The sequence below is a fragment of the Streptomyces sp. NPDC039465 genome (assembly GCF_055639315.1).
In genome coordinates, this window is record NZ_JBVKAP010000001.1 from 960,762 (window position 1) to 1,018,432 (window position 57,671).

At 72.8% G+C, this 57,671-nt stretch carries 43 protein-coding genes, 1 tRNA gene and 1 pseudogene (2 of these 45 cut by a window edge); 28 read left to right on the plus strand and 17 right to left on the minus strand.

Features of this window, described 5'->3' with window-relative positions:
• A protein-coding gene (locus ACZ7LT_RS04410; protein WP_471234089.1) for a lasso peptide isopeptide bond-forming cyclase crosses the window boundary here: on the minus strand, window positions 1–352 show its 5' portion. Its footprint begins 1,505 nt before the window's first position; 352 of the gene's 1,857 nt are visible here — the first part of the coding sequence; the start codon lies at window positions 350–352; the stop codon falls past the left edge of the window.
• Window positions 353–378: 26 nt separating this feature from the next.
• A complete protein-coding gene (locus ACZ7LT_RS04415; protein ID WP_107050258.1) occupies window positions 379–489 on the minus strand; it encodes a keywimysin-related RiPP in 111 nt (36 codons plus the stop codon).
• Between the two features lie 719 nt (window positions 490–1,208).
• On the opposite strand from ACZ7LT_RS04415, the gene ACZ7LT_RS04420 reads away from it, so the two are divergent.
• The 14 genes from ACZ7LT_RS04420 (at window position 1,209) to ACZ7LT_RS04485 (ending at window position 20,004) form a co-directional block, all read left to right on the plus strand.
• A complete protein-coding gene (locus tag ACZ7LT_RS04420; protein WP_471234095.1) occupies window positions 1,209–2,069 on the plus strand; it encodes a recombinase family protein in 861 nt (286 codons plus the stop codon).
• 233 nt (window positions 2,070–2,302) lie between these two features.
• Entirely contained in the window at window positions 2,303–3,496 is a 1,194-nt protein-coding gene (locus tag ACZ7LT_RS04425) for an ROK family transcriptional regulator (RefSeq protein WP_471234098.1), read from the plus strand.
• Between the two features lie 101 nt (window positions 3,497–3,597).
• Window positions 3,598–4,935, plus strand: a complete 1,338-nt coding sequence (locus ACZ7LT_RS04430; RefSeq protein WP_471234101.1) for an ABC transporter substrate-binding protein — start codon at window positions 3,598–3,600, stop codon at window positions 4,933–4,935.
• Window positions 4,935–5,906: a carbohydrate ABC transporter permease gene (locus ACZ7LT_RS04435; RefSeq protein WP_471234103.1), complete on the plus strand. Its 972-nt coding sequence runs from the start codon at window positions 4,935–4,937 to the stop codon at window positions 5,904–5,906. Before ACZ7LT_RS04430 ends, ACZ7LT_RS04435 begins: the two co-directional genes overlap by 1 nt.
• A gap of 3 nt (window positions 5,907–5,909) precedes the next feature.
• A complete protein-coding gene (locus ACZ7LT_RS04440; RefSeq protein WP_471234105.1) occupies window positions 5,910–6,812 on the plus strand; it encodes a carbohydrate ABC transporter permease in 903 nt (300 codons plus the stop codon).
• Between the two features lie 25 nt (window positions 6,813–6,837).
• Window positions 6,838–8,103: a 6-phospho-beta-glucosidase gene (locus tag ACZ7LT_RS04445; RefSeq protein WP_471234109.1), complete on the plus strand. Its 1,266-nt coding sequence runs from the start codon at window positions 6,838–6,840 to the stop codon at window positions 8,101–8,103.
• A gap of 56 nt (window positions 8,104–8,159) precedes the next feature.
• Window positions 8,160–9,122 carry an N-acetylglucosamine kinase gene (locus tag ACZ7LT_RS04450; RefSeq protein WP_471234111.1) on the plus strand — a complete coding sequence of 321 codons (963 nt, stop codon included), beginning with the start codon at window positions 8,160–8,162 and terminating at the stop codon, window positions 9,120–9,122.
• A gap of 258 nt (window positions 9,123–9,380) precedes the next feature.
• The gene (locus ACZ7LT_RS04455) at window positions 9,381–10,862 is read left to right on the plus strand and encodes a hypothetical protein (RefSeq protein WP_471234113.1); all 1,482 of its coding nucleotides are present in this window, start codon (window positions 9,381–9,383) and stop codon (window positions 10,860–10,862) included.
• Window positions 10,863–10,984: 122 nt separating this feature from the next.
• On the plus strand, window positions 10,985–11,971 hold the full coding sequence (locus tag ACZ7LT_RS04460; RefSeq protein ID WP_471234787.1) for a glutamate ABC transporter substrate-binding protein: 987 nt from the start codon (window positions 10,985–10,987) through the stop codon (window positions 11,969–11,971).
• 60 nt (window positions 11,972–12,031) lie between these two features.
• The gene (locus ACZ7LT_RS04465) at window positions 12,032–13,369 is read left to right on the plus strand and encodes a coiled-coil domain-containing protein (RefSeq protein ID WP_471234115.1); all 1,338 of its coding nucleotides are present in this window, start codon (window positions 12,032–12,034) and stop codon (window positions 13,367–13,369) included.
• Window positions 13,366–15,897 carry a serine/threonine-protein kinase gene (locus ACZ7LT_RS04470; RefSeq protein ID WP_471234119.1) on the plus strand — a complete coding sequence of 844 codons (2,532 nt, stop codon included), beginning with the start codon at window positions 13,366–13,368 and terminating at the stop codon, window positions 15,895–15,897. Before ACZ7LT_RS04465 ends, ACZ7LT_RS04470 begins: the two co-directional genes overlap by 4 nt.
• 3 nt (window positions 15,898–15,900) lie before the next feature.
• Window positions 15,901–17,223 carry a PP2C family serine/threonine-protein phosphatase gene (locus ACZ7LT_RS04475; RefSeq protein WP_471234122.1) on the plus strand — a complete coding sequence of 441 codons (1,323 nt, stop codon included), beginning with the start codon at window positions 15,901–15,903 and terminating at the stop codon, window positions 17,221–17,223.
• An 89-nt stretch (window positions 17,224–17,312) separates the two neighbouring features.
• On the plus strand, window positions 17,313–18,635 hold the full coding sequence (locus ACZ7LT_RS04480) for a vWA domain-containing protein (protein ID WP_471234124.1): 1,323 nt from the start codon (window positions 17,313–17,315) through the stop codon (window positions 18,633–18,635).
• Window positions 18,636–18,708: 73 nt separating this feature from the next.
• A complete protein-coding gene (locus ACZ7LT_RS04485; protein WP_471234127.1) occupies window positions 18,709–20,004 on the plus strand; it encodes an FHA domain-containing protein in 1,296 nt (431 codons plus the stop codon).
• Here ACZ7LT_RS04485 and ACZ7LT_RS04490 read toward each other — a convergent pair.
• A complete protein-coding gene (locus tag ACZ7LT_RS04490; protein WP_471234129.1) occupies window positions 20,001–20,990 on the minus strand; it encodes a methyltransferase domain-containing protein in 990 nt (329 codons plus the stop codon). The genes ACZ7LT_RS04485 and ACZ7LT_RS04490 overlap by 4 nt on opposite strands.
• A 118-nt stretch (window positions 20,991–21,108) precedes the next feature.
• Here ACZ7LT_RS04490 and ACZ7LT_RS04495 point away from each other — a divergent pair, with 118 nt between their 5' ends.
• From ACZ7LT_RS04495 to ACZ7LT_RS04510, 4 genes are all read left to right on the plus strand, one after another.
• Window positions 21,109–21,513, plus strand: a complete 405-nt coding sequence (locus ACZ7LT_RS04495) for a globin (RefSeq protein ID WP_471234132.1) — start codon at window positions 21,109–21,111, stop codon at window positions 21,511–21,513.
• 235 nt (window positions 21,514–21,748) lie between these two features.
• Entirely contained in the window at window positions 21,749–25,162 is a 3,414-nt protein-coding gene (locus ACZ7LT_RS04500; RefSeq protein WP_471234136.1) for an ABC transporter permease, read from the plus strand.
• Window positions 25,163–25,333: 171 nt separating this feature from the next.
• Window positions 25,334–28,114, plus strand: a complete 2,781-nt coding sequence (locus ACZ7LT_RS04505; protein WP_471234139.1) for an FtsX-like permease family protein — start codon at window positions 25,334–25,336, stop codon at window positions 28,112–28,114.
• Complete coding sequence (locus ACZ7LT_RS04510; protein ID WP_471234141.1) at window positions 28,111–29,085, plus strand: ATP-binding cassette domain-containing protein; 975 nt, start codon at window positions 28,111–28,113, stop codon at window positions 29,083–29,085. The genes ACZ7LT_RS04505 and ACZ7LT_RS04510 overlap by 4 nt, the downstream gene beginning before the upstream one ends.
• A 41-nt stretch (window positions 29,086–29,126) precedes the next feature.
• Here ACZ7LT_RS04510 and ACZ7LT_RS04515 read toward each other — a convergent pair whose 3' ends face one another.
• The 7 genes from ACZ7LT_RS04515 to ACZ7LT_RS04545 form a co-directional block, all read right to left on the minus strand.
• Window positions 29,127–29,789: a DUF8010 domain-containing protein gene (locus ACZ7LT_RS04515; RefSeq protein WP_471234143.1), complete on the minus strand. Its 663-nt coding sequence runs from the start codon at window positions 29,787–29,789 to the stop codon at window positions 29,127–29,129.
• A complete protein-coding gene (locus ACZ7LT_RS04520) occupies window positions 29,786–30,223 on the minus strand; it encodes an acyl-CoA thioesterase (RefSeq protein WP_471234145.1) in 438 nt (145 codons plus the stop codon). The genes ACZ7LT_RS04515 and ACZ7LT_RS04520 overlap by 4 nt, the downstream gene beginning before the upstream one ends.
• Before the next feature lie 2 nt (window positions 30,224–30,225).
• Window positions 30,226–31,890, minus strand: coding sequence for an energy-dependent translational throttle protein EttA (ettA, locus tag ACZ7LT_RS04525; protein ID WP_471234148.1), 1,665 nt, complete (start codon window positions 31,888–31,890; stop codon window positions 30,226–30,228).
• A gap of 291 nt (window positions 31,891–32,181) precedes the next feature.
• Complete coding sequence (locus ACZ7LT_RS04530) at window positions 32,182–33,582, minus strand: LAETG motif-containing sortase-dependent surface protein (RefSeq protein ID WP_471234151.1); 1,401 nt, start codon at window positions 33,580–33,582, stop codon at window positions 32,182–32,184.
• Window positions 33,583–33,851: 269 nt separating this feature from the next.
• Window positions 33,852–34,295, minus strand: coding sequence for a single-stranded DNA-binding protein (locus tag ACZ7LT_RS04535; RefSeq protein WP_471234155.1), 444 nt, complete (start codon window positions 34,293–34,295; stop codon window positions 33,852–33,854).
• Window positions 34,296–34,484: 189 nt separating this feature from the next.
• Window positions 34,485–36,212, minus strand: coding sequence for a YfjP family GTPase (locus ACZ7LT_RS04540; protein ID WP_471234158.1), 1,728 nt, complete (start codon window positions 36,210–36,212; stop codon window positions 34,485–34,487).
• The gene (locus ACZ7LT_RS04545) at window positions 36,209–37,804 is read right to left on the minus strand and encodes a dynamin family protein (protein WP_471234161.1); all 1,596 of its coding nucleotides are present in this window, start codon (window positions 37,802–37,804) and stop codon (window positions 36,209–36,211) included. The genes ACZ7LT_RS04540 and ACZ7LT_RS04545 overlap by 4 nt, the downstream gene beginning before the upstream one ends.
• A 314-nt stretch (window positions 37,805–38,118) precedes the next feature.
• Between ACZ7LT_RS04545 and ACZ7LT_RS04550 the strand changes: the two genes are divergently transcribed.
• Window positions 38,119–38,191, plus strand: a tRNA-Arg gene (locus ACZ7LT_RS04550).
• An 80-nt stretch (window positions 38,192–38,271) separates the two neighbouring features.
• Here the strand turns inward: ACZ7LT_RS04550 and ACZ7LT_RS04555 are convergent.
• The 3 genes from ACZ7LT_RS04555 to ACZ7LT_RS04565 all read right to left on the minus strand — a co-directional run bounded on the left by ACZ7LT_RS04555 (window position 38,272) and on the right by ACZ7LT_RS04565 (window position 43,295).
• Window positions 38,272–39,585 carry a polysialyltransferase family glycosyltransferase gene (locus ACZ7LT_RS04555; RefSeq protein ID WP_471234165.1) on the minus strand — a complete coding sequence of 438 codons (1,314 nt, stop codon included), beginning with the start codon at window positions 39,583–39,585 and terminating at the stop codon, window positions 38,272–38,274.
• A 2-nt stretch (window positions 39,586–39,587) separates the two neighbouring features.
• Complete coding sequence (locus ACZ7LT_RS04560) at window positions 39,588–40,553, minus strand: glycosyltransferase family 2 protein (RefSeq protein WP_471234168.1); 966 nt, start codon at window positions 40,551–40,553, stop codon at window positions 39,588–39,590.
• Window positions 40,554–40,634: 81 nt separating this feature from the next.
• The gene (locus ACZ7LT_RS04565) at window positions 40,635–43,295 is read right to left on the minus strand and encodes a YfhO family protein (protein WP_471234170.1); all 2,661 of its coding nucleotides are present in this window, start codon (window positions 43,293–43,295) and stop codon (window positions 40,635–40,637) included.
• A gap of 211 nt (window positions 43,296–43,506) precedes the next feature.
• Here ACZ7LT_RS04565 and ACZ7LT_RS04570 point away from each other — a divergent pair, with 211 nt between their 5' ends.
• From ACZ7LT_RS04570 to ACZ7LT_RS04585, 4 genes are all read left to right on the plus strand, one after another.
• Window positions 43,507–44,586, plus strand: coding sequence for a peptidoglycan recognition protein family protein (locus ACZ7LT_RS04570; protein WP_471234172.1), 1,080 nt, complete (start codon window positions 43,507–43,509; stop codon window positions 44,584–44,586).
• Window positions 44,587–44,760: 174 nt separating this feature from the next.
• Complete coding sequence (locus ACZ7LT_RS04575; RefSeq protein WP_471234788.1) at window positions 44,761–45,840, plus strand: magnesium and cobalt transport protein CorA; 1,080 nt, start codon at window positions 44,761–44,763, stop codon at window positions 45,838–45,840.
• Window positions 45,841–46,064: 224 nt separating this feature from the next.
• The gene (locus tag ACZ7LT_RS04580) at window positions 46,065–48,863 is read left to right on the plus strand and encodes a helix-turn-helix transcriptional regulator (protein ID WP_471234789.1); all 2,799 of its coding nucleotides are present in this window, start codon (window positions 46,065–46,067) and stop codon (window positions 48,861–48,863) included.
• Window positions 48,864–49,235: 372 nt separating this feature from the next.
• Complete coding sequence (locus ACZ7LT_RS04585) at window positions 49,236–50,270, plus strand: AfsR/SARP family transcriptional regulator (protein WP_471234174.1); 1,035 nt, start codon at window positions 49,236–49,238, stop codon at window positions 50,268–50,270.
• A 46-nt stretch (window positions 50,271–50,316) separates the two neighbouring features.
• On the opposite strand, the gene ACZ7LT_RS04590 is transcribed toward ACZ7LT_RS04585, so the two are convergent.
• The gene (locus tag ACZ7LT_RS04590; protein ID WP_471234177.1) at window positions 50,317–51,210 is read right to left on the minus strand and encodes an ROK family protein; all 894 of its coding nucleotides are present in this window, start codon (window positions 51,208–51,210) and stop codon (window positions 50,317–50,319) included.
• A 120-nt stretch (window positions 51,211–51,330) separates the two neighbouring features.
• On the opposite strand from ACZ7LT_RS04590, the gene ACZ7LT_RS04595 reads away from it, so the two are divergent.
• The gene (locus tag ACZ7LT_RS04595) at window positions 51,331–51,579 is read left to right on the plus strand and encodes a hypothetical protein (protein WP_471234180.1); all 249 of its coding nucleotides are present in this window, start codon (window positions 51,331–51,333) and stop codon (window positions 51,577–51,579) included.
• Window positions 51,576–52,262 (plus strand): 4'-phosphopantetheinyl transferase family protein, encoded by a 687-nt coding sequence (locus ACZ7LT_RS04600; RefSeq protein ID WP_471234182.1) that lies wholly within the window; start codon window positions 51,576–51,578, stop codon window positions 52,260–52,262. Before ACZ7LT_RS04595 ends, ACZ7LT_RS04600 begins: the two co-directional genes overlap by 4 nt.
• A gap of 127 nt (window positions 52,263–52,389) precedes the next feature.
• On the opposite strand, the gene ACZ7LT_RS04605 is transcribed toward ACZ7LT_RS04600, so the two are convergent.
• Complete coding sequence (locus ACZ7LT_RS04605) at window positions 52,390–53,082, minus strand: thioesterase II family protein (RefSeq protein WP_471234790.1); 693 nt, start codon at window positions 53,080–53,082, stop codon at window positions 52,390–52,392.
• Window positions 53,083–53,304: 222 nt separating this feature from the next.
• Window positions 53,305–53,742 (minus strand): type II 3-dehydroquinate dehydratase, encoded by a 438-nt coding sequence (locus ACZ7LT_RS04610; RefSeq protein ID WP_471234185.1) that lies wholly within the window; start codon window positions 53,740–53,742, stop codon window positions 53,305–53,307.
• Window positions 53,743–53,994: 252 nt separating this feature from the next.
• Between ACZ7LT_RS04610 and ACZ7LT_RS04615 the strand changes: the two genes are divergently transcribed.
• The 3 genes from ACZ7LT_RS04615 to ACZ7LT_RS04625 are packed head-to-tail and all read left to right on the plus strand — an operon-like array spanning window position 53,995 to window position 57,111.
• Complete coding sequence (locus ACZ7LT_RS04615; protein ID WP_471234188.1) at window positions 53,995–55,158, plus strand: DegT/DnrJ/EryC1/StrS family aminotransferase; 1,164 nt, start codon at window positions 53,995–53,997, stop codon at window positions 55,156–55,158.
• On the plus strand, window positions 55,155–56,429 hold the full coding sequence (locus tag ACZ7LT_RS04620; RefSeq protein WP_471234191.1) for a Gfo/Idh/MocA family protein: 1,275 nt from the start codon (window positions 55,155–55,157) through the stop codon (window positions 56,427–56,429). The genes ACZ7LT_RS04615 and ACZ7LT_RS04620 overlap by 4 nt, the downstream gene beginning before the upstream one ends.
• A gap of 10 nt (window positions 56,430–56,439) precedes the next feature.
• Window positions 56,440–57,111, plus strand: coding sequence for an HAD-IA family hydrolase (locus tag ACZ7LT_RS04625; protein WP_471234195.1), 672 nt, complete (start codon window positions 56,440–56,442; stop codon window positions 57,109–57,111).
• Between the two features lie 89 nt (window positions 57,112–57,200).
• Here the strand turns inward: ACZ7LT_RS04625 and ACZ7LT_RS04630 are convergent.
• Window positions 57,201–57,671 (minus strand): annotated as a pseudogene (locus ACZ7LT_RS04630) (glycosyltransferase family 2 protein) (its annotated part continues 192 nt past the right edge of the window); the annotation flags it as partial.

Below are 57,671 nucleotides of genomic sequence, written 5' to 3' on the forward strand. Positions count from 1 at the left end.
CCCTGAGCCGCCCGTCGAGCGCGGCGACGAGATGGAAGCTACCGGGAAGGGAGCGGGCCAGTGCGTCGAGTTCGGCGAGATCACGTAGCCGCCCGGCGTGGCGCTCGAGCTCTGCGGCATCGATCGGACAGCAGCCGATGAGGGCGAGGGCCGCGTGGCCGGCGCGTACGGTGACGATCTCCTCATCGTGCCACTGCCCTACCAGCCAGGGCCGGCCCGAAGCGTGCTGCAGGATTTGCGTTCCGGGGTGGGTGAAGGAGCGGGCCACGGCGGCCGCGTCCTCCCGGTCGGTGAAGACCGTGAAGTGCGCGTCGCCGGGGCCCGTCCCCGCACTCTCGTGCAGTTCAGTCATGGCGTCGGGTCAGGAACCGTCGCCCGTCAGTTCTTGCTCAGGATGAGACGGTCGTTGCCGGAGCTCTGCAAGAGCCCGGTCTTCTTCCGGAACGTCCCGAGCCGGACCAGCGTCGGCGCCTCGTAAGCCTTCTTCATGACTTCTCCTCACATGCGGTGTCACGACCGCCCCCTGGCCGGCCGGGAACCGGAGGCCGGTTCACTGCCGTCCCGTCCAGGCTCATCGGGAGCCGGAACAAGGAAGCGGGTGTACCCAAATAGCTACGTGCATAGGTGATGCCACAGCAAGGTCACTAGAGAAAATGGGATCATGTCTACAGTTCTAAAGTGGCCAGAGAGCTGCACTGCGACTCACGAGGTTCGTCAAAAATGAAACATCAGGCGAGCGGGATGCGCGCAAGGACGGAAAAACGTTTCGACCTGCGCATCGAGAAGCACACGGTGGGTGTGGCGAAGAGGGCGCGCCGACTGGAGCCGGACGGAGCCGCCGGGGCGCACTCCGATCTTGCCGCCGCGCTCCCTTCCCCGCTTCTTCTGCCTGAATGGCTGGATACTGCCGCCGATCTCCATTGCCTCGCAGACGGTCCGAGGCCAGGGGCAGGCCTCTCTATTCCAACATCGATCGAGCGGACCGCGTATCCGCGGTTCAAGCGGTAGAACCGCATGAGCCACATCCGTTCTTCTGAGGTGGTTTCCACGGACGCGAGTTAACCGGTCCGAACCGGAGGGGCCGTGTTTCATAGGTGTTCGCTCGTGAAACACGGCGCCGCCCGCCGATCATGCTGCGGGTTTCATGTTTCATGTGTTGTTGCAAATAGCTGGACGGCTGAAACACCCTCATGGAACAGTCAGGGCTCGTGAGCGACGACTTCAAGCGCGTGGAATCGCACGCCTGCCCGATGTCCACCTGCGCCGCCCCGGCGGGCTCGCCGTGCCGCACCGGCAAGGGCAAGGTGACCATCCAGTACCACACCGCCCGCTTCCGGCTGGTACCAAAACTCGTCAAGGCGCTGAACGTACCGACCCCCGCCGTGCGCAAGCCCGGCTCGGTCTGGACCGAGCTGCCCCGGCCCAAGGGTGCCGGCACCGAGCCGGTCGGACACGTCCGCCTCGGCTACGCCCGTGCGTCCACGGCCCGCCAGTCCCTGGACTCCCAGCTCGACTCGCTGACCGAGGCGGGCGCCACCCGGATCTTCTCCGAGAAGATCTCCACCCGCGCCACCCAACGGCCCGAGCTGGACAAGGCCGTCAAGCTCGCCGGCGAACTGCGCGCCTCCGGCGTCCGCGTCACCCTCGTCGTCCACGAGCACAAACGACTCGGCCGCGGCATCGAACTGGCGACGCTGGCCGAAGAGCTCAAGGCCAGTGACGTCGGCCTTCACTTCCTCACCGGTGAGCTCCAGGGCTCGCACGACCCCTCCGGCGTCGTATTCACCGTGCTGGCGGCTCTCTCCGGCATGGAACGCGAGTACATCCGCGACCGCACCCTCGAAGGCCACGAGTCCGCCCGCAAGCGCGGCAAGACCATCGGCGGGGCCAGCGTCACCGACACCGACATGCTCTCCATGGCCCTCCACCTGCGGGAGGAAGAGATGAGCCTCCGCGACATCGCCTCCCGCCTCGTCATCACCAACGGCACCAAGAAGGGCCACCACCCCTCACCCGCCACCGTCATGCGCATGCTGCGCGAACACGACGAACAGACCACCGCGCCTTAGGCGTCGTAGGCAACTGGCTACCCTCCACCTCCGGCGAGGGGGCAAGATCATTCCTTAGCGTTCAATCCAGCAGCGTTACCGGCGGGACCCCGAGATAACGCTTTGATTGCCGCGCCGGCGCCGCGCCTCCGCGCCTATTGACGCCACGTCACCCGCGCCCTACCTTTCCTCCCACCCAATAGGAAACTTTCCTAACAGTGCACGCAGTGGCAGTAAGGGCAGGTGCATCCGTCATGACCCCCGGCACCCCCCGCGTGTTGCGGGCCATGAACGACCGGGCCGCGCTTGATCTGTTGCTGGAGCATGGGCCGCTGTCGCGGACCCGGATCGGGAAGCTCACCGGGTTGTCCAAGCCGACCGCCTCGCAGTTGCTCGCGCGGCTGGAGGCGGCCGGGCTCGTCGTGGCGACCGGGACCAGTGAGGGGCGGCCCGGGCCGAACGCGCAGTTGTACGCGGTCAACGCGCGGGCCGCGTACGCCGCCGGGCTCGATGTGAATCCGCGGCGGATCCTGGCCGCCGTCGCCGATGTGACCGGCGAGACCGTCGGCGAGTTCGAGCTCAGGACGCCCGGGCGGCGGGCCGACGGGGTCGTGCGGCAGGTCGTCGAGGCGCTCGACGGGGCCGTGAAGGCCGCCGGGATCACCCGGGGCGAGGTGCACCGGCTGGTCATCGGGACGCCGGGGGCCTTCGATCCGTCCACCGGACGGCTGCGGTACGCCAGCCATCTGCCCGGCTGGCACGCGCCCACCCTCCTGGAGGAGATCGCCGCCGTCCTGCCCATGCCGGTCGAGTACGAGAACGACGTCAATCTCGTGGCCATCGCCGAGCAGCGGCTCGGCGCCGCCCGCGGGCACGAGGACTTCGTCCTGCTGTGGAACGAGGAGGGCCTGGGCGCCGCCCTCGTGCTCGGGGGGCGGCTGCACCGGGGGTTCACCGGCGGCGCCGGCGAGGTCGGTTTCCTGCCGGTGCCGGGGACCCCGCTCGTACGGCAGGTGAGCAAGGCGGGCAGCGGCGGCTTCCAGGAGCTGGCCGGTGCCCAGGCCGTCGGCCGGATCGCCCGGGAGCTGGGCATCGACGACGTGCCGCAGGGCCCGCACGCCGAGACCGCCGCGGAGCTCCTCGCCCGGGCCGCCCGGGCGGAGTCGGGACCGTACGCCCAGCTGCTCCACCTCTTCGGGACAGGGCTCGCGACCGGTCTCGCCTCCATGGTCGCCGTCCTCGACCCCGAACTCGTCGTGCTCTCCGGCGGGGCGATCGTGGCGGGCGGGGAGCCCCTGCGCGCCCGCGTCCAGGCCGAGCTGTCCGAGCTCGCCGCGTCCCGGCCGCGGCTCGTCCTCGGCGGCGTACAGCACCAACCCGTCCTGCGCGGCGCCCTGGAGAGCGCCCTCGCCGCCACCCGGGACGAAGTCTTCGACACCTCACGCTAGGCACCACGGATCACACGGCACCACGGCACCACGGCACACAAGCACCGCACGGCATCACACGGCACCGCCCCTACCCCGCCCCCGTCACAGGGAGAACCGTCATGCCCGTACGCACCCGCAGAGCCGCCGCCGCTCTCGCCTCGGCCGCCGCCATGGCCCTGTTCACCGCCGCCTGTACGGGTTCGGGCGCCGGCGGCGCCGGCGACGATCCGAAGGCGAACACGACCCTGACCTTCTGGCACGGCTGGTCCGCCCCCGGCGAGGTCAAGGCGATCGAGGCGAACGTCCGCTCCTTCGAGAAGAAGTTCCCCCACATCAGGGTGAACATCGTCAAGAACATCACCGACGACAAGCTCAACCAGGCGCTACGCGCGGGCGGTTCGAACGCCCCCGATGTCGTCTCCTCCTTCACCACCGACAACGTGGGCCGCTTCTGCACCACCGGCGCGCTCGCGGATCTCAGACCCTTCCTGGCGAAGTCGCAGATCGACCCGGCCACGACCTTCCTGCCACAGATGGCGAAGTACACCGAGCACGCCGGCAAGCGCTGCGCGGTGCCGCTGCTCGGTGACGCGTACGGCCTCTACTACAACAAGAAGGCCTTCGCCGAGGCCGGGATCACCGCCCCGCCGAAGACCCTCTCCGAGTTCGACGCCGTCGCCAGGAAGCTCACCAAACCCAAGGGCGACAGCTACGAACAGCTCGGCTTCATGCCCAACTTCCAGGGCTACGAGACCACCTTCGAGCACTACGCCACGCAGTTCGGCGTCCAGTACTTCGACGCCGACGGCAAGTCCAACCTGGCCCGGGACCCCGGCGCGAAGGCGCTGTTCACCTGGCAGAAGAAGCTCGCGGACCAGCTCGGCGGCTTCAAGAAGCTGGAGAAGTTCCGCACCGGCCTCGGCGACGAGTGGGGCCCCAAGCACCCCTTCCACACCGCCCAGGTCGCCATGCAGCTCGACGGCGAGTGGCGCGGCAAAATGGCCAAGGACGCCGAGCTGCCGTTCGAGATCGGCGCGGCGCCGCTGCCCGTACCGGACGACCAGGTCGCCGAGTACGGCAAGGGCTACCTCTACGGCACGATCCTCGGCATCGCCAACACCAGCAAGAAGCAGAACGCCGCCTGGGAGCTGGTGAAGTACCTCTCCACCGACACCGACGCGGTCGTCTCCTTCGCCAACGCCATCCACAACGTGCCCTCGACGGTCGCGGCCCTCAACTCACCGAAGCTGAACGACGATCCGCTGTACCGCACGTTCGTGAAGATCGCCCAGCACCCCAGGAGCGCCCACGCGCCCTCCTCCGTCAACGGCGGCGCGTTCCTGCTCACCGCGCAGGACCTCGGCGTGCGCTACGAGGCGGGCCGTGAGCCGGACCTGGACGCCGGGCTGCGGAAGACCGACGCGCAGGTCGACAAGGACAACGAGCAGGCGCGCTGATGACCGCCCTCCACCCCCGGCCCGCGTCCTCCCCAGGCCCCGGTCCGCGGACCAGGCGCCGCCGGTCGGCGCTGCGGACCCTGGGCTTCCTCTCGCCCTGGCTGATCGGGTTCTGCGTCTTCTTCGCGTACCCGCTCGTCTCGACCGTCTACTTCTCCTTCATGAAGTACGACGGCTTCGCCCCGCCCACCTGGGTCGGGCTGAAGAACTGGACGTACGTCTTCGCCGACTACCCCTTCTTCTGGCCCGCGCTGCGCAACACGCTGTGGCTGGTGGTGGTGATGGTGACCCTGAGGGTCGTCTTCGGGCTCGGGGTCGGGCTGCTGATCACCAAGATCAAGACGGCCGCCGGTCTCTTCCGGACCCTCTTCTACCTGCCGTATCTCGCCCCGCCGGTCGCCGCCACCGTCTCCTTCGTCTTCCTGCTCAATCCCGGCACGGGACCGGTCAACACGCTACTGGCCCGGGCCGGACTGCCCGAGCCGGGCTGGTTCAACGACCCCGCCTGGTCCAAGCCGTCGCTGACCCTGCTCGCGCTGTGGTGCATCGGCGATCTGATGGTCATCTTCATGGCCGCGCTGCTGGACGTGCCGAAGGAGCAGTACGAGGCGGCCGAGCTGGACGGCGCCGGGCCCTGGCAGCGGTTCCGCCATGTCACCCTGCCGAACATCTCGCCGATCGTGCTGTTCGCGGCGGTCACCGGCGTGATCGCGACCATGCAGTACTACACCGAGCCGCTGGTGGCGGCGAAGGTGGCGAGCGGGGTGATCGGCGGCTCGGGCCAGCAGTTCGAGCCGGGCTATCCGGACCGGACCACCCTGACCGTGCCGCAGACCGTCTACAACCTGGGATTCCAGCGCTTCGACACCGGCGCGGCCTCGGTCGTGGCGCTGGTGCTGTTCGCACTCGCGATGGTGTTCACGGCCCTTCTGATGCGCCGGCGCTCCGGCTTCATGTCGGCGGAGGACTGATCCATGACATCCATGACCGGCCTGCCCCTGTCCGCTCCGAAGGAACGCGCCGAGGCCGCCGGCGCCCGGCGCTCCGCGCGGCGCCGCGCCGCACTGGAGTGGATCGCCGTCCACTCCCTGGCCGTCGCCGCCGCGCTCTTCTTCATCCTGCCGTTCGTATTCGTGTTCCTGACCGCCGTGATGAGCGACGACCAAGCCCTGACCCGCGATCTGTGGCCGCACACCTGGGAATGGGGCAACTTCGCGACCGTCTGGAACACCCCGGGCTTCCTCACCTGGTGGCGCAACACCCTGCTGTACGCGGGCCTCGGCACCGTCCTCGCGGTCGCCTCCAGCCTGCCCGTCGCCTACGCCCTGGCCAAGTTCCGCTTCCGCGGCCGGAATCTGGCGATGATGCTGGTCATCGCGATGATGATGCTGCCCCCGCAGGTCGTCGTCGTACCCATGTACCTCTTCTGGGCCAAGCAGCTCGATCTCGCGGGCACCCTCTGGCCGCTGATCATTCCGTTCGCCTTCGGGAACGCCTTCACCATCTTCCTGCTACGGCAATTCCTGCTGACGATCCCCAAGGAGTACACCGAGGCTGCCCGGATCGACGGCTGCGGGGAGCTGCGCACGCTGCTGCGGATCGTGCTGCCGATGGCCAAGCCGGCCATCGCTGCCGTCGCCCTCTTCCACTTCTTCTCCTGCTGGAACGACTACTTCGGGCCGCAGATCTACGCCTCCGAGAACCCGGCCGCCTGGACGCTCAGCTACGGGCTCGAGTCGTTCAAGGGCGCCCACCAGACCGACTGGAACCTCACCATGGCCGCGACCGTGCTGGTCATGGCGCCGGTGATCATCGTCTTCTTCTTCGCGCAGAAAGCCTTCATCGAGGGCATCACCCTGACCGGCGTGAAGGGCTAGCGAAGAGCTAGGGAGTGAGGGAGTTATGAAACTGACTGTCGTGGGGGGCGGCTCCACCTACACCCCCGAACTGATCGACGGGTTCGCGCGGCTGCGCGAAACCCTGCCCGTCACCGAACTGGTCCTCGTCGACCCGGCCGCCGACCGCCTGGAGCTCGTCGGCGGGCTCGCCCGGCGGATCTTCGCCAAGCAGGGCCACGACGGGCGCATCGTCACCACGAGCGACCTCGACGCGGGCGTGGCCGGCGCGGACGCGGTCCTCCTCCAGCTGCGGGTGGGCGGACAGGCCGCCCGCGAACAGGACGAGACCTGGCCGCTGGAGTGCGGCTGCGTCGGCCAGGAGACCACCGGCGCGGGCGGTCTCGCCAAGGCGCTGCGGACGGTGCCGGTGGTGCTCGACATCGCCGAGCGGGTGCGGCGGGCCAACCCCGCCGCCTGGATCATCGACTTCACCAACCCGGTGGGGATCGTGACCCGGGCGCTGCTCCAGGCCGGGCACAAGGCCGTCGGGCTGTGCAATGTGGCCATCGGCTTCCAGCGGAAGTTCGCGGCCCTCCTCGGCGTCACCCCCGGCGAGGTGCACCTCGACCATGTGGGGCTCAACCACCTGACCTGGGAGCTGGGCGTACGGCTCGGCGGGCCGGACGGTACGAACGTCCTGCCGAAGCTGCTCACCGAACACGGGGACACGATCGCCGACGATCTGCGGATGCCGCGTGCGCTCGTCGACCGGCTCGGCGTCGTCCCTTCGTACTACCTGCGCTACTTCTACTTCCATGACGAGGTCGTACGGGAGCTGAGGAGCAAGCCGTCGCGGGCGGCCGAGGTGGCGGCGATGGAGAAGCGGCTCCTGGAGATGTACGGGGACCCCGCGCTGGACGAGAAGCCCGCACTGCTCGGCAAGCGCGGCGGGGCCTTCTACTCGGAGGCGGCGGTGGACCTGGCCGCGGCCCTGCTCGGCGGCGCCGGATCGCCGTACCAGGTGGTGAACACGTACAACAACGGCACGCTGCCCTTCCTGCCGGACGACGCCGTGATCGAGGTCCAGGCGGCGGTGGACGGCGGCGGGGCCGTGCCGCCGGCCGTACCGGCGCTCGATCCGCTGTACGCCGGGCTGGTCGCCCAGGTCACCACGTACGAGGACCTGGCGCTGGAGGCGGCGCTGCGCGGCGGCCGTGAGCGGGTGTTCCGGGCGCTGCTCGCGCATCCGCTGGTGGGGCAGTACGCCTACGCCGAGCGGCTCACCGACCGGCTGATCGCGCACAACCGGGACCATCTGGCGTGGGCGTGAACGCATCGGGATCTGCGTCGGGATCGGCGTCGGAGGCCGCGTCGGGCGCCCTTCCGGTGCTCGCGATCGACGCGGGCAACAGCAAGACCGACGTCGCCGTCGTCGCCGCGGACGGGACCGTGCTCGGGACGGCCAGGGGCGGCGGGTTCCAGCCGCAGGTGGTCGGGGTGGGGCCGGCCGTGGTCGCGCTGGCCGAGACGGTGGAGCGAGCGGCCGCGGTGTCTGCCGGGCCGGCGCGGTTCTCTCACGTCTCCGCGTGTCTGGCCAACGCCGATTTCCCGGTGGAGGAGGAGGAGTTGGCGGCCGCGCTCGACGCCAGAGGGTGGGGCGGGACGGTCTCGGTCCGCAACGACACCTTCGCGATCCTGCGGGCCGGTGTGGACGAGCCGCGCGGGGTCGCGGTGGTGTGCGGCGCGGGAATCAACTGCGTCGGCATGCTGCCGGACGGCCGCACCGCCCGCTTCCCGTCCGTCGGCACGATCTCCGGCGACTGGGGCGGGGGCGGCGGACTGGCCGAGGAGGCGCTGTGGTTCGCGGCGCGCGCGGAGGACGGGCGGGGCGAGCCGACGGAGCTGACGCGCGCCCTGCCCGCGCACTTCGGTCTCGGGTCGATGTACGCGCTGATCGAGGCGCTGCATCTGGGCCGGATCCCGTTCGCGCGGCGGCACGAGCTGACGCCGGTGCTGTTCCGTACATGCGCGGCCGGTGACCCGGTGGCCCGCGCGCTGGTGGAGCGGCTGGCGGACGAGGTCGTCGCCCTGGCGTCGGTGGCACTCGGGCGGCTCGGGCTCCTCGACGAGGAGGCGCCCGTCCTGCTCGGCGGGAGCGTGCTGGCCGCCCGCCACCCGGAGCTGGACGCCCGGATCGCCGAACTCCTCGCGGCGAAGGCCCCGAAGGCGGTGGTACGTGTCGTCACGGCCCCGCCGGTGCTCGGCGCGGCGCTGCTGGGGCTCGATCACGTGGGCGCGCCGGCCGCGGCACGGGCGGCGCTGCGGGCGCACTACGGCGCGTTCGGGTGAGCGTGCCCGGCGCCGCGCCCTGACGTTCGACCCTGACGGCCGGTCCTGACGTTCACCCCGCCCTCGAACATGGAACCGATCTGGCTCGGGCGGCGTATACACAGTGGGGGGTTCGGCCGTGCCGGGGGGTACGAAAGGAACAAGATCGCGTCATTCCCGGTGTGGTTGACGGTTCCTGCGGCCATACTGCTGGCCGGGTAGTCGTCCCCCGAGCCGCCGGGGGGCGGGCCGACGTCCAGCGACCGAGGGGGAGGTCACGTGACACACCCGCCGAACGGGCACACCACCTCGGCGCCGACGCAGCCGTACGTGCCCGCGCAGCCCGGCACACCACCGCCCGGGGCCACACCGTCCGGGACGACACCTGCCGCGTCCGTGCCGTCGCCGCCGTCCGAGCCCGGGTCACCGCCCGGTGGGCCGGTGGCACCCGGCGGGCGCGGGGCGTGGGCCGTGGGCAAGGAGCGGCTGCGCGCGGCGGCGACGACCGAGCCGGGCCGGCTCCAGATCCTCGGCGCCGTCCTGGCCGTGCTGGTCGTGGTGTTCGGTGCCGTCACCGCCTTCGAGATCTCCGACCGGGCGTCCTCCGCCGACGACGTGGTCAGCCGCAGCCAGCCGCTGAGCGCCGACGCGGCGAGCATCTATCGCTCGCTCGCGGACGCCGACACGGCCGCCGCGAGCGGCTTCCTGGCGGGCGCGCAGGAGCCCGCCGAGGTCCACAAGCGGTACACGGACGACATCGCGACGGCGTCCCGGCTGCTGGTCAAGGCGGCGACGAACACGGACGGTTCGAGCGAGTCCGCCCGCGAGATTGCGACGCTCAACGAACTCCTGCCGCGCTACACGGGTCTGGTGGAGCGGGCCCGGGCGGCCAACCGCCAGGGCCTGCCGCTGGGCGGCGCCTATCTGCGGTACGCCAACCAGCAGATGACGACGCAGCTGCTGCCGGCCGCCGAGCGGCTGTACGAGGCCGAGACGGAGCGGCTGTACGAGGACGACGCGTCGGCGCGGGCCTGGCCGTTCCTGTCCCTCGCGGTCGGCGTGATCGCGCTCGGCGCCCTGGTCTGGGCCCAGCGGCGTACGTATCTGCGGACCAACCGGGTCTTCAACCACGGGCTGCTCGCCGCGACGGCCGCCTCGACGGTGGTGCTGCTGTGGCTGGCCGTCGGGCACACGGTGGCCCGCGCCGAGCTGAACGACGCCCGGGAGCACGGTCAGAATTCGCTCCAGGTGCTCAACGACGCCCGGATCAACTCCCTGAAGGCGCGGGCGAACGAGAATCTGACGCTGGTGGCGCGGGGTGCGGTCCTCACGGACGACGGCAAGAAGGACAAGTACGAGACCGACTACAGCACGGGCATGGGCAAGCTGGACACGGCGCTCGCCCAGGCCCGGGAGCTCGCCGACGACGACGCGGGGCGCGATCCGCTGGCGGACGCGGCGGAACGGGTCGCGCAGTGGAAGCAGCGCCACGCGGGCGCGCGCGCCACGGACGACGCGGGTGACTACGACGGCGCCCTGGCCAAGGTCATCGGCAGCCAGGACTCCACCGGGCAGGCCTTCGACCAGGTGGACGCGGCGCTGGAGAAGGCACTCGCCCATGAGCAGCGGGAGTTCACCCGCTCCGCCGGCGACGGCCGTGGCGCGCTGAGCGGGCTTCCCGTGGGGGCGGCCGTGCTCGCGGTGCTGGCCGCCGCGGGGGCCATCATGGGCATCAACCGCAGGCTGTCGGAGTACCGGTGAGAGGGGGAGAGATGACCGACGACGGAGGCGTCCACGGGGCTGACGTGCCCCCGGGCGGACCCGCGCGGGGCCCGGCCACGGGCGGCAGGGTCCGCTCCCGCCCGCTCGCCCGGTGGCGGGCCATGCGGCTGAAGGGCTGGGGCGGCGTCGGGGCGATGGCCGCGGCGTGCGCGGTGACCGCCTCGCTCACCCTGCTGCCGCTGGCCGGCTCGGGCCCGGACCACGCGCTCGTGTCGGGGCCCGGTACGGGTACGGCCGTGCCGGTGCGGGCGGACACGTGCCAGGCGCCGGAGAAGTCGCTGGCGCCGTCGACGGCCGACGGGCCGTCCATCGCCGCCATCAAGGCGCGCGGCAAGCTGATCGTGGGCGTCGACCAGAACAGCTACCGCTGGGGCTACCGCAATCCCACCACGCGGACCCTGGAGGGCTTCGACATCGACCTGGCCCGGGCGATCGCGACCAACATCCTCGGCTCGCCCGACAAGATCATCTTCCGGGCGATCCCCACCAACCAGCGGATCGCCGCCCTGGAGGGCGACAAGGTCGACCTCGTCGTCCGCACGATGACGATCAACTGCAAGCGCATCCAGCAGGTGGCCTTCTCCACCGCCTACTTCCAGGCCGGTCAGCAGGTCCTCGCCCCCAAGGACTCGTCGGTGAAGGGCTACGACTCCTCGCTGTCCGGCAAGCGGGTCTGCTCGGCGGAGGGTTCGACGGCGTACGAGGCCTTGGAGCGCAACTCGTTCGGGGCGACTTTCAAGGACGAGGGTGACGGCACCCAGGCCGACGCGGACCGCTTCACGGTGCCCAATCAGCTGGACTGTCTGGTCCGGCTCCAGATGGGCGAGGTCGACGCGGTCGTGACGGACAACGCCCTGGCCGCGGGCCAGGCCGCCCAGGACCCGGCGGTGGAGCTCAAGGGCCGGCCGTTCACGACCGAGTACTACGGCGTCGCCGCCAAGCTGGGCAACGACGATCTGGTCCGCCGGGTCAATCAGGTGCTGGTCGAGTACCGCAAGGGCCCTTGGATGGCCGCGTACGACAAGTGGCTGCGCAAGGACCTGCCCGGGATAACGGGGCCGCCCGCGCCGCAGTACAAGGACGGCTGACCGGCCCGCGAGGGTGACGGACCAGGGACGGCAAGGACAGCAAGAGCGGAGAGGTGATCGATGGGCGTCGCGGGACCCCCCGGGCCGGTGATGGACCGGGACGAGGTGGACCGTGCGCTGGCGCGGCTCGGCGCGGAGCACAAGGCGGTCGAGGACTCGCTCCTCGCGCTGCAGGACCACGCCGGCCGCAGACTCCTCGAAGGCGCCGAGCTGACCGGCACCACCAAGGAACGCTGGGCCGCCACCGAGCAGACGATCACGCTCCTCTGGTCGTACTTCGACGCCTACACCGACGCCCTGGAGGCCGCGCGGGAGCTGCGGGCCCGGCGGCGCTGGCCCTCGCGCGAGGACCTGGCGGAGCTGACCGACCGGCTGCGCGGCGAGTCCGTGCTCGTCCCCGGCACGCCTGCGGATCCGGCCCGGCCGCTCGCCGAGCGGTTCACGCTGGAGCGTCTGGTGGCGCGGATGAACGAGCTGTACGCGTCCTCGCTCGACATGGTGGTGGCGGCGGACGCGGTGTGGTCGGCGCTGCCCGCGCGGATCGACCTGCTCGCCGCCGAGCTGGGCCGTACGCGCTCGCTCGCCCACTCGGTGGGGGTGCGCCCCGGTGAGCACCCCTCGGGGGACGACCTGGAGTCGATCACGCACGAACTGGGCACGCTGCGCGCCCAGGTGGTGTCTGACCCGCTCGCCTTCTGGCGGCCCGCGGCGGGTGCGTCGGCGCCCGGCGGCGGCCGTCCCGACACGGACCGCTACGACCGGGCGGCGCGCGCCCTGGAGGACGTACGGCGGGAGATCGAGGCGGTCCTGGCCGTGCGGCAGGACTCCGAGGACCGGCTGCTGCGGCTGCGGGACGTGCTCTCGCGGGCCGACCGGACGCTCGCCGAGGCGCGGGCCGCGCGCGGGGAGGTGCTCGCGAAGATCGCGGCGTCCGAGGTGCCCGCGGTGAGCGGGCCTCCGGTGGCGCTCCAGGAGCGGCTGGCGACGGCGGCCGAGTACCGCCGGCACGCGCAGTGGCACCGCCTCTCGCCGCTGCTTGAGTCGCTGGAGCGGGAGGCGGAGGACGAACTGCTGCGGGCCCGCGATTCGTTGACGGCGGTCACGGCTCCGCTGGCGGTCCGCGCGGAGCTGCGGGGCCGGCTGGACGCGTACAAGGCGAAGGTGGCCCGGCACGGCCTGGCGGAGGACCTGCTGCTGATCGAGCGGTACGACGTGGCCCGCCGGATGCTGTGGAGCGCGCCGTGCGATCTGCGCGCGGCCGAGCAGGCGGTGCTGCGGTTCCAGCACGCGGCGGCGGAGGCCCTGTCCGGGCCGGCGGACGGGCGTGGGCGGCCGGGATCCGGCGGGGTCCGGGGTGCCGGGCAGGGCGATGGTTCCGACGGTTGGGGGAGTCAGTGAGCACATGCCAGCGGCCCTCGTGCGAGGGCTCGTACGAGGACATGGGCGGCGGCGAGCTGTACTGCGACACCTGCGGTCTGGCTCCGGTGGTGGCGTCGGGCGGTCTGCTGCAGTCGCTGCCGACCGGGATCACCGGCGGCGGCAAGAGCAGCACCAGCGGTTCGGCGCGCAGCGGTTCGCACGCCTCCGCGCGGTCGTCGCGGTCCTCGACGTCGCGGCGGTCGGTCTCGGGGCGGTTGTCGCGTTCGCTGTCTGGCGCCACGACGGGCCGGTCGGTGTCGGTCCGTTCGACCGGGTCGACGGCGAAGGGGAGCCGGGGCAGACTCGGCGCGGGTCTGGTGACCGTGCCGGAGGTGCCGCGTCCCGACCCGCGTTCGGCGGTGATGGCCCATGCCGAGGTCCCCGAGCGGAAGCGTTTCTGCTCGCGTTCGGACTGCGGCGCGCCGGTCGGCCGCGCGCGCGGTGACCGGCCGGGCCGCACGGAGGGCTTCTGCACGAAGTGCGGTCATCCGTACTCGTTCGTCCCGAAGCTGCGCGCGGGGGACGTCGTGCACGGGCAGTACGAGGTCGCGGGCTGCCTGGCCCACGGCGGTCTCGGCTGGATCTACCTCGCCATCGACCGGGCCGTCGCCGACCGCTGGGTGGTGCTCAAGGGCCTGCTCGACACCGGCGACCAGGACGCCATGGCCGCGGCCATCTCCGAGCGCCGCTTCCTCGCCGAGATCGAGCACTCCAACATCGTCCGCATCTACAACTTCGTCGAACACCTCGACCAGCGCACGGGCTCCCTCGACGGCTACATCGTCATGGAGTACGTCGGCGGCAAGTCCCTCAAGGAGATCGCCAACGAACGGCGGGACCCCACGGGCAAGCGCGATCCGCTCCCGGTCGAGCAGGCCTGCGCGTACGGCATCGAGGCGCTGGAGGCGCTCGGGCATCTGCACAGCCGCAATCTGCTCTACTGCGACTTCAAGGTCGACAACGCCATCCAGAGTCAGGACGAGCTCAAGCTGATCGACATGGGCGCGGTCCGCCGCGTCGACGACGACGAGTCGGCGATCTTCGGCACGGTCGGCTACCAAGCGCCCGAGGTGGCGGAGGTCGGCCCGTCGGTCGCCTCCGACCTCTACACCGTGGCGCGCACCCTGGCCGTGCTCACCTTCGACTTCCAGGGCTACACGAACGTCTTCGTGGACTCGCTGCCGGACCCGGACAACATCGAGGTGTTCCGGACCTACGAGTCCTTCTACCGGCTGCTCGTGCGCGCGACGGACCCGGATCCGGCCCGCCGGTTCGCCTCCGCGCAGGAGATGGCCGAGCAGCTGACCGGCGTGCTGCGCGAGGTCGTCGCACTGCAGACGGGCCGGCCGCGCCCTGCCCTGTCGCCGCTGTTCGGCACCGAACTGCGGGTGACGGACACGGAGTTGTTCGGGGAGCTGGACGAGGAGGTGTCGCGGCTCGGGGTCCGTACGGCGCCGAGCCCCGCCAAGGCGCTCCGGGCCCGGACCACCGCGGCCCTCGACCCCGCCCGGACCACCGGCGCCTCCGACCCCGCCCACACCTCCCCGCTCGCCACCGCCCGTGCCGCCACCGCGGCTCCGCTGCTCGCCCCGCTCGACGCGCGCGGTACGGCGCTGGCGCTGCCTGTGCCGCACGTCGATCCGAACGACCCGAACGCCGGTTTCCTGGCCGGCCTGATGGCCGCCGCGCCGACCGAGCTGATCACCGCGCTGCAGGCGGCGCCCGCCGACTCCCTGGAGCGGCGCCTGCGCGAGCTGCGGGCCCGGCTGGAGATGGGCGAACTGACCGTCGCCGCCGAGGCCCTGGCCGCCCTGGAGGCGAAGCACCCCGACGACTGGCGGGTGGTGTGGTACCGCGGCGTCGCCGCCCTCGCCACCGGGGACAACGAGAGCGCCGCGCTCTCCTTCGACGCGGTCTACGACGCCTTCCCGGGCGAGCCGGCCCCCAAGCTGGCGCTCGGCGTCTGCGCCGAGGTCCTGGGCCAGCTGGACAACGCCGCCGAGTACTACCGGCTGGTCTGGTCGACCGACCCCTCCTACGTGAGCGCCGCGTTCGGTCTCGCCCGCGTCCAGCTGGCCGCCGGCGACCGCCCCGGGGCCGTACGGACCCTGGAGTCGGTGCCGGAGGCGTCGATCCACTACACGGCGGCCCGGGTGGCGGCCGTACGGGCCAGGCTGCGGCGGCGCGAGCCGCACGAGCCGCTGATCGACGACCTGACGGCGGCCGCCGCACAGGTGTCCGCGCTCCAGGGGTTCGGCCTGGACGCGGTGCGCCAGGAGCGGTTGTCGACGGAGGTCCTCGGCACGGCCCTGGACTGGGTACTCTCCGGTAGTCCCGGAGCACGGCCCGCACAGACTCCGCTGCTCGGCAGTGAGCTGGACGAGCGCGGACTGCGCTTCGGCCTGGAACGCTCGTACCGGGTGCTCGCCCGGCTCGCTCAACGCGGCGAGGAGAGGATCGAACTGGTGGAGCGGGCAAACCGTTTCCGCCCCCGGACGTGGGTGTGAGTGATGTCCCAGATGGACCAGCTGTCGGCCCGGTCGACCTGCCCCAACTGCGCGGAGCCGGTGGAATCGGGCGACTTGTTCTGCGGCGCGTGCGGCTGCGACCTGTCGGCCGTGGCCCCGGCGGCGCCGGACCGCCCGACACTGGCCATCGGGGCGCCGCTGCCGCCCCCCGCCGCGCCCGGGTGGCCGGCGGCCGAGGAGCGGGCGAGCGGGGAGCCGTCGGCCCAGTCGGCGGGTGATCTGCCCGGTACGGACTCGGGTGGCCGCGACCTCCAGGCGCCGGTCCGCCACGACACCCCGGCCGGGGCGGAGGCGGACGGCGACTACGCGCTCGCCGCGCCCGATCCCCGTACCGCCGCCGGGCACTCCCCTGCCGGGCACTCCCCCGCCGTGCCGCCCGGCGCGAAGCTCTGTGTCGCCTGCCGGGCCGGCCGGGTCGACGGGGACGGCTACTGCGAGAACTGCGGCCACGCCCAGCCGCGCGAGCGCGACCACATGGAGGAGGAGCTCGGCCAGGTCGTCGCCGTCAGCGACCGGGGGCTGCGCCACCATCGCAACGAGGACGCGTTCGCGGTCTCCTCCACCGCGCTGCCGGACGGCTCGCCCGCAGTCGTGGCGGTGGTCTGCGACGGGGTGTCCTCGGCGACCCGCCCCGACGAGGCGTCGGCGGCCGCCGCGAGCGCCGCCAACGAGTCCCTGCTCGCCGCCCTTCCCCGGGGCACCCACCCCCAGCAGGCGATGCACGACGCGATCCTGGCGGCGGGCGAGGCGGTCAACGCGCTCGCCGAGGAGCCCGGTGCCAGGGAGCACGATCCGCACCAGAACTCCCCCGCCTGCACGATCGTGGCGTCGGTCGTGGCGGGCGGGCTCCTGATCGTCGGCTGGATCGGCGACAGCCGTGCCTACTGGGTGCCCGACGACCGGTCCGCCCCGCCCGCCCGGCTCACCGAGGACGACTCCTGGGCCGCGCAGATGGTCGCGGCGGGCCTGATGAGCGAGGCGGAGGCGTACGCGGACGAGCGGGCGCACGCCATCACCGGCTGGCTGGGGGCCGACGCGTACGAACTCGACCCGCACACGGCGGCGTTCAAGCCGGACCGGCCCGGTGTGGTCGTGGTCTGCACGGACGGGCTGTGGAACTACGCCGAGGCACCGGAGGAGATGGCCCGGGTGCTGGCCCCGGACGCGGCCGGCCGGCCGCTGGGCGCCGCCCAGGCGCTGGTGGGCCACGCCCTGGACGGCGGGGGCCACGACAACGTAACGGTGGCGCTGCTGCCGTTCGCCATGCCGCCGCAAGGGGCAGGATCGCCGTACGGCACGTCCTGAGCCCGAGTCACGCCCCTGAGTCCCGCCCCTGAGTTCCGCTTCGTCCCTTTGCCACTGTCTGTTGTGTGAAGCACCGAGGAGCCGATCAGATGGCGAACTTCTCCAAGTCGAACGTGCCGCAGTTCTCCGTCGACGTGTACCAGAACGCCTATCTGCCGGAGGGCGGGCGTGAGGTGAACGCCATCGTCACGGTCACCTCCACCGGAGGCGGCACGAGCGGCGGCGTGTCCGCGCCGGGCGCCGCCGCGGTGGTGATCATGGTCGACTGCTCGGGCTCGATGGACTATCCGCCGACGAAGATGCGCAACGCGCGCGACGCCACGGCCGCCGCCGTGGACACCCTGCGCGACGGGGTCGCCTTCGCCGTGGTCGCCGGTACCCACGTGGCCAAGGAGGTCTATCCGGGCGACGGCTCGCTCGCCGTCGCCGACGCCCGTACGCGCGCGGAGGCCAAGGAGGCGCTGCGCCGACTGAGCGCGGGCGGCGGTACGGCGATCGGCACCTGGCTGCGGCTCGCCGACCGGCTGCTCGGCTCGGCGGACGTCGCCATCCGGCACGGCATCCTGCTCACCGACGGCCGCAACGAACACGAGTCGCCGCAGGACCTGCGGGCCGCGCTGGACGCCTGCGCCGGACGGTTCACCTGTGACGCGCGGGGTGTGGGGACGGACTGGGAGGTCAAGGAGGTCACCGGTATCGCCTCGGCGCTGCTCGGCACGGCCGACATCGTCGCCGACCCGGCCGGTCTCGCCGCGGACTTCACGCGGATGATGGAGGAGGCGATGGGCAAGGAGGTCGCGGACGTGGCCCTTCGCCTGTGGACACCGCTGGGCGCGGAGATCGCGTTCGTGAAGCAGGTGGCGCCGACGGTCGAGGAGCTGACCGGGCGGCGTACGGAGGCGGGGCCGCGGGCGGGCGACTATCCGACCGGTTCCTGGGGGGACGAGTCCCGCGACTACCACCTCTGCGTCCGGGTCCCGCAGGCCGCCGTGGGCCAGGAGATGCTGGCGGCCCGGGTGTCCCTGGTCTGTCCCGACCCCTCGGGCGGGGCTCCGCAGGCGCTGTCGCAGGGGCTCGTACGGGCCGTGTGGACCGACGACATGGCCGCGTCGACGTCGATCAATCCGCAGGTCGCGCACTACACGGGCCAGGCCGAACTGGCACAGGTCATCCAACAAGGGCTGGATGCGCGCAAGTCGGGCGATTTCAACGACGCCACGGCGAAACTGGGGCGGGCGGTGCAGCTCGCGGCGGCTTCGGGGAACGAGGACACCGCGAAACTGCTTTCGAAGGTGGTGGACGTCGTGGACGCGGCGACCGGTACTGTGCGGCTGAAGGCGAAAGTCGCGGAAGCGGACGAGATGACTCTCGAGACGCGCTCCACCAAGACGGTTCGCGTCAAGAAGCAGTAGCAAGCTGTAACCGGAGCAGTAGCTGTGACGGTCCGGCCGGGACGGCCGGACACCGAGAGGGGGATGCACCGACATGCCGACCTGCCCGAACGGACACCAGTCGGTTTCCGACGACTGGTGCGAGGTCTGCGGCCACCGTATGGCCGGGGCGGGCGGCCCTGCGGGTGCCGTGCCGCCGCCTCCCCCTCCGCCGCCGCCCGGCTACGGCTACCCCGGTCCTGGCAACGGCTACCCGGACCCGGACGCCACCGCCCAGGCGGAGCTCTGTCCGCAGTGCCGCACCCCCCGCGAGGCTATGGCGCCGTTCTGCGAGGAGTGCCGCTGGAACTTCCTCACCAACACCGCGACTTCGTACACGCCGATGCCCCCGCAGCAGCCGGGTCCGGGGGGCCCCGGCGGTCCGGGGGGTCCGCCGCCGGGGCTGAACCTGCCGCCGGGCTTCCAGGCGCAGCAGCCGCCGCGCCCGCCGGACCCGTTCGAGTACCAGAGCTCGCGGCCCTCGCAGATGAACCGCCCGGCCGAGCCGCTGTCGGGCCCCTCGGGCCGCCAGGGGCCCCCGCCGGGCATGGGCCAGGGCGGCCCGGGTCAGGGTCAGGGCGGTCCGGGCATGGGCCAGGGCGGCCCGGGTCAGGGTCAGGGCGGTCCGGGCATGGGCCAGGGCGGCCCGGGTCGGGGTCCCGCTCAGGGTCAGGGTCAGGGCCAGGGCGGTCCCGGTGGTCCGGGGCGGCCCGGTTCGCAGGCGTCGCACATGCCTCCGCCGCCGCAGGCGTTCCAGCCCGGTGGGCCGCCGCCCCCGGCGCCGTTCCTCCAGCAGCCCGGCCAGTCCGCGCCGCCGCAGCACCACCAGCAGCAGGCCCCGCCGCCCCCGCAGCAGGGCGGTGACGACGACTGGATGCTGCCGCCGCCGTCGCACGCCCCGCAGGGCCAGGGGCACGCCCCGCAGCCGCCGCAGTACCAGTCCCCCGCGGGCTGGACGGCGGTGGTCGGGCCGGACCGTGACTACTTCATGGCGATGATGCAGCGCAGCGGCCCGGAGGCGGCCGGGCTGAACCTGCCCGCGTACTCCCCGGAGCAGCGGGTGCCGCTCACCGGCGAGCAGATCACCATCGGCCGCCGCCGGCACTCCACCGGCGAGTCGCCCGACATCGATCTGTCGGTGCCCCCGGAGGACCCGGGCGTCTCGCACCAGCACGCGATGCTGGTGCAGTCGCCGGACGGTTCCTGGGCGGTGGTGGACCAGAACTCCACCAACGGCACCACGATCAACGGCGGCGAGGACCCGATCCAGCCCTTCGTCCCCCACCCGCTCCACGAGGGCGACCGGGTGCACGTGGGTGCCTGGACGACGATCACCATCCGGCGCGGCTAGCGCGCGCCCGGCTGGAGCGTCCCGAGGGGCCAGACGTAGGGCCCTTCGGGATCGTCCAGCCATGCCCACTGCCGGCCGCCGCTGACGGTCACCCCGTACCGCTCGCGCCGTGGCCGCCGCTCGCGCTGCCAGAGCGAGAGCGCCTCGTGCGGATCCAGACTCCCGGCGGACAGTTCGAGCAGGAAGGCGAAGAGGTCGTTCTGCGCGGCCCGCCGGGGCAGCCCGGTCGGCCGGCTGCGCGGGGCCGGCGGGGTCACCCCGCGCAGCGCCACGAAGTACGCCGGGCCGGGCAGGAACCGTCCCTCGGCGTGGTCGGCGTCCCGGACCCGCAGCAGGAGCAGCCCGGTGGACAGCGGCGCCAGGATCAGGGCGCCCGGGGAGCACTGACGCAGCCAGGCGGGCGGTACGGACGGCAGCGTGCAGGTCACGATGATCCGGTCGAAGGGGGCGCGCTCGGGGCAGCCGCGCGCCCCGTCGCCGGTGTGGACCGCGGGCCGGTAGCCGGCCGCCGCGCAGTGGACGCGGGCCGACTCGGTGATCTCCGGGTCCAGGTCGACGGTGGTCACCCGCTCCTCGCCGAGCCGGTGGCAGAGCAGCGCGGCGTTGTAGCCGGTGCCGGCGCCGATCTCCAGGACGCGCTGTCCGTCCCGTACGTCGAGCGCGTCCAGCATCTCCGCCATCAGCGAGGGCTGGCTGCTGGAGGAGATCAGCTCGCCGTCGCGGACGCGGGTGGCCAGCGGGGTGTCCCGGTAGGCGCCGCGCAGCCACCGCTCGCGCCGCCCGGGGTCGGGGTCCTCGCGCCACAGCCGCTCGTAGCCGCTGATCCCGGCGACGAAGTAGTACGGCACGAAGAGGTGGCGCGGCACGTCCTCGAACGCGGCCCGCCAGGCCGGGTCGGACAGCACCCCGGTCGTGGCGATCTCCGCCACCAGTGCCTGCCGCGCCCGCGCACCGTCTTCGGCGAATACGTCCCGCTGTGGCCCCATGCCTCCACTGTCCTGCGCGGGGCGGGGCCTGGCGAGCATGGAGCGCACCTGACAGGGTCGTTCCGGCCGGAGTCCTGGTCCGCCAGTCCTAGGCCGGGGTGTCTGAGACGATGGAACCGTGAACAAGATTCCGCGCGGCACGCTTCAGGAGCAGACCTTCTACGAGCAGGTCGGGGGCGAGGAGACCTTCCGGCGTCTCGTCCGCCGCTTCTACCAGGGTGTGGCGGAGGACCCGCTGCTGCGGCCGATGTATCCGGAGGAGGATCTCGGTCCGGCCGAGGAGCGGCTGGTGCTGTTCCTGATCCAGTACTGGGGTGGTCCCCGCACCTACAGCGACCACCGGGGCCATCCCCGGCTGCGGATGCGCCACGCGCCGTTCACGGTGGGCCGGGCGGCGCACGACGCGTGGCTGAGGCACATGCGGGCGGCGGTGGACGAGCTGGGGCTGGCTCCGGAGCATGAGGAGCAGCTCTGGAACTACCTGACGTACGCGGCCGCGTCGATGGTCAACACCGAAAGCTGAGCCGAGGTCCCGCGGCCCCGGGTCGACCGGATCCGATCGGTCCGCGCCACTCCACGACCCTCCACGATCGCTTCAGGGTTGAGATACGGCCGGAATGTGGTCCTCCCCCTCCGGATAACGGTCACGATCGAGTCAAGGTCCCCGTGCAAGCGGTTTCCAGGGGCATGTGCCCTCTGAAACCATCCCAGGGCGCCCACTGCGTGTGCGGTGCCTCGGGGCGGTTTCAGGGGGACGGGTGACGGGGTTCGTACTGCTGCGGGTCAGGGCACACAGGCTGCTGCTCACCGCCGCGCTCCTGGCCGTCCTACTGACGACCTCCGTCCTCGCCGCGCTCGCCGCCTTCTCCGGCTCCGTCGGCGACACCGCGCTGCGCGAGACCCTGCGGGGCCGCGCCGCCCCTTCCGCCGCGCTCGTCGTCACCGCGCAGCTCCCGGCCGACCGGCGCGCCCCGGCGGACCGCGCCGTCGCCGACGGCGCACGCGCCTCCTTCGACGGCCTGCCGGTGACCGTGCGGAAGCTGGAGCGCTCGGGGCCGTACGCGCTGCCGCGCTCGCTCCAGCCGCCCGCCGCGCGCTCGGGCGAGCCGGACCTCACCCACTTCGCCGCGCTCGACCGCTCCCGGCTGCGGCTCGTCCGGGGCGGCTGGCCGGCCGCGACCGCGACCGGTGCCGTGCCGGTGGCGCTGCCCGAGGAGGCCGCGAGGCGGCTGGACCTGAACCCCGGTGACCGGCTCGACCTCACCGACCGGCTCGGCGGCGCGGGGGTACGGGCCGAGATCAGCGGCATCTACCGGCCGCGCGATCTCACCGACCCGTACTGGCAGTTGGATACGCTCGGCGGGCGCGGCATGCGGACGGTGGTGTTCACGATGTACGGGCCGCTGCTCACCGACCCGGGCGTGTTCGCCTCGGGCCGGGTCAGCGCCGGCGACACGGCCTGGCTGGCCGCCGCCGACTTCGCCGCCGTGACCACCGACCGGATCGGGGCGCTGCGCGCCGCCTCCGGCGAGGGGCCGAGGAAACTCGCCGCCGACCCGGCGTTCGGCGGCGCTTCGGTCACCGCGCAGAGCGCCCTGCCGACGGTCCTCGACCAGACCGCGCGGGCGCTGCTCGTCTCCCGTTCCACGCTGATGATCGTGGCCGTGCAGCTGGTGCTGCTGGCGGCGTACGCGCTGCTGCTGGTGGCGCGGCTGCTGAGCTCGGAGCGGTCCGGGGAGACGGAACTGCTGCGCGCCCGGGGCGGTTCGCGCCGCCGGATCGCCGCCCTCGCCGCCGCCGAGGCCCTGCTGCTCGCCCTCCCCGCCGCCGTGATCGCGCCGCCGGCCGCGGCCCCCCTGACCCGGCTGCTCGGCGCGCCTTCGGGGGCGCCGGGCGGGTCGGTGTGGCTGGTCGCGGCGCTGGTGGCGGCGGGCTGCGCGGCGGCGGTCGTGGCACCCGCACTGGCGGCCGGGGGCAGTTCGCGGGTACGGGCGCGCGCCCTGCCCGCGCCGGTACGCGCCGGGGCGGACGTCGGCCTGCTGGTGATCGCGGCGGTGGCGTACTGGCAGCTGGACCGGCAGACCGGCGCGTCCGGCGCGGGCGCGCTCAGCGGCGACCGGGACGGCGAACTGGGCATCGATCCCCTTCTGGTGGCGGCGCCCGCGCTGGCCCTGCTCGCCGGCACCGTCCTCACCCTGCGGCTGCTGCCGCCGGCCGCGCGGATCGCCGAGCGGCGCGCCGCGGGCGGGCGGGGGCTGCCCGCGGCGCTGGCGGGCTGGCAGTTCAGCCGCAGGCCGCTGCGCGGCGCGGGTCCGGTCCTGCTGCTGGTCCTGGCCGTGGCGATGGGCATGCTGGCGATCGGTCAGAGCGCGTCGTGGGACCGCTCGCAGGAGGACCAGGCCGACTTCAAGGCCGGCGCGCCGGTCCGGGTCCTGGGCGCCCGGGGCGCGGACCCCGGCGAGGGCGCCCGCTACGCGGCGCTGCCCGGCGTCCGGCAGGCGGCGCCCGCCCACCGGGGCACGACGGAGCTCCCCGGCAACCGCACGGCGAGCGTGCTCGCCCTGGACACCGCGCACGCCGGACCGGCCATGCTGCTGCGGTCCGACCTCACCGGCCGCCCGCCGGGCGAGATCCTGCGGGCGGGCCTGGACGTGCCGGTGGGCGTACGGACACCGAAGGGCGCCCGCGGCCTGGCGCTGGACCTCCGGGTGGCCTCGGCGGCGGCGCCGGTCGCGACGGCCGTGGACGTGCCGGTCGGCGTACGGACACCGGAGGGCGCCCGCGGCCTGGCGCTGGACCTCCGGGTGGCCTCGGCGGCGGCGCCGGTGGCGACGGCCGTGGACGTGCCGGTCGGCGTACGGATACCGGAGGGCGCCCGCGGCCTGGCGCTGGACCTCCGGGTGGCCTCGGCCTCCGGGGCGGCGACGCCGGTGGTGACGGCCGTCGTCGAGGACCGCTACGGCCTCGCGTACCGGCTCGTGGCGGGCCCGCTGCCGGCGGACGGGGCGCCCCACCGGCTCACCGTGCCGCTGCGCGGCGGGCCGCTGACGCTGACGGGCCTCGAACTGGCCGGGCAGGAGGCGCCGGGCGGGGGCGGCACGCACCGCTTCGAGGTGGTGCGGGTCGGCGCCGCGCTGCCGGACGGGGAAGTCCGCCTGCGGGGCACGGAGAACGAGTTCCGGTCGTGGCGTGCGGAGTTCACGCCCACCGTCGACGGCGAGCAGGGCCGCCCCCAGCCCCTGCCCGGACTGCTCGGCTCGCCGGTGACCCCGCTGAGCGTCCCGTACACCACCAGCCCCGGCGAGGAGTACGGGCTACGGCTCGGCGCGCCACGCCCCGGCCTGCCCGACGTGCTACCGGCCGTGGCGTCCGACGCGTTCCTCGCGGCGGCCGGGGCGGACAAGGGGGACCGCGTCCAGATCACCGTGGGCGGCCACCGGCTGCCCGTGAAGATCGTCGAGACCGTACGGGAGCTGCCGACGACCGGACCCGGCGCGCGGACGGCGGCCACGGCGGCCACCACCTCGGAAGACGGAGGCGCGGTCCTCGTCGACCTGCGCGCCGTCAACGGCTTCCTCGCCACCCGGTCCGGGACGGCGCTCGCGCCGACCGAGTGGTGGCTGCACACCACGCCGGGCGGCGCCGCGCGGGCGGCGACCGCGCTGCGGGCGCTGCCGGACACCGACCCCGCCCAGGTGCTCGTACGGGACGAGATCGCCGCCGGACTCCTCGGCGACCCGCTCGGCGCGGGCCCCCGCTCGGCCCTCCCGGCGGTCGCCGCCGTCGCGGCGGCGCTCGCGGCGGTCGGCTTCGCGGTGAGCGCGGCAGGGTCGACGCGCGAACGGTCGGCGGAGTTCGGCGTCCTGCGCGCCCTGGGCGCGCCGCGCCGCCAGCTGGCCCGCCTGATCGCCGCCGAGCAGGGCGTCCTCGTGGCCATCGGCCTCGCGGCGGGCACGGCGCTGGGCGCGCTCCTGGCCCGCGCGGTGGTCCCCCTCGTCGTCCTCACCCCCCAGGCGACCCAACCGGTCCCCCACGTCCTGGTCGAACTCCCGCTCCCCCAGGTCACCCTGCTCCTCGCGACGGTCGCGGCGCTCCCGCTCCTGATCGTGGTTGCCGTCGCGCTGCGCCGCACGGACCCGGCGGTGACCCTGCGCCACGAGGCGGCCCGATGAGCGGCGCCGGCGCCAGGCCGCGCCTCGGCGGCGGGCGCGCGCACCAGCCCGCACGGACCAGGCCCGGCGCGCGACCCGGCTTCCCGGCAAGCCCCGCACGCCCCACGAGCCCCGCAGTCCGGCTGTGCCCGGCCGGGTTCGTGCCGTCGCACGACCAGGAAGGCATCTGACATGCCCCGCAAGCCCGTTGCCGCCGTGGCGCCCTGGGTGCGGACGCGGCTGCGGACCGCGCCCGGGGGTGCGCTCGCGTACGCACTGCTGGTGCTCGTCACCGCGTTCCTCGCGGCCGCGCTGCCCAGGGCCGTCGACGCGTACGAGACCGAGGGGCTGCGGCATGCCGTCCGGGACGCCGAGCCGAGACTCTCGGTACTCGAAGTGACCAGCCCGCCCCTCGGCCTGGAGTTTCCCCAGGCCACCCGGGAGGCCGCGCTCCGGGCCGAGCCGCTCGCGCGGCGCAGCGCGGAGATCACGAGGCTGCTGCCCGCACCCCTGCGGACCGACGGCGACCAGTCGGTGTACGGCGTGCGGACCGGTCGGCGGCTGACCGGGCTCGACCCGTGGCTGCCCCAGCCGTACAAGCTGCCGCCCGAGTTCGTGCTCTCCACCCCGTCGGCGCTGGACCGGCACGCCACCGTCCGCGCCGGGCGGCTCCCCGCGGCCGGGGCCGGCACCCGGCAGGTGGAGGCGGCCGTCACGGCCGAGACCGCGAAACGTCTGCGCCTGGCCGTCGGTTCGGTGGTGCACGTGCCGGGCAACGGCCCCGCCCCGCTCGCCGTCCGCGTCACCGGCATCGTCGAACCCCGCACCCCACAGGGCAGCTACTGGTCCGTCGAGCCGCTGCTGCGGACCCCGGTCTACGCGGCGAAGCCGGGCCGCGACGCCCCCCGCTTCTACTGGCAGGCCGCGCTGCTCCTCGCCCCCGACGCGGCGCCCGTGCTGCTGTCCACGCCCGGCCAGCCCGAGGTGTACTGGCGGCTCGCCTCCGAGGCGGGCCATCTCACGGCCCAGGACACCGGACCGCTCGAAGCCGCCCTCGCCTCGCTCACCGGCGGCCCCGATCTGCTGCGGGTACGCGAACACGTCGGCGCCACGGCCACGGTGACCACCGGACTGGACACCGTGATCGGCGGCTACGCCGGGATGCGGGACGCGATCGCGCCGGTCGTGGCGGTCGCGGCGTTCGGTATCGGCACCGTCGCGGCGATCGTCCTCGCCATGACCGGCGGGCTGTTCACGGCCCGCCGCTCCGCCGAGCTCGCGCTGCTGCGCTCCCGCGGCGGCTCGCTGTACGGCATCGGCGGGCGGCTCCTCGGCGAGACCTCCGTGGTCGCGCTCCCGGCCGCCGCGCTCGGTCTCGGGCTCGCCATGGCGGCCGTCCCCGAGGCCCGCCCGCTGCCCGCGCTCACCGCCGCGGCGGCCGTCGCCGCCCTCGCCTGCCTGGCCCTGCCGCTGCGGGCCGTCGCGCTGCACCGCAGGCCCCGGGCGCACGGCGGCCGCGACGACCTGGTCGCCGCCCGCCCCTCCCGGCGCCGTACCGTCGCCGAACTCACCCTCCTCGCCCTCGCCGCCGGCGCCGTCGCCGCGCTGCGCCGCCGGGGCACCGGTGACGCCGGGGACCATCTGGTCAGCGCGGCCCCGGTCCTGGTCGGGCTGATCGCCGCGCTCGTTCTCGTACGGCTGTATCCGCTGCCGCTGCGGTGGGCCGCGGGCCCGGCGCGCCGGCTGCGCGGCGCCGTCGGGCATCTGTCGCTGGCCCGGGCCGGGCGGTCCTCGGCGACCGGCACGCTGCCGCTGCTCGCGCTGCTGGTGGCGCTGACGACGGCGGCGTTCGGCGGGTCGGTACTCGCGGGCGTGTCGGACGCCCGGGACCGGGCGGCCACGCTGACGACCGGCGCCGACGCGCGCGTGGAGGGCCCCGGCGAGTCCGTACCGCTCCCGCCGGGCCTGGCCGAGGCGGTCCGCGCGGTGCCGGGCGTACGGGACGTGGCCGTCGTGCAGATCGAATACGGCGTGGCGCTGCCCGCGCTGGAGGGCGGCTCGATCCACTCCCGGAACGTGACCCTTGTCGGTGTGGACCCCGCGTCGTACGCCGCGCTGGCCCGGCGAACCGGGCTCGGCGCCTTCCCGGCGGACGCGCTGACCGCCACCGGGACGGGCGGGGTCGGCGCGCCCGGCGGCGGCCCGGACCGGGTCCTGCCGGCCGTGGCCTCCCCGGCCGTCGCGGAACGGATGCGCGGGGACAGCCGGGGCATCGTCTCCCTGGCCGGGGACTTCACGGTGAAGGTCGTGGCCGTACGCGCCACCACACCGGCCGTCCCCGACTCCGACTTCCTGCTGGTGAACGCCGCCGACCTGACCCACCGGACCCCGACCACGCTGCTGGCGTCCGGCCCCGGCCTGGACGGTACGGCCCTGCGGGCGGCGGTCCGGGCGAAGAACGCGTCGTTCTCCGTCCTGCTGCGCGGCGAGCAGCGCGAGCGATTCGTGGACTCGCCGATGCAGAGCGGCGCCGAGCGGATCTATGCGACGGCGATCGGCGCCGGGGCGGGCTATGCCGTCCTGGCGGTGCTGCTGTCGCTGCTCCACAGCGCGCCGGAACGGGCGGCTCTGCTCGCCCGGCTGCGCACGATGGGGCTGACGACACGGCAGGGACGGCAGTTGCTGGGGCTTGAGGCGCTGCCACAGGCGCTGCTCGCGGCGGTCGGCGGAACGCTGGTGGGCTGGGCGACGATCACCCTGCTCTCCCCCGGTGTCGACCTGGGCCGCCTGGCGCTCGCGGCCGCGCCGGGCCTCGCACCGCTCGACGGGGCGCCGCTGCGGGCGGACCCGTGGTCGCTGGTGCTCCCGGCCGCCGGTGTGGTGGTCCTGTCGGGGGTGGCGGCCGTGGCCCAGGCATGGTGGGCGGCGCGGCGCGGATCGACGAAGGAACTCAGGGCGGGAGAGATGCGATGAGCGGTGCGACGAGCGACGCGATGTCCGATGCGGGCACGACGCTGGCGGAGCTGGAGCGACGGGCGGCGGCCCACCGCGACCGGCCGTCGTACGGACACGACGCGCTGATCGCCTGCGACCGGCTGGTGCGCATCTTCACCACGGACGGGGTGGAGGTGCAGGCCCTGCAAGGGCTGGATCTGCTGGTGCGGGAGGGCGAGTTGATGGCCCTCGTCGGCGCGTCCGGCAGCGGCAAGTCGACGCTGATGAACATCCTGGCCGGTCTTGACGTGCCGACGGCGGGCGCGGCGAGGGTCGCGGGGTGCGATCTGCTGGCGATGGACGCGAAGGCGCGGCTGCGCTACCGGCGGGAGGTCGTCGGTTTCGTCTGGCAGCAGACCGCGCGCAATCTGCTGCCGTACCTGACGGCCGCGCAGAACGTCGCACTGCCGATGCAGCTGCGCGGCGCCCGGGGCCGGGGCCGGAAGGCCGAGCGGGCGGGGGCCCTCCTGGACATGCTGGGCGTCGCGGAGTGCCGCGACCGCCGCCCGCACCAGATGTCCGGCGGCCAGCAGCAGCGGGTGGCCATCGCGGTCGCCCTGGCCAACTCCCCCTCCGTCCTGCTGGCCGACGAGCCCACCGGCGAGCTGGACTCGGCCACCGGCGAACAGGTCTTCGCGGCGTTCCGCCGCGCCAACGAGGAGCTGGGCACCACGATCGTGATCGTCACCCACGACCAGACCGTCGCCTCCGAGGTCCGCCGCACGGTCGCGATCCGCGACGGCCGCACCTCCTCGGAGGTCCTGCGCCGCACGGAGATCGACGCGACGGGCCAGGAGTCGCTGGTGACCCGCGAGTACGCAACCCTGGACCGCGCGGGCCGTCTCCAGCTCCCGGCCGACTACACCCGCGCGCTGGCCATGGAGCACCGCGTGATGCTGGAGCTGGAACAGGACCACATCGAGGTGTGGCCGGACGACAAGGAGGGGTAGGGGCGGCAGCGGGGTGCGACGCGGGCAGGCCGCCCCCGTCGTCAGGCGAGCGGGCGGACGTTCAAGGTGAGGCCCGAGCCCGGGGTGCGCAGGGCGATCGAGCCGTACGGGGTGCGCAGGCGCAGCCACGTGCCCGCGGTCAGCAGGGCTACCGGGACCTCCTGCGGGGGGAGGAAGCCGAGGGACTGGGCCGCGTGGACGGCGCGCAGCGGGAGGGGGGTCTGCGCCAGCGTGCGGGACCAGATCTCGCGGCCGATGCGGTCGCGCTCCACGCGCGTGCGCCGCTCCGGCGGCAGTTCCTCGTCCCGGGCGCGGAATTCGGCGACGGCCGCCGCGACCGCGCCCCGCATCCCGGTGACGTCCGGCAGGCCCGGAAGTTCGCGCCAGCCACCGCGCGGCGGCAGGACCCCGGCCCACGGCGGGCCGGTGACCATGTCCGGGACGACGGCTTTGCCGGCCGTCTCCTCGATGCCTTCGAGGAGCTCCCCCGCCGAGACCGTACGGTCGAAGACGGCCGGGTCGGCGAGCCGGGCCGTACGGATCGCCAGGACCTCGAACGACGGCGGCCGGCCGAACACGGCGAGGGCCCCGCCCCCCGCCTGGAGGCGGACGGCGGCGGCCCGGTCGTAGTGGATCAGCCGGGCCAGGAAGGCGGCGAGGTCCGCCGCCTCCCTGGCGTCGGCGAAGTGGAGCGGCGCGGTCATGCCGCGGCGGCCTCCTTGGTCACCTGCACGTCGTCCAGGTACTCCTCGAGGAACGACCGCTCCTCCGCGGTGATCCGCCGCGGCCGCTGCGCCTCCAGGTCGAACGGCACGACGACCGTCGAGGCCCGGACGTACACCGTCTCCGGGTCCTTGATCTCGTACGCGATCGTCAGCGACGCCGCGCCGATCTTCGTGACCCACGACTCGACGGTGACCGGCTCGTGCCGGTGCACCAGCGGCCGTACGTAGTCGATCTCGTGCCGGGCCACCACGGACCCGCCGGAGAACGACGGTGAGCCGTTCCCCGGCGCCAGGCGGAACATGAAGTCGATCCGCGCCTCCTCCAGATAGCGGAGGAAGACGACGTTGTTGACGTGCCCGAAGGCGTCCATGTCCGACCAGCGCAGGGGGCAGCTGTAGAAGTGCCGGGCCATCCTCAGCCCCGGGTCAGCTTCTTGTACGTGGCGCGGTGCGGACGGGCCGCGTCCGCGCCGAGGCGCTCGATCTTGTTCTTCTCGTACGACTCGAAGTTGCCCTCGAACCAGAACCACTTCGATTCGCCCTCGTACGCCAGGATGTGCGTGGCGACCCGGTCCAGGAACCAGCGGTCGTGGGAGACGACCACCGCCGCGCCCGGGAAGTCGAGCAGCGCGTTCTCCAGCGAGGACAGGGTCTCGACGTCGAGGTCGTTGGTCGGCTCGTCGAGGAGCAGCAGGTTGCCGCCCTGCTTGAGGGTGAGCGCCAGGTTGAGGCGGTTGCGCTCACCGCCGGACAGCACACCGGCCGGCTTCTGCTGGTCCGGGCCCTTGAAGCCGAACGCCGAGACGTAGGCGCGGGACGGCATCTCGACCTGGCCGACGTTGATGTAGTCCAGCTCGTCGGAGACGACGGCCCACAGCGACTTCTTGGGGTCGATGTTGGCGCGGCTCTGGTCGACGTACGAGATCTTGACGGTCTCGCCGACCTTGATCTCGCCGGAGTCGGGCTGCTCCAGGCCCTGGATCATCTTGAAGAGCGTGGTCTTGCCGGCGCCGTTCGGGCCGATGACACCGACGATGCCGTTACGCGGGAGCGTGAAGGACAGGTCGTCGATGAGGACCTTCTCGCCGAAGGCCTTGGAGAGGTTGTTGACCTCGACCACGATGGAGCCCAGACGCGGACCCGGCGGGATCTGGATCTCCTCGAAGTCCAGCTTCCGCATCTTGTCGGCCTCGGCGGCCATCTCCTCGTACCGCGCGAGGCGGGCCTTGGACTTGGCCTGGCGTCCCTTGGCGTTGGAGCGGACCCACTCGAGCTCTTCCTTGAGGCGCTTCTGGCGCTTGGCGTCCTTCTGGCCCTCGACCTTGAGACGGGAAGCCTTGTTCTCCAGGTAGGTGGAGTAGTTGCCCTCGTAGGGGTGGGCGCGGCCGCGGTCCAGCTCGAGGATCCACTCGGCGACGTTGTCGAGGAAGTACCGGTCGTGGGTGATCGCGACGACGGTGCCGGGGTACTTGGCGAGGTGCTGCTCCAGCCACTGCACGGACTCGGCGTCCAGGTGGTTGGTGGGCTCGTCGAGGAGCAGCAGGTCGGGGGCCTCGATGAGGAGCTTGCAGAGCGCGACGCGGCGCTTCTCGCCACCGGAGAGGTTGGTGACCGGCCAGTCGCCGGGCGGGCAGCCCAGGGCGTCCATGGCCTGCTCCAGCTGGGCGTCGAGGTCCCAGGCGTTGGCGTGGTCCAGGTCCTCCTGGAGCTTGCCCATCTCCTCCATCAGCGCGTCGGAGTAGTCGGTCGCCATGAGCTCGGCGACCTCGTTGAAGCGCTTCAGCTTGCCCATGATCTCGGCGGCGCCGTCCTGGACGTTCTCCAGGACCGTCTTGGACTCGTCCAGCGGCGGCTCCTGGAGCAGGATGCCGACGCTGTAGCCGGGCGACAGGAAGGCGTCGCCGTTGGAGGGCTGCTCAAGGCCCGCCATGATCTTGAGGACGGTGGACTTACCGGCGCCGTTCGGGCCGACCACACCGATCTTCGCGCCGGGCAGGAAGCTCAGCGTCACGTCATCGAGGATGACCTTGTCGCCGTGCGCCTTGCGCGTCTTGCGCATCGTGTAGATGTACTCAGCCAAGAGAAACCGTCCGGCAATCCGTAGGAGTCGACATACGCTCCGCCGCCGCGGCGATCGGGACCGGTGGCCGTCGACCGGATGGTCGTGGACCGGGTGGTCGCTGATCGGCGCCAGGGCAGATACACCCCATCTTGCCGTACGTCGATCCTTCGACGGAAACCAGTACTCCGGCACGGGGCGGCGCGTGGGGAGGAACAGGGTCTTCAACGGCAGGGGCCCCTCCGGTTATTCCCGGCGGGGCCCCTCTTCTGCGTACGGTCACCGTACGCAGGTCATGTGACTACCGTGCGCTTACGGCCTGACGCCCTTGCGCTGGCGCAGCATGAAGACCGCGCCGCCGCCGACCACCACGAGGACCACGGCCACGCCCGCGATCAGCGGCGTGGCGCTGGAGCCGCCGGTCTCGGCGAGGTCCCCGCCGCCGGTGGTGCCGGTGGTGCCGGTGGAGGTGCCGCCGGCCGAGGCCGGGCTGGGCTGCGGGGCCGGGGGCTCGGACGGGGCCGGGGAGGCCGTCTTGCAGTCCAGGACGCCCTTGAAGGTCTTCTTGAAGCCGCCCGGGCCGGTGATCGTGAAGTCGTACGCCTGGTCCTCGGCGACCGGGATCGTGACGGACTTCGAGGCGCCCGCCGGGATCGTGTACTTCAGGCCCTTGAGCTCGAAGGTGAAGTCCTCGTCGCCCTTGTTGGCGGCGATGATGTCGAGGCCGCCCTTGGCGCAGTTCTTCTCGACGGACAGGGCCGGGATCGGGCCCTTCTTCGCCCAGGCGGCGCCGGCCTGCGCGGAGACCGTGGAGGTGCTCGTGCCGGCCAGGATCAGGGTCTGGCTCTTGGTCTCGCTGACGAAGGCGCGGCCGATCGGCACGGTCGTGTCGGCCTGCACCGTCAGCGAGGTGGTGCCGTCGGCGGCGCCGGCGGGCACGTCGAAGAAGATCTTGGCGCCGTTGGTGACGTCCGTGACGGGCTTGCCGGCCTTGTCGACGACCTTCACGCCGGCCGGGGCGCCCGCGGCGAGGGTGACCGAGGCCTTGGCGGCGTTGGTGGTGACGGTGACCGGGCCGAGGCGGCTGCCGGGGGTGCCGGCCACGGACGGCGGGGCGAGCTTCAGCGAGGCGCCGGGCTCGGCGAGGTTCTTCGCCTCCTTCTCGAGGTACTGGGCGAGCTTGCGGGCGTTGCCGTCCGTCGGCACCGCCTTCACCTTGTCGGAGAAGTGCCAGATCGCGGCCTGGGTGCCGGCGGCTGCCGTGCCTTCGGTGAGCTTGTCGGCGCCGACCTTCCTGGCCAGCGCGGCGAGGTCGTTCACCTGCGGGAAGGAGTTCTGCAGGATCCAGCGGATCTTGCCGGCGTCGGTGTTGTTATGCAGGGAGGACTGGTCCCAGCCGACCTCCTTGTACTCCGTGCCCTGGCGGGCGGGGGTACGCAGGTCGATGCAGTAGGTCTGGATGGCGCCGCCCGGCTGGACGGCCATCTCGAAGAGGCCGGCCTGGGCCTTCCACTGGCGGCCGCCGGTCTCCTGGATGGTGACGGTGTCATGGATGGCGAGCCTGCCGAGCGTGGCGTTGGCGCCACCGGAGTTCTGAGTGATCTCCTCGGCCGCCGCCGGACCCGCGACCGCTATGGCACCCGCAGCGACGAGGCCGGTGGCCAGGGTCGCGGCGGCAAGGCGGGCGATGCCCGGCCTCCGTACAGAAAACATGGAATTCCCCTCTGGGCGAGGCGATCCGCATCTGAGACGCGTGGGGGGAGCGCTTCGCCGGCAGACTCAAGTGCCGCATGAGTACGCGGGAATCCTATGGATGCGGAAGAGCCCAGTCCCCGCCCATGTCATCCGATAACCATTCCGACTCAGAATCGTTATGCGCGAACGGGATTGAGACGTGAAGGATTGGTTAACGCGGCCTCACACGATCACCCCAACTCGCCAACTCGCCGCCATGACGAGTGAGTTCGCCGCAACTCGCCGTGTCAGTCGACCAACGGATCGCCCATCGGTACGCCCACCGGTACGCCCGTCGGCGCGCCCACCGGCCCGTCCTCCGGCTTCGGCGCCGCCCGCGGGGCACGCCGGAAGGCGGAGGTGCCGCGGGTCAGATCGTGCCCCACCGCCAGGGCGTCAATGTCGACGGACGTTCTGCGCTGCCCCTCCCGCTCCTCCTCACGCACCTTCAACCGGCCGTGCACCACGAGTGGTTCACCCACCGCCACCGACGCCGCCAGATTCGCCCCCAGCTGCCGCCACGCCCACACCGTGTAGAAGCTGGTGTGCCCGTCGGCCCACAGGCCCCGCTCCCGGTCCCAGCGGCGCGCGGTCACCGCGAACCGGAACCGCGCCACGCCGCCCGTCCCGGTCTCCCGGTAGTCCACCCCGGTCGCGACATTGCCCACCAGAGTCACCGTCGTGTCGTTCATTCCCCTGCCCCTCCCCGTGCCTTCCGAAGCTTGTTCTCCGATGGTGGACCGCTCGGCTCAATCCCGCAGAGGCCTGTGGAGAACCGAGCGGTTGGGGAAAACTTCGCCACCCATTCGGGCGATGGACGTTGACCGGTTCGAGGAATTCGGCAGGGGCTTCGGGCGGGTTTCGAGGGGGCAGGGCGCGCCTCAGCGTGTGGCGGAGACCGTCACGTACTGCTCGCGCACCTCCCGGTAGCGCATCAGCTCACCCGCGATCGGGTCGAGGACCCGGGCTCGCCCGCAGGCCGCGGCAGCCTCGCGCAGGCGCCGCTCGGCCTCCTGGCCGTAGCGCCGGGCGGGCCCCCGCGCCGCCGCCGCGCACCCCCACTCGACGAGCGGTCCCCCGACGATCCCGGAGGCCATCACGAGCACGGGCGGCAGCAGCACCGGGTCGAGAACGCCGATGATCTGGCCCACCAGCCATAGCGCGCCGAAGATCTGAAGGAGCGTCATGGCCGCCTGGGCCAGGACCGCGGCCGGCCACCAGGCGGGCCGCGGCGGCCGGCCTGCCGGTTCGGTGGCTGTCGCCGCGAGCTCGTCGAGGGCCTCCGGCAGCCCCTGCGAGCCCCGGACCGCCGCCTCGCGCACAGCCTGCGCCCAGGGCGCGGGAAGGCCGAGGGACGCCTCGTCGGCGACGACCCGGACCGCCTGCTCCACGCGCTGCCGGGCGGTCAGCTCCTCCTCCGCGGGCTCCTCGGGGCGCTCCGCGCCGCCGGGGGTGCGGGTGCGCTCGTACCAGCGCCACAGCCTCAGCCAGGGCGTCCCGCAGGCGCGGTTGGCGTTGCGCCGCCAGGCGCGTTCCGCGGCCTCCCCGGCGGCGGCCGCGCCAACCGCGACCGCGAGCCGGCTCGCGAAGTCGTCCCGGGAGCGCTCGTCGAGCCCGGGGCGTCCTTCGGCGACGTACACCGGCCGCAGCCGGGTGGCGGCCGCGTCGACGTCGGCGCTCAGGCGCTGGGCGGGGGCGCCGCGGCTCTGGACGAACGCGCCGAGGAGCTCGCGCAGTTCGCCGACGCCCTCACCGGTCAGGGCGGAGAGGGCGAGGACGGTGGCGCCGGGTTCGCCGTGTTCGCCGAGGGCCATGCCGTCCTCGTCGAGGAGGCGGCGCAGATCGTCCAGGACCTGGTCGGCGGCCTCGCCGGGCAGCCGGTCGATCTGGTTGAGGACGACGAAGGTGATCTCGGCGTGCCCGGCGAGCGGGCGCAGATAGCGCTCGTGCAGGGCGGCGTCGGCGTACTTCTCTGGGTCGACGACCCAGATCACCGCGTCGACCAGGGCGAGGATCCGGTCGACCTGGTCGCGGTGGTGGGTGACGGCGGAGTCGTGGTCGGGCAGGTCGACGAGGACGAGCCCCTGGAGGGCCTCGTCGCCCGCGCCGCCCGCCAGCGGCCTGCGGCGCAGCCGGCCGGGGATGGCGAGCCGGTCGAGCAGCCCGGCGGCGCCTTCGGACCAGCTCAGGGCGATGGGGGCGGAGGTGGTGGGGCGGCGCAGCCCGGTCTCGGCGATGGGGACGCCGGCGAGGGCGTTGAAGAGGGTGGATTTGCCGCTGCCGGTGGCTCCGGCGATGGCGACGACGGTGTGCCGGGCGGAGAGCCGCTGCCGGGCGGCGGCCTCGTCCAGGACCCGTCCGGCCTCGGCGAGGGTGGTGTCGTCGAGGCGGGTGCGGGAGAGGCCGACGAGTTCCTGGAGGGCGTCGAGGCGGATCCGCAGCGGCCCGCCGAAGGAGCCGCCGATGGGCAGCGGGTCGATCTCCTCGCCGCCGGGGGGTCCGGGCTCGGGGCCGGGCTGCGGGGCGGGCTTCTCGTTCGCCCGGCGGGCGATGAGCCCGTCGTCCCAGCGGTCGCTCCAGCGCTCGCTCACCGTACTCTCCACGGTCACCTCTCCTTCTGCAGCACGGACAACGCGGCGATCAGCTCGGCCTGCGGCTCGGGGGTCACATCGAGGGCGTAGAGCGGGGCGAGCCGCCGGTCCCGTTCGGTGTGCAGGACGCGGTCGAGGTACGAGGTCAGCAGGGCGCCGCCCTGGTCGCGCAGGCGCAGCGCGCCTTGGGCGCCGAGGAGTTCGGCGAGCCGGTCGCCGGCGCCGCGGGCGCGGCGGCCGCCGAGGAGGGCCGTGGCGAGCAGGGCGGCGACGGTGTCGGGTTCGGGGGCGGGGGTCTCGAGGGCTCGTACGGCCTCCTCGGCCCGTTCTTCCAGCTCGCGCCGCCAGCGGCGGACGTCCATGCCGATCCGCTCGGTGGCCTCCCGGTCGGCTGCGACGCCGGCTGTGCGCACGGCTGCGGAGGCGGGTTCGCGGCGCCAGGATTCCCGTACGGCCTCGTCGGCGGCGGCGACGGCGCACTGGAGGAGGGCGATCAGGGACTCGACAAGAGCGTCGAGGAGTTCGTCGGCGGTGCTGTCGCGGGGGTAGGTGCGCCAGCGGGTGCGGGCGTCGCCGGCGAGGACGGCGCCGCCCTTGACGCGGGCGCGGACCCGTTCGGCCTCCTGCTCGTAGGCGGTCTCCACGGCGCCGCTGAGCCGTACGGCGGCGGCGTACTGGGCGGCGACGGCGCCGGCGAGCTCGGGCATCCGGGCGTTGAGGGAGTCGATGACGCCGACGGCGGTGCGGACGACGGCCTGCTGGCGGGCGGCGGGGTCGGTGGCGCGGTGCCCGAGCCAGGCGCGGAGGGGGGCGACGGCGGTGTCGGGCAGCAGCCCGCTGCCGCCGCCCGTGGACTCGGGCAGCTCGGGGATGGTGAACCGGGGCACCTCACCGAGCCCGGCCTTGATCAGCAGGGCCGCGTACTGCCGGGAGACCTCCCCGACGACCTGGTGGGGGACGCGGTCGAGGACGGTGACGAGGGTGGCGTCGTACTCCTTGGCGGTACGCAGCAGGTGCCAGGGCACGGCGTCGGCGTACCGGGAGGCGGTGGTGACCATGACCCAGACGTCGGCGGCGCAGATCAACTCGGCGGCCAGCAGACGGTTCTCGACGACGAGAGAGTCGATGTCGGGGGCGTCGAGCAGGGCGAGGCCGCGCGGCAGGGAGGTGGCGGTCTCGATCCGCAGGGTCCCCGCGGCGGGCGGCTCGGGGTCTCCGGCGGCGTCGGTCTCGTCCTGCTGGGGCAGCCAGACGCGGGTGAGCTGGGGCAGGACCCGCATACCGGCGAACCAATGGTGGTCGTCGGGGTGGCAGACGAGGACGGGCGTGCGGGTGGTGGGCCTGAGGACCCCGGCCTCACTGACGCGCCGCCCCACCAGGGAGTTGACGAGCGTCGACTTCCCGGCCCCGGTGGAGCCGCCGACGACGGCGAGCAGCGGCGCTTCGGGGTCTTTGAGCCGGGGCACCAGATAGTCGTCGAGCTGCGCGAGCAGTTCGGCGCGGGTCTGCCGGGCGCGTGGCACTCCGGGAAGGGGAAGAGGGAGACGCACGGCGGCGACACGGTCGCGCAGGGCGGAGAGTGCGTCGAGAAGCTGAGGCCGTACGTCCATGGTCACCACATGCGAAGAATGCCCAACTTTGGCGCCTTTTTGAAGCGTATAGCCTTCCCTGCGCGCCGATCGGACACTTGGGATATCAGGGACGAGTGGGCCTCAGGCATAACGAGTACACAACACCCGAGCCGTGAGGCGTGAAAAACACTGCGGGAATCGCACCTGCCTGCGATTATCGTTCCGCTTCACCGAACCTCCACATCGTGCCACGCAGGTGAAGCAGCCGGGCCGAGGTGATCGGAGCCCTATCCTTGTCCCGGCAAGGTCACGGACCACCCAACGGGGCTCCAGGCCACCACGGCCGCGATCCGGCCCCCGTAGCTCAGTGGATAGAGCAGGCGCCTTCTAAGCGCTTGGCCGCAGGTTCGAGTCCTGCCGGGGGCGCACAAGCGAGACCCTCCCTTTCGGGAGGGTCTTTTTGCTGGTCAGGGCCTTTTCCGCCCGTCGGTGAAAGCGGCAGGGGCTCAGGCGCGGCGGGAGCGGAGTAGGGGGCGGCGGAGGCGGGAGGGTGCGGGGAGGGCGCCCGGGAGGGAGAGATTGTGGAGGCGGGGGGAGGGGAAGTAGCGGGGGTTCGGCGGGAACGTCGTCAGTAGGGACTCCGTCTCCGGGCGCAATGACGGGTGGATCTTGGGCTGCATGCAGAAGCCGACCGCGCGAACCAGAGGCGGCAGTGTGGGCGGGGCGGCGCCGGGGACCGTCGGGGTGGCGGGGCCTTCGAGGGCCGGGACGAGGTGGTCCACGATCGTCAGCGGCATGCGGTTGCTGTTCTCGTACGGGGTGAGCCGGTCCAGGACCAGATCCGTGCCCACGCGCGCGATGGGGATGCCGTAGAGGACGGCCGCCGTGAGCATCGCCGTGGAGAAGCAGCCCACCACCAGCCGCGGGCGGCAGCGCTCGTAGAAGGTCTCCGCGAGCAGCGGGCCGTCCAGGACCGTCAGCTCCACGCCGGCCGCCGTCGCCTCCTCGTGCAGCGCCGTCGAGTAGCGGGCCGGGGCCGTCGGGTGCGGTTTGAAGACGATCGAGCGGTGGCCGGCCGCCGCCGCGCCGCGGAGCATGCGGACGTGCAGGGCCTCCTCCTCGTCGGGGGTGAGGATGCCCAGCGCGGCGAGGTACTGGCCGAGCAGCAGCGCGCTCGGGGCGGCCTCGGCCGCTGCCGTCAACACCGGGTCCGTGGCCGCCGATTCGGCGATCTCGGACAGCAACGCGCGGAACGCGTCGTCCGGTACGAGCTCCGGCTCCACCCCGTACTCGGACAGCAGCAGCGGCCGCAGGCCCGGCACCAGGTCGAGATGGAGCAGCCGACGCACCCGGCAGCCGATCGTCTGGGGCAGTTCGCCGCGGGTCGGGCCGTAGCTCATGAGGCCGTCGGCGTACACGTCGAGCACGCTCTCGGCGAAGATCGCGGCAAGCGCCTTGGCGGGGTTGACCTGGATGGACTCGACGACCAGCTCGACCGGGGCGGCGCCGATCCCCCACGCCGAGCGGAACATCCGCTGCCACACCGGTACTTCCTCCGGGCGCGGCGCCCATGTGCCGGGGTGGTGGGGGCGGATGACGTCGTTCCAGTCGACGACCTCGTCGAACCGGGCGGCGATCCGGTCGTAGCCGGTCATCTCCTCAAGCCGCAGCGCCGTCTCCGGGATCTCGGCGTTGTGCGACAGGAGCAGCAGGCGCCGGGCGTCGTCGGACGCGCCGAACTGACCGGCGTCCAGGGCCGCCGCCACCGTCGCCGCCCCGTACAGCGTCGAGACCTGGAAGATCTGCACACGAGCATGCATACTCAGGCGGCCTTTCGCGTCTCGCGCAGCCGCCGGAGCAGCGTGCTGCGGGCGGTGTCCATCGTCGCCAGCGTCTCGTCGAGGACCTGCTGCGGCATCCGCCGCAGCGCGTCGCCCACATCGCGCCGCAGCCGCTTCGCCACGGCCGGCTCGTACTGGTCCGCCTTGTTCATATGGAAAGCGATCATGGCGCAGTACGTCCGTACCGCCTTCGGCAGAAAACGGTCCGCCTCGGCGTCCTCGGCCACCTCTCGCAGCAAAAGGTCGTACGACGGAATGAAGTCCAGCTGGCGATTGTCGGAGATCTGGGTCAGCGAGGTGGTGACCCCGCGCCGGTAGAACACGCCGTGCAGCGCGAGCGCCGCGTACGACGAGGCTTTCAGATGCAACCGCCAGAGCCAGAGCCGGTCTTCGGCCGTGCGCAGTTTCGTCTCGAACCGTGAGGCGCCGTCGGCGAACAGCCGCGCGCTGTAGATCCCGAACGGGACGAAGGGATAGTCCACCATCGTCACCATGTGCGCCGGGGCGATTCCGTCCCGGGGGTCCATCACCGTGTCGCGCCGCTTGGCCGGGGCGTAACGGATCGAGCGGGACGTGCCGTTCGACTGAACATGGTCGGTACGGGCGAAGTCGCAGCCCAGCGCCTCGATGCCGCGCACCAGCGCGCGCAGGTGACCGGGCGCGTACCAGTCGTCGCCGTCCAGGAACGTCACGTACTCCCCGCTCGCCGCGTCGATCCCGGTGTTACGCGCCTGGGCCACGCCCTGGTTCGTCGCGTGCCGGATCACCCGGGCGCCCGGAATCCGGTCCTTCCAGTGGTCGAGGACGTCCGGCGTGGCGTCGGTCGAACAGTCGTCGACCAGAAGGAATTCGAACTCCGGATCCGCGTTGTTGGCGAGACTGCGCAGGGTGTCGGGAGCGTACGCGCCGACATTGTGGAGCGGTACGACGACGGACAATTTCGGCACACGGAATCCAAACACTTGAACGCCAGTACGGAGGGCACGGTACCGGCGCCGATAAACGGGCGGACGATACGCGTTTGCACGTCAGGTGAATTCTTTCCGCCCGTTTTCGGGAGGCACCGCGGTGTTCGCCGGACGCGGTCGGTGGTGCCAGGCGAGGGCGAGCAGGGCGGCCAGCGCGACGCCGCCGATCCCGGCACCGAGCCGCAGCCCCGGCGGCCGGAATGAGCAGCTGATCGTGGTCGCCGTGCCGTCCAGCGGTACGGCCAGCAGACCGAGGTGGCGCCGGGCGGGCGCGGGGGCCTGATCGCCCGCGGAGCAGGTCCAGCCGGAGATCCGGGGGACGGCGACGACTGCGGTTCCGGTGCTGCCCGCCGGAAGTGTCGCGGAGAGGGTGTGGCCGGAGGCCTCCACCCTCGTCGCGCCGAACGCCGTCAACTGCCGTACGGCCGCGTCCAGTCGCTCCGGGACGAGGCAGCCGACCGGGCGGCGGGGCAGGGCCGGGCGGGCATCCGGGGAGTGCAGGGCGATCCGTACCTCGCCGGACGCCGGGACCGTGCCGAGCCGCCGCATCGGGGCCCGTACGGCCGGGAGCTTGCCCGCGAAGGCCACCGGGCGGGCGTCGGCCAGCGTGGCGGTGCCCTTGTAGCCGGGCGCCCAGAAGTAGACCTCGGCGCCGGCGGGGCAGGCCGCGGTCAGCGTCCGCGGCCCTGTCGGCCCCGGTGTCGGACCCGGTGTCGGACCCGGTGTCGGCACCTCGTACACCCGCGCGCCGAGGAGCAGCTCCTGGTTGACGAAGGCGTTGTCCCCGAAGCGGGCCCCCTTGCTGCCCGTGTCGGGCAGGCGCAGGGCCGGGCGGACGGTCACCAGGGGCGGCACCGGGCGGTGGGTGGCGGTGATCGCGGCCCGTGGTGGGGCGTCCAGCCGTACCGGCGCCGAGGGCGTGGCCCGCATCCGCGTACCGACCGAGAAGATCGCGTCTGTCACGGGGTTGTCGAGGCTGACCACATGCCGTCCCTTGGCGTAGTGGCCGAAACCCAGCGAGGAGAGCGTGCCGGAGTAGATCTCCGCGGTGAGGCTGCTGTAGTAATCGGCGCCCTGTCCGCCGGCGATCATCGAGTCGTTGCCGCCCGGTACGCCGCCGTCGGCCCCGCCCGGATCCGTGCGGTGGCGCGGCCAGGCGTCCTCTCGGGCGGTCGCCCGCGCCATGTCCTCGTGCCAGGGCCCCAGCGGGGGCGCCCAGGACACCTGCGCCAGCTGCCGCCGCTCGATGCGTGACCCGCCGAGGGCGCCCTCCGCCACCTGCGCGGCGACGAGCAGCACGACCGCCACGACCGGGAGGACCCGGGAGTCGGGTGCGTACCGCCTGCCCCCTACGACCGCGGTGGCGGCGACGGCGCCGACCGCCAGGGCCGCGCCCAGCACCGGGTAGCTCCACCGGTCGACGACCGTGCTCCCGCGCGCCGAGAACGCCATCACGGCGAGGAGCCCGCCCGCCGCGAGCAGCGCGGGCGGACGGGGCAGCCCCTCGGCCGTGGACAGCCAGGCCGCGATCAGGAGCAGCCCGCAGAGTACGAACGCCTGGCGGTAGGGGATGCCGTTGGGGGAGGCGCCGGCGTGCCACAGGAGGTGGGCCGGTTCCCACTGGGTGGAGAGCGCGACCAGGCAGATCGCGGCCGTCCACACGAGCCGGGTGCGGGGCGTGAGCGCGCGGTTGAAGGGCAGCGTCAGGGCGAGCAGCAGGGCGAGGGTGCCGATGTGCAGCGCGGGCGACGCCACGCTCGCCGTCCCCGGCAGCAGCCGCGCGAACACCTCCGTCCACTCGACGGCGGCGAACGTCACCGCGGGCGTCGGATCCGCGACGCGGGTCGCTGCGTGCACGACGACGAACACGGGCGCGGCGAGCCCGATCCCGATGCCCACGGTCCGTACGGCCCGCATCAGCCCGGCGGCCTTGCCGGGGCGGGGGCGGGGGCGGGGCCCAGCCGCGCCGTACGGGCGGGGTCGGGTCTCGCCTTCCTCCGTCGTCAGCAGGCGCACCGCCAGGACGATCGCCGCCCCGATCGTCGCCATGTACGCCGTGTAGAAGTTCGCGATCCACGCCAGCGCCACCACCAGCGGGCCGAGGACCGGGCGGCGGCCGGTGCGGGACCATTCGGCGACCAGGCAGAGGAGGGGGAAGGCGACCAGGCCGTCCAGCCACATCGGGACGTACGCGCCGTAGTTGAACGTCCAGCCCGACAGGGCGTACGCCGCGCCGAGCACCGCCGCCACCGGCCAGGGGCCCCGGCGCAGGGTCAGCAGGGCCGTGGCCATCGCCGCGCCGGCCGCCGTCACCTTGGCGGCGGTGATGACGTACAGGGCCAGTTCCAGGCGGTCCGCTGGGAAGGCCACCACCAGCAGGTCGAAGGGGCTGCTCAGATACGTGCCGACGTCGCCGAGGAAGTTCGAGCCGTAGCCGGTCGTCCAGTTCAGGAACAGATCGCCGTCAGCCCGGCCGAGCAGCAGGTCGCGCCAGTAGGCGTGGTACGGCAGGTACTGGTTGCCGAGATCGACGATGTTGCGGGTCGTCGGCCCGAAGGGATGGCTGCCGGCCAGGACTCCGCCGAGGCAGAAGACGACACAGGACAGCACGGCGGCGCCGACCGCCGCCCTCAGCCGGGGGCGGCGCGGGCGCGGCCGGTGGTGCGGCGCGCGCTCGTCCTCGGCCGGCACGGCCTCGGTGGTAAGGAGCACGGAGGCCATGCCACTCCAGGCACACGACCCGCGTCCGATCACGGGACGGAGACCGGGCGCACCCGGGGTGAATTCCGGGTGACGCGGGCGAGCCCCGGCGGGCTGCGCCCCGGCGGCGCGACACGGGCGCGAAAGGCTGGGGGTTGGCCGCCGCCCCACGTACTACTGGTCCCTCACGTGCCGTCATGGACCGCTACGTCAGGGACTGCGAGGACTTCTCATGACTTCGTCAGATGTGTTCCGTTTCCGGCCGAGCCGCCGCTCGCTCCTCACCGGCGCGTTCGCCGTGGGCGCCGCCGGGTTGCTCCCCCTCGGGGCGGCGGGCTCCGCCCGGGCCGACGCCGGGCCGGACATCCTCGGCTGCGCCGGGTGGGGGGCACGCCCGTCGCGCAGCCCCGTCCGTCTCCTCGCCACCGCCCCGCACAAGATCATCGTTCATCACACCTCCACCCCGAACACCACCGATCTCTCGCGAGCGGCGGCGATCGACCTGGCGCACATCATGCAGAACGACCAGATGGACGTGCGCGGCTGGATCGACACCGGGCAGCACTTCACCATCAGCCGGGGCGCGTACATCCTCGAAGGCCGCCACGAAAGCCTCGCCGCGCTCCAGGGCGGCACCCGCCAGGTCGAGTCGGCGCACGCGTACGGCCAGAACCAGGTCGCCGTCGGCATCGAGAACGAGGGCACGTACATGCGGGTCGACCAGCCCGGCGCACAGTACGCCGCGCTGCTCGAACTCTGTACGCACATCTGCCGGCAGTACGGCCTGCGCGCCTACCAGATCTACGGGCACCGCGACTTCAACGCCACCGACTGCCCCGGCGACCGGCTCTACGCCATGCTGCCCCAGCTGCGCAGGGAGGTGGCGGCGCGGCTCGGCGGCGACCCGACGGCGCCGGTGTGGCCGATCGTCCGTAGCGGCGACTCCGGGCGGCAGGTCGTGGCGTTGCAGCATCTGCTGGTGCGGTACGGGCAGCCGGTCACGGTCGACGGTACGTTCGGCGCGGCCACGGAAGCGGCCGTACGAGAGGTCCAGACGGTGAACCACGCGACCAAGGACGGGATCGCGGGGAACCAGGTCTGGCACCAGCTCGTGGTGCCCGTACGCCTCGGCGACATGGGCGTGGCCGTGTCGGCCCTCCAGACCCTGCTGGCCACGGGCGGTGTCCCGACGGCGGTCGACGGCGTCTTCGGCCCGGCCACGGAGACCTCGGTCACGGGCTTCCAGTCGGCGCGGCAGCTGCCCGCGGACGGGGTGGCCGATGCGCGGACGTGGGGGCGGCTGCTGGAGTGACGCGGATGTCCCGCGGCGAGGACGATGGCACACTGACCGCCCGTTCGTCCGTCGGCGGTCATCCGTCGACGGACATCCGACAGCCGACATCTGACTTCTGTCAGCTGTCATCTGTCAGCCGTCATCTGCCATCCGTCACCTGCCATCCGCCGCCCCGAGGAGCCCGTCGTGCCGATGATCCGTAACCTCCGGCGTGTCGTGCGTCGCGCCTACCGCCGCACCGTCGACCTGAGTCACCCCGCCCGCTCTCCGCTGGGCAGCTCGGTGGTCAACTGCGTGGTGTACGACGACGGTCTGCGGCTGACCGGGTCCTGCGGCGCGGAGGAGGCGGTGCGCAAGGCGCGTAAGTCGGACGGCGGGTTCGTCTGGATCGGGTTGCACGAGCCGTCGGCGCAGGAGTTCGCGGGGCTGGCCGAGCTGTTCGGGCTGCATCCGGTCGCGGTGGAGGACGCCGTGCAGGCGCATCAGCGGCCGAAGGTGGTGCGGTACGACGAGACGCTGTTCGCGGTGTTCAAGACGGTCCGGTACGTGGAGCACGAGGAGCTCACCGCGACGAGTGAGGTGGTGGAGACCGGGGAGCTGATGGTGTTCACCGGGCCGGATTTCGTGATCACGGTGCGGCATGGGCGGCATGGTTCGCTGGGGCCGTTGCGGGAGGCGCTGGAGGCGGTGCCGGAGCAGTTGGCCAAGGGGCCGGCGGCGGTACTGCACGCGATAGTGGATCACGTGGTGGACGATTATCTGGCGGTGGCCGATGCCGTGCAGGACGATCTGGACGCGGTGGAGACCGCGGTGTTCAGTGAGCATGCGAGCCGGGGTGACGCGGGGCGGGTCTATCAGCTGAAGCGGGAGTTGCTGGAGCTGCGGCGGGCGGTGGCTCCGCTGGACCGGCCGTTGCAGACGCTGGCGTCGGGGACGGGGCTGGTGGGCCCGGACATGCAGCCGTACTTCCGGGACGTGGCGGATCACCTGTCGCGGGTGAGCGAGCAGATCACGGCGTTCGACGCGCTGCTCGACTCGATCCTGCAGGCGCATCTGGCGCAGGTGACGGTGGCGCAGAACGAGGACATGCGCAAGATCACGGCGTGGGCGGCGATCGTCGCCGTGCCGACGATGGTGTGTGGGGTGTACGGGATGAACTTCGACTACATGCCGGAGCTGCGCTGGACGTTCGGGTATCCGCTGGTGGTGGGGTCGACGCTGGTGGTGTGTTTGGTGGTGCATCGGATGTTCCGGCGCAACGGATGGCTCTGAGCCAGTCGTTGGCGCGTTCGGAGGTCTGGCCGGTGCCGTGGTGTGAGGTGGTGGCGCACCCCCCTACCCCTGCCCCACCTGGGGGGAGGATGGGCGATTACTGAGGGGTGGCATCGCAGGGCTGGTGTGATTACCAGCCATCCCTAGTCTCATTTCCCGTGATCTCGAACCGATTTCCGTGCGAGGCGCGGAACCAGGCGAGCCAGGGGGGAATTGTGGGACTCGTGGAGCGGACCGGTCATACGGAATTGCTCGACCGTCTGTTGGCGGATTGTGTGGCGCGTAAGGGAAGTGCCGTGGCTCTGGACGGTCCGGGGCCGAACGGGAAGACGGAGCTGCTGCACTATGCGATCGCACAGGCGGAGACGGCTGGTGTGCGGGTGCTGCGGGCGGTCGGTGCGCGGGCGGAACGTGCCCTGGGGTTCGGGGTCCTGAGTCAGCTGTTCCATGGGGCTTCGCTGCCGTCTGAGGTGGCTCGGGAGGCGGAGGCCTGGCTGGAGGAGGGGGCTGGGGCGCTCGCGGCCGGTGAGGGTGCGGGGGATGTGCCGGGGCCGGGTCTGGTGCGGGTGCTGGACCGGCTGTGCCGGGTGCTGTTGGAACTGGCGGCGGCGGAGCCGCTGTTGATCGCGGTGGATGACATCCATCACGCGGATGCGGCGACGCTGCACTGTCTGCTGCATCTGGTGCGGCGGATCGGGCCGGTGCCGGTCGTGCTGGTGCTCGCCGACGACACCAGCACGCGTCCGGAGCTGCCGCTGTTCCGGGCGGAGTTGCAGCGTCGCCCGTACTGCCACCGGCTGCGGGTGGAGCCGCTGTCGATGGAGGGTGTACGGGAGTTGCTGGCGGGGCGGCTCGGGGAGGAGCGGGCGGCGGCGCTGGCGCCGGAGTTCCATGCGGTGTCGGGTGGCAATGCGCTGCTGTTGTCGGCGCTGGTGGCGGATCATCTGGAGTGTGGGGGGATCCGGCCGCAGGGGTACGGGCTTGCGTTCGTGGGTCATCTGGACCGTGGGGATGCGAGGGCGCTGGCGGTGGTGCGTGCGCTGGCGGTGCTGGGTGGTGGCTCGGAGGGGGGCGCGGTCGACGAGGCCGAGCTGGCGGAGCTGTCGGGGGTGCCGGCGGTGGAGGTGGCGGCGGTGCGTGCCGCGATGAACGGGGCGGGGCTGCTGGAGGGTGGCTGGTTCCGTTCGGAGGTGGCGCGGCTGGCGGTGCTGGAGGCGTTGTCGCGTACGGAGCGGGATGCGTTGCAGTTGGCCGCGGCGCGGATGCTGCATGGGCATGGGGCGCCGGTGCAGCGGGTCGCGGGGCATCTGGTGGAGGCGCAGTCGGCGCCGGGTGTGTGGGCGGTGGAGGCGTTGCGGGAGGCGGCGGAGCGGGCTCTGCTGGCGGACCGGCGGGGTGTGGCTCTGGGGTGCCTGGAGCTGGCGCATCGTTTCTGCGAGGACGAGTCGGGGCGTACGGCGGTGTTGGCGCGGCTGCTGCATGTGGAGTGGCTGGCGAATCCGGCGGCGGCGGGTCGTCATCTGGGGACGTTGACGGCGGCGGCTGCGGCGGGTCGGCTGGGGCAGCAGGAGCGGGTGTCGTTGGTGCGGCGGCTGTTGTGGCACGGCCGGACGGAGGAGGCGGCGCGGTTGTTGCAGCGGCTGCGGGCCAGTGGCCGGGTGCCGGTGGCGGGTGGTTCCACGGAGCTGCCGGACTTCGAGCACTGGGTGGCGTGGACGCATCCGTCGCTGGCGCTGGAGAGCCGTCCGCAGGCGGCGCCGGTGGCGGAGGGTGCCTTGGCGGGGGCGGGTTTCCCGGCGCGTACGGGGCCGTTGCTGCGGGCGACGGGGCTGTTGGCGGACGCGTTGACGCGGGGGCGGGCGCATGAGGCGGCGGAGCGTGCGGAGTGGCTGCTGGCCGATCTGGACCGGGCGCGGGGTGACGAGTGGTCGGACGAGGCGGCGTTGACGGCGTTGTCGGTTTTGACGGCGGCGGGTCGTCCGGCGGATGCGCTGGCTTGGTGTGAGCGGTTGACGTCGAAGGATGTGCATCAGCTGCCGGCGACGCTGCGGGCGTTCCTGGCGGCGGCGCGGGCGGAGGCGGCGCTGCGGACGGGTGAGTTGACGACGGCTCTGGCGCAGGCGCGGTTGGCGTTGACGGTGTTGCCGGCGAAGGCGTGGGGTACGGCGGTGGGGTTGCCGCTGGGTACGTTGATCGTGGCGGCGACGCGGACGGGTGATCACGCGGAGGTGGCGCGTCGGCTGACGCAGTCGGTGCCGGAGGCGATGTTCGAGACGCGGCACGGTCTGACGTATCTGCATGCGCGGGGTCAGTATCAGCTGGCGACGAACCACTGCCATGCGGCGCTGGCGGATTTCCTGGCGTGTGGTGAGCGGATGCGTGCGTGGGGTCTGGATGTGCCGGGGCTGCCGGCGTGGCGGATCGGGGCGGCGGAGGCGTGGCTGCGGCTGGGGAACGCGGATCAGGCGAAGAAGCTGGCGTACGAGCAGTTGGGCCGGCCGGAGGCGGCGGGGCCGTATGTGCGGGGTCTTGCGCTGCGGTTGATGGCGGCGTCGGGGCCGGTGAAGCGGCGGCCGCAGTTGCTGGCGGAGGCGCTGGATCTGTTCGAGGAGTGCGGGGATCGCTATGAGCAGGCTCGGGTGCTGGCGGATTTGAGTCATGCGCATTACGCGGTGCGGGACAGTCGTCGGGCGCGGATGTTGTTCCGGCGGGCGCGGCACATGGCGCGGCTGTGTGAGGCGGGGCCGCTGGCGGCGGAGTTGATGTCGGCGCCGGAGGAGTTGGGTGGTGACGCCGGGGTGAAGGAGTCGGCGGATGGTTCGGTGCTGACGGAGTCGGAGCGCCGGGTGGCGGCGTTGGCGGTGCGTGGGTACACGAACCGGGAGATCGCGACGAAGTTGTACGTGACGCCGAGCACGGTGGAGCAGCATCTGACGCGTACGTACCGGAAGCTCGGCATCAAGCACCGGAGGGAGCTGCCGGCGGGTCTGGGTACGGAGGCGGGCAGTGGACGGGCCGCGTGAGGGGGCGTCGTCCGCGGTTGAGGTGATCATCTTGCGCCCGTCCAGCGTCGATATCAGACCGTGCAGTTGGTACGTTTCCTGGGTGGGGCGGGAGGGGGTACGGCAGGTGTGCAGTCGGCCTCCTGGGGTCGACCGGCCCCGCGTAACCCCTCCTCTACCAGGCAGTTCACCTTCCAGCACGGAGGATGGAGGGGCCTGAACGGGAGGACGGACAGCTCGGAAGGCAAGGCCTACTTGGTCAGATCGATTGCGAAATCGGAGCTCAATCACCTCTGACACATTGACAAAAAGACCGGGCGGTTGGTTTCCTATGGGTATGCAGTTGCTGTTGTCCTGCCAGCCCAGCCAGCCCAGCCAGAGACGGTGGTCACGGTGAAGTTCGGAATCCTCGGTCCGGTCGAAGTCATCAGCGGCGGTCAGCCCTTGGCGCTGGGCGGACTCGTCCAGCGCGCGGCGCTCGGCTATCTGCTGCTGCACTGCAACAAGGTCGTCGCCACCAGCGCGCTGGTGCGCGCCGTGTGGGGCCATGACGCGCCGCCCACGGCCCGCAAGATGGTCCAGAACGCGGTCTCGCGGCTGCGCCGCACCCTCGCCGAGGGCGACGGCGAGGGGCAGGTCGAGCTCGTCACCTGCTCGCCGGGCTATCTGCTGCGGGTCGACCCGGACGCGGTCGACGTGCACCGTTTCCGCGCTCTGGCCGAGCGGGGCCGCGCGGAGCTGTCCCAGGGGCGCGCCGAGCGCGCGGCGGCCACGCTCGGCGAGGCGCTGGCGCAGTGGCGCGGTCCGGCGCTCTCGGACCTCACCGAGACCGGGATCGACTGGCCGCAGACCGCTCTGCTTGAGAACGAGCGGCTGGCGGCGTTCGAGGACAGCGCGGAGGCGGGCCTGGCGCTCGGCCGGCATTTCGAGATCGTGCGGGAGCTGGAGGCGATGACGGAGGCGGAGCCGGCGCGGGAGCGGCTGTGCGGTCAGCTGATGCTGGCGCTGTACCGCTGCCACCGGCAGCGTGAGGCGCTCGCCGCGTACCAGCGGACCCGGATGGCGCTCGTGGAGACCTTCGGGCTCGACCCCGGGCGGGAGCTTCAGTCCCTGGAGATGAAGATCCTCCAGCATGACGAGTCGCTCGCCGTTCCGGGCCGCCCGCACGCCGCCCCGGTCCTGGCCCCGGCGCCTGTCCTGGCTCCGGCGCCTGTCCTTTCTCCCGTGCCCGGGCCGGCTCCGGCGCCTGCTCCGGTCGCGGCGGTGGCGGCGGTCCCCGCCGGGCCGCGGTCGCGCGGCGACGTCTTCTCCTCCCCCGGTGGCGCGGTGAGTCCGCACGCCCGTACGGCCGCGCGAGCCCGTGGTGAGGAGCTGGCCATGGCCCACCGCTGGCGGGGCGCGGACCCGCTGTGGGCGTCGCTGTGGTGAAGCGCGCCGCTCGCGTCGCCCAGGTCGCTCAGGTCCCTCGCGTCGCTCACGGCGTGCGGGCGAGCAGGAGTGCGCCGCGCAGGGAGGAGAGGCCGGCGAGCCGGGCCGGGTGGACCGGGGGCGGGGTCCAGGCCGGGCGGGCGAGGCGGGTGACCTCCTGGGCGACCGTTTCGACGAAGCCGGGGACGCCCGCGGCGAAGCCGCCCCCAACGACGATCCGTTGGGGGTGGACCAGTTCCGCCAGGCTCACGGCCGCCGCGGCCAGCGCGGCGCAGCTCTCGCCCACGGCGTCGACGGCCCAGCGCTCCCCCGCGGCGAAGGCGTCCCGCAGGGCCGTGAACTCGACCGTTTCCCCGCGCAGTTCGGCTGCCCGGCGCAGGGTCGCGGGGCCCGAAGCCACCGACTGGACGCAGCCGCGCCGCCCGCAGTCGCACAGGTCGCCCGCGCGCCGGTCCACGACCATGTGGCCCACCTCGCACGAGCCGCGGTGCGCGCCGGGGACGAGGTGGCCGTCGAGGACGATGCCGCCGCCGATGCCGGTGCCGACGCCCAGGTAGACCAGGTCACCGCAGTCGGCCGCGTCCGCCTCGGCGAGCGCCGCGAGGTCGCCGTCGTCGGCGCAGCGGACCTCGGCGCCCGGCAGCAGCGCCGCCAACTCGGCCCGTAGGTCGACTCCTTGCCAGAACGGCCGGCCCGGCCAGGTCAGCACCCGCCCGTCGGGGGCGAGGGTGGCGGGCATCGCCACGCCGACCGCTTCGACCGGACGGGCCAGGCGTGAGCGCAGGGCCTGGGTGTGCTCGGCGAGCGCGGCGAGATCGTCGCGTACGCAACGGGTCCTGGGCCAGCGGAACGACGACTCCGTCTCTTCACCGATTCCGGCGGAATTCTCCGTACGGAACGCGACCTTGGTGCCGCCGACGTCAATTCCGAGATGGCTCATGGATTCTCCTCCGACTGTGTTCAGGGCGCCGTTGGGGGGTGAATAGGGGACCGTTCACACATGGTCCGCACTAGCTTCTGACCAGGTACTCGTACGAGATGGGCGGAAGCGGGAGGGAACATGTTCACCGAAGAATTTCGAATGGCGGGGGCGGAATCGGGCACGGCGGATTCAGGGTATTCCTGCGAGGCGGCTCTGCGCGTTTTCGCGGGCGGGCTCGGCGACCCGGCCGCGACGGCCGGGTCCGCTCCCGCCCCGGCGCCGCTGGAGGCGCTGCGGGCGGTCGTGCTCCAGTCGGTCGAGGCGGTGATCGCGGCCGCGGCCGGTGTGCCGCCGGTCCTGGCGGACGGCGGGGCCGGTACGCCGTGATCGGGTCGCTGCTGCCGGAGTCCGTCGCCTGGGCCGAGGCCTTCGGCGACGATCCCGGGCTCGTGCCCGCCGAGGAGTTGTACGCGCGGGAGTGGGCGGTCGTCGCGGACGCGGTGCCCGCCCGGCAGCGGGAGTTCGCGGTCGTACGGGCGTGTGCGCGGCGCGCGCTCGCCGAGCTGGGGCTGCCGCCCGTACCACTGCTGCCGGGGTACCGCAATGCCGTGGTCTGGCCGGAGGGTGTGGTCGGCAGCATGACGCACACCACCGGCTACCGGGCGGCGGCGCTGGCGCGGCGTACGGATCTGGCGGGGATCGGGATCGACGCCGAGCCGGATCTGCCCCTGCCGGACGGGGTGCTGGGGAGTGTGGCCCGGCCTGCCGAGCTGCGGCATGTGGCGGCGCTGGCTGCGGCGCGGCCCGCGGTGGCGTGGGACCGGCTGCTGTTCAGCGCCAAGGAGGCGGTGTACAAGACGTGGTTCCCGCTGGCACGGCGGGAGCTGGACTTCCCGGACGCCGAGATCGCCTTCGACCCGGCCGACGGCAGGGCGGGGACGTTCTCGGCGCGGCTGCTGGTGCCCGGTCTGCCGCTGGGCGGGGGGAAGGTCACCCGTTTCGAGGGGCGTTGGGCGGCGGACGGGGGTCTGCTGGTGTCGGCGATCGCCCTGGCCGCGCCGGACGACTGAGCCGCGCCGGACGGTGCTGCGGGCGGCCGAGTCGTAACGGGCGGCCGAGTCGTACAGGCCGGTCCGGCGGTCGGCTGAGTCGTACTGGGCGGTCCGGCGGGCCGTTCGGCGTCCGGTGCCCGGCGGGTCAGTGGGTGTACGGGGCGAGGGCATCGCGTACCAGGGCGGTGATCGCCTCCTGGTGGTCGGCGAGGTAGAAGTGGCCGCCGGGGAAGACATGGAAGTCGATGGGCCGGCTGGTGTGCTGGTCCCAGGCCGCCGCGTCGTCCGGGGAGACCCGGGGGTCGCTGTCCCCGACGAGGACGGTGACCGGGCAGTCGATGCTCGCGCCGGGCGCGCAGCGGTAGGTCTCCACGGCGCGGTAGTCGCCGCGGACGACCGGGATCATCAGCTGGAGGAGCTCCTCGTCCTCGAAGACGCGCGGGTCTGTACCGCTGAGGGTGCGCAGTTCGGCGAGGAGGCCGGCGTCGTCGAGGCGGTGGATCAGGTGCTTGCGGTCCAGGCCGGGGGCGGGGCGGCCGGAGGCGAAGAAGGCGACCGGCGGGGTGCCGAGGCGCTCCAGCCGCTGGACGACCTCGAAGCCGACGGTGGCGCCCATGCTGTGGCCGAAGAGGGCGAGCGGCCCGTCCGTCCAGGGGGCGAGGGCCTCGGTGATGTGGTCGGCGAGGGTGGCGATGTCGGTGACGGGCTCCTCGCGGAAGCGGTCCTGGCGGCCGGGGTACTGCACCGACAGGACCTCGATCTCCGGGGAGAGCGCGGCGGAGAACGGCCGGAACCAGGGGGCGGATCCGCCGGCGTGCGGCAGGGTCACGAGCCGGATGCCGGCGTCCGGCGCCGGGTGGTAGCGCCGGATCCAGGCGTCCGTAGATGTGGCGACCGTTGCAGGTGCTGCGGGTGCTGCGGGAGACACGGGAGACAAGGGGGTTCACCTCACGAAGGCGGTCCGGCCGTGTGGCCGGACCGGTGGTGTGCCGGGGGCCGGGGGCCGGGGCCGGTGCGCGGGGCCGGCCCCCGGTGGGCGTTGCTGCCGGTCACGCGCGGGTCACGCGGCCGGGGTCATGTTGAGCAGGGCGCGCGCGGCGAGCGGGTAGCCGAGGGCGCCCATGCCGACGATCACGCCGTTGGCGAGCGGGGCGAGGACCGACTCGTGCCGGAACTGCTCGCGCGCCCAGACGTTCGAGAGATGGACCTCGATCCAGGGGCGGGGGTAGCTGGCGAGCGCGTCCCGCAGGCCCCAGCCGTTGATCATGAGGGCGCCGGGGTTCACGATGGCGCCGACGGTGTAGTAGTGCTCCTGAATGGACTTGATGAGTTCGCCCTCGGATTCACGCTGCACGGACACCAGGTCCCAGCCGCGTTCGGCGAGTTCTTTCTCGATGGCCTGCTCGATGTCGAACAGCGTGGCCGTTCCGTAGACCTCGGGCTCGCGTCGGCCGAGGATGCCCAGGTTCGGGCCGTTGACCATGAGTATCGCGGGCACGTTCCCACCTCTCTGCATCGGGAGTTTGCCTCTCGATTTCTAGCACCCCTTTTCTTGCGTGAGAAATGCAAGGGGGTACGCGGTGGAATCCCTGGGGGTAAATAGGGGGGCATGTAGGGGATGGGAAGCGTCGTGATCCCTGGGGTAGCGTGATAACCCGGCGTGGGGAATTACCCCGTCCAGCCGGTTGAATTCTATGCCGAATGAACATTCCCCGGCACAGGCCTCCTCGAAAAGAAGGATTGGTTGAGCATGTCTGGTAACCGACAGCCTCTCGAACTCCCCCAGTGGCCCCAGTACGGCGACGAGGAGCGGGCCGGGCTGATCCGCGCGCTGGAGCAGGGGCAGTGGTGGCGGATGGGAGGGAGTGAAGTCGACTCCTTCGAGCGTGAGTTCGCGGCGTTCCACGGCGCCGAGTACGCGCTCGCCGTCACCAACGGCACCCACGCCCTGGAGCTGGCGCTGCAGGTGCTCGGGGTCGGCCCCGGCACCGAGGTGATCGTGCCGGCGTTCACCTTCATCTCGTCGTCGCAGGCCGCGCAGCGGCTGGGCGCCGTCGCCGTGCCGGTCGACGTCGACCCGGAGACGTACTGCCTGGACATCGCCGCGACCGAGGCCGCGATCACCCCCCGTACCAAGGCGATCATGCCGGTGCACATGGCCGGTCACTTCCCGGACATGGACGCGCTGGCGAAGCTCGCCGCGGACAAGGGCATCGAGATCGTCCAGGACGCGTGCCACGGCCAGGGCGGCGAGTGGCAGGGCCGCAGCTACGGCGAGCTGGGTTCGGTCGCCGCGTTCAGCTTCCAGAACGGCAAGCTGATGACGGCCGGTGAGGGCGGTCTGGTGCTGTTCCCCAACCGTGAGCTGTACGAGGAGGCGTTCCTGCGTCACTCCTGCGGGCGGCCGCGGACGGACCGTAAGTACTACCACCAGACGTCCGGTTCGAACTTCCGCATGAACGAGTTCTCGGCGTCGGTGCTGCGGGCCCAGCTCGGCCGCTACCCCTCGCAACTGGCGACCCGCCAGGAGCGTGCGGGGCTGCTCAGCTCGCTGCTGGCCGAGATCCCGGGTGTGGTGCCGCAGAAGCACGACCCGCGGGTGACCTCGCACCCGCACTACATGGCGATGTTCCGGATCCCGGGCATGGCCGAGGAGAAGCGCAACGAGCTGGTGGACAAGCTGATCGAGCGGGGTCTGCCGGCGTTCATCGCCTTCCGCGCGATCTACCGCTCGGACGGCTTCTGGGAGACCGGTGCGCCGGACGAGACGCTGGAGCAGATGGCGGCGCGCTGCCCGAACACCGAGGCCATCAACAACGACGCGATCTGGCTGCACCACCGGACCCTGCTCGCCACGCCGGAGCAGATCCACCAGGTCGCCGAGATCGTCGCGGACACGCTGGCGGAGGCATGAGCGGCGGCTCGCACGGTGTCGTGCGGGTCGCGGTCGTCGGCCTCGGCTGGGCGGCCAAGTCGATCTGGCTGCCGCGGCTGAGGGAGCATCCCGGCTTCGCGGTGAGTGCGCTGGTCGATCCCGACCGGGCGGCGCTGGCGGCAGCCGTGCACGACCGTACCGGCACCCGGCTGCTGACCGACGTCGACGAACTGACCCCGGACGTGGCCGATCTGGCCGTCGTCGCGGTCCCCAACCATCTGCATGCCGCGATCGCGTGCCGGCTTCTGGTCAACGGCATCCCGGTCTTCCTGGAGAAGCCGGTCTGTCTCAACTCCGAGGAGGCGGAGCAGCTCGCCGCAGCGGAGACCGGCGGGGGGTCCCTGCTGCTGGCGGGCAGCGCCGCGCGTTACCGTGCCGATGTTCTCGCGCTGCGGGAACTCGTCGCGAACCTGGGGCACATCCGGCACGTCGACCTGTCCTGGGTCCGGGCCCGGGGCATTCCGGACGCGGGCGGCTGGTTCACCCAGCGGCAGTACGCGGGCGGTGGCGCGCTGGTCGACCTGGGCTGGCATCTGCTGGACACGGTGACCCCGCTGCTGGGTGACGTCAGTGGTGACGTCACCTTCGACCAGGCGCTCGGCACGGTCTCCGACGACTTCGTCCGTAGCAGTGTGGCGCGGGCGTCGTGGCGCGAGGAGCAGAGTCTGCACGCCTACGACGACGACGACGCGGGCGGCGACGTGGAGGACACCGCGCGTGGGTTCCTCGTCACCGATGGCGGGGTGTCGGTGGGGTTGCGGGCGAGCTGGGCGTCGCACGAGCCGCGTGATGTCACGGTCATCCGGGTGGACGGCAGCGAGGGTACGGCGACGCTGCGGTGCACGTTCGGTTTCAGCCCCAACCGGGTCGAGTCGGCCGAGCTGACTGTGACCAAGGACGGCGTGGTCACGCAGGTTCCGTTCCCCGTGGAGCCGATCGGCGCGGAGTACATGCGCCAGCTCGACGAACTGCCGGCGCTGCTCGCGGCGCCGGAGAGCCGTGGCCTGGCGGTGCGCGAGACGCGGCGGACGATCGCCGTGATCGAGCGGATCTACGAGACGGCCCGGGCGGCGCGGGCGGCGGCGGGACGGCGGGCCCCGGCGGCCCCCGACCCGCTCGTCTCCGCCCCGGCCGCGCCCGGCACTTCCGATGAACCGGCGGCCGCCGTACGTATCGCATCTCCGGTACGTACCGACGGCGCCGATGTCCCCACGAACGGGCGGGCGATCCCCGCCCCGACACACCGGTGAGGAAAGCCCCATGACCGAGAGCATGAACTGGCACAACCGCACGACCCGGGCGGTCGTCTTCGACCTGGACGGTGTCCTCGTGGACAGCTTCGAGGTGATGCGTCAGGCCTTCACGGTGGCGTACGCGGAGGTCGTGGGTGACGGCCCGGCGCCCTTCGAGGAGTACAACCGCCACCAGGGCCGATATTTCCCCGACATCATGCGGATCATGGGGCTCCCCCGGGAGATGGAGGAGCCCTTCGTCCGGGAGAGCTATCGCCTGGCACATCAGGTGCCGCTCTTCGGCGGCGTCGTGGAGCTCCTGGGCGCGCTGCGCGAGCGGGGCATACGGATGTCCGTGGCCACCGGCAAGAGCGGGCCGCGGGCGCGGTCGCTGCTCACCTCGCTCGGGGTGCGTGACTTCTTCGACCACGTCATCGGCTCGGACGAGGTCGAACGCCCCAAGCCGGCCCCGGACATCGTGAAGCTCGCGCTGTCGCTGATGGAGGTGGAGCCGGGCGAGGCCCTGATGGTGGGTGACGCGGTCACCGACCTGACCAGCGCCCGGGGCGCCGGGGTGGCTGCGGTGGCGGCGGTCTGGGCGGACGTGGAGGAGGCGGAACTCGCGGCGGCGGGCCCGGACGCGATCCTCCACCACCCCTCCGACCTCCTCGCGCTCCTCCCGGTCCTGGACACCGTCTGACGCTGAAGGCCCCGGCAATTCGGGGTCGCTTCGTCCCGTCGATCGCTCGATCGACGGGACGAAGTGCTTCCAGGCGGCTGCGGGTTTGCCTAGAGGACGGGTGGCCGACCGGCCCGGGCAAGTCGCGCCACAGTGCCCCAGCTCATCGGTGACCGTTCGCCGTGGCCGCCCCGCAGGCCTTGCCTGAAGCCGTCGAAAGAGGCCCGCAGTGCGGCACGGTCGCGGAATCGCCAAAGGGTCAGGAGGGCCCAGGTGGCCAGGTTGAGCGGTACCAGCGCGGGGGGCAGGTTCCGGAGGGCCAGCCAGACCCGGTTACGTGCGTTGAGCCGGTAGAACGTCGCGTGCCGGGCCGGGTCGGTCGCCGGATGGTGCACGACGATCTCCGGCAGGTACCGGCCGGTGCCGCCGTGGTCCCAGAGCCGCCAGGCGAGGTCGATGCCCTCGTGGAAGAGGAAGAAGTGACCGGGCCAGCCTCCGGCGGCGTCGAAGGCCGAGCGGCGGACCATGACGACGCCTTCCGCCATGACGGTCACGACGCCGGGACGGGTGGGGTCGGCAGC

Coding starts and splice junctions, on each gene's coding strand:
- ACZ7LT_RS04575 (WP_471234788.1), top strand. CDS start 44,761: ATGATCCGTAACCTCCGGCGTGTCGTGCGTCGCGCCTACCGCCGCACC.
- ACZ7LT_RS04480 (WP_471234124.1), top strand. CDS start 17,313: ATGGCGAACTTCTCCAAGTCGAACGTGCCGCAGTTCTCCGTCGACGTG.
- ACZ7LT_RS04435 (WP_471234103.1), top strand. CDS start 4,935: ATGACCGCCCTCCACCCCCGGCCCGCGTCCTCCCCAGGCCCCGGTCCG.
- ACZ7LT_RS04425 (WP_471234098.1), top strand. CDS start 2,303: ATGACCCCCGGCACCCCCCGCGTGTTGCGGGCCATGAACGACCGGGCC.
- ACZ7LT_RS04475 (WP_471234122.1), top strand. CDS start 15,901: ATGTCCCAGATGGACCAGCTGTCGGCCCGGTCGACCTGCCCCAACTGC.
- ACZ7LT_RS04415 (WP_107050258.1), bottom strand. CDS start 489: ATGAAGAAGGCTTACGAGGCGCCGACGCTGGTCCGGCTCGGGACGTTC.
- ACZ7LT_RS04545 (WP_471234161.1), bottom strand. CDS start 37,804: ATGGACGTACGGCCTCAGCTTCTCGACGCACTCTCCGCCCTGCGCGAC.
- ACZ7LT_RS04485 (WP_471234127.1), top strand. CDS start 18,709: ATGCCGACCTGCCCGAACGGACACCAGTCGGTTTCCGACGACTGGTGC.
- ACZ7LT_RS04445 (WP_471234109.1), top strand. CDS start 6,838: ATGAAACTGACTGTCGTGGGGGGCGGCTCCACCTACACCCCCGAACTG.
- ACZ7LT_RS04510 (WP_471234141.1), top strand. CDS start 28,111: ATGAGCGGTGCGACGAGCGACGCGATGTCCGATGCGGGCACGACGCTG.
- ACZ7LT_RS04615 (WP_471234188.1), top strand. CDS start 53,995: ATGTCTGGTAACCGACAGCCTCTCGAACTCCCCCAGTGGCCCCAGTAC.
- ACZ7LT_RS04460 (WP_471234787.1), top strand. CDS start 10,985: ATGCGGCTGAAGGGCTGGGGCGGCGTCGGGGCGATGGCCGCGGCGTGC.
- ACZ7LT_RS04555 (WP_471234165.1), bottom strand. CDS start 39,585: ATGCATGCTCGTGTGCAGATCTTCCAGGTCTCGACGCTGTACGGGGCG.
- ACZ7LT_RS04620 (WP_471234191.1), top strand. CDS start 55,155: ATGAGCGGCGGCTCGCACGGTGTCGTGCGGGTCGCGGTCGTCGGCCTC.
- ACZ7LT_RS04530 (WP_471234151.1), bottom strand. CDS start 33,582: ATGTTTTCTGTACGGAGGCCGGGCATCGCCCGCCTTGCCGCCGCGACC.
- ACZ7LT_RS04520 (WP_471234145.1), bottom strand. CDS start 30,223: ATGGCCCGGCACTTCTACAGCTGCCCCCTGCGCTGGTCGGACATGGAC.
- ACZ7LT_RS04490 (WP_471234129.1), bottom strand. CDS start 20,990: ATGGGGCCACAGCGGGACGTATTCGCCGAAGACGGTGCGCGGGCGCGG.
- ACZ7LT_RS04570 (WP_471234172.1), top strand. CDS start 43,507: ATGACTTCGTCAGATGTGTTCCGTTTCCGGCCGAGCCGCCGCTCGCTC.
- ACZ7LT_RS04465 (WP_471234115.1), top strand. CDS start 12,032: ATGGGCGTCGCGGGACCCCCCGGGCCGGTGATGGACCGGGACGAGGTG.
- ACZ7LT_RS04430 (WP_471234101.1), top strand. CDS start 3,598: ATGCCCGTACGCACCCGCAGAGCCGCCGCCGCTCTCGCCTCGGCCGCC.
- ACZ7LT_RS04625 (WP_471234195.1), top strand. CDS start 56,440: ATGACCGAGAGCATGAACTGGCACAACCGCACGACCCGGGCGGTCGTC.
- ACZ7LT_RS04440 (WP_471234105.1), top strand. CDS start 5,910: ATGACATCCATGACCGGCCTGCCCCTGTCCGCTCCGAAGGAACGCGCC.
- ACZ7LT_RS04595 (WP_471234180.1), top strand. CDS start 51,331: ATGTTCACCGAAGAATTTCGAATGGCGGGGGCGGAATCGGGCACGGCG.
- ACZ7LT_RS04515 (WP_471234143.1), bottom strand. CDS start 29,789: ATGACCGCGCCGCTCCACTTCGCCGACGCCAGGGAGGCGGCGGACCTC.
- ACZ7LT_RS04565 (WP_471234170.1), bottom strand. CDS start 43,295: ATGGCCTCCGTGCTCCTTACCACCGAGGCCGTGCCGGCCGAGGACGAG.
- ACZ7LT_RS04535 (WP_471234155.1), bottom strand. CDS start 34,295: ATGAACGACACGACGGTGACTCTGGTGGGCAATGTCGCGACCGGGGTG.
- ACZ7LT_RS04590 (WP_471234177.1), bottom strand. CDS start 51,210: ATGAGCCATCTCGGAATTGACGTCGGCGGCACCAAGGTCGCGTTCCGT.
- ACZ7LT_RS04505 (WP_471234139.1), top strand. CDS start 25,334: ATGCCCCGCAAGCCCGTTGCCGCCGTGGCGCCCTGGGTGCGGACGCGG.